Below are 57671 nucleotides of genomic sequence, written 5' to 3'. Positions count from 1 at the left end.
GTAGACGTCATAAGCATATGCTTATAACTAAAATTATGTGATGATTAACAGGCTGTTTTCAACAAAAAAACATTTACAAAACACAGGTAGTTTGTAGGCTAATAAATAATTTGCGCAAACGCGGACTTCAACCATGACCACGGGCATTGTCATTACCGCCGCCGGACGCGGGGAGCGCTTTATTCAGGCCGGCGGCCAGGGCAACAAATTGAACGCCGGATTTGCCGATGCGGCGGGCGAGCGGCGATCGCTGTTCGAACACACCCTGCGCCAGGCATTGGCCTCCGGCCTGCCGGTACAGGTGGTGACCCGGCCGGATAATCTGCCGGTGCTGGCAGCCTGCGCCGCCAAGCAGGTGCCGGTCACCCTGCTCGCCAGTTCGGGCCTCGGCGACTCGATCGCCGCGGGCGTTGCGGCCACGCCGCACTGGCAGGGTTGGCTGATCCACCTGGCCGATATGCCGTTCGTCGGCGCCGAGGTTTTCCGGCAGGTGGCGGATGCCTTACGGCAGCACGCGATCGTGCGCCCCTGCTATGCGCAACAGCCCGGCCACCCGGTCGGCTTTTCCGCCCTATTGCGCAAACCACTTTGCCAACTGCGCGGCGATAATGGCGCGCGTGAACTGCTGCAAGGCGCGGCAGTGCACCTGCTGCCGCTTGAGCACCCCGGCGTCGTGCAGGATATTGATCTTCCATCGCAACTCCCGGCCAGCGAGTAAATTCACCTATGCAACATCTTGATGTCACCGTGGTCAGCCAGGCGATAAGCTGGCTGCAGCAACAGCCGGTCTGGTTATGCACCGTGCTCAGTACCTACGGCTCTTCGCCGCGGTCTCCGGGCGCGCTGATGGCGGCGACCCGCGACGGCCGCTACAGTGGTTCGCTGTCGGGCGGCTGCGTGGAGGAGGATTTTTTACGCCGCGTGGCCGCCGGGGAGTACCAGGCGGCCAGCCAGGTGATCCGTTACGGCGAAGGCGGCATGACGCCCAACGTGGCACTGCCCTGCGGCGGCGTGCTGGACGTGCTGATCGAATACCTGCCGGCGGGTGAAGACAGCATCGCTTACCTGCAACGCATCGCCGGCGCGCTGGAAGGGCATCACGCGTTGATCAAACGCCTGACGCTGCCCAACGCCTGCCACAGCCTCGAGCAAAGCCACTTCACCAGCGCCACGCAGGTCGAACGCCGGCTCGAGCAGATCACCCTGCACATCGCGGCCGCGCCGCGCCTGCTGATCGCCGGGCTGTCCAGCGTGGCGCTGTACTGCGCCGATTTCGCCGTGGCGCTGGGGTTTGAGGTGCTGGTGTGCGAGAACCGCCCGGAGGTGCTGGATAACTTTGCCGCCGAGCTGAAACCGAGCGTGACGTTGCTGCGCCAGTTTCCGGCCAAATTTATTGAAGAAGGGGGATGCCACGCCAATACCGCCGTCGTGGCGCTGACCCACGATCCGCGCATGGACGACCTGACGCTGATGGAAGCGATCCACACCCCGGCGTTTTACATCGGGGCCATGGGATCGCTCAGAAACAGCGCGCGGCGGCGCCAGCGTTTGCAGCAGATTGCCGAATTCACGCCGCAGGAGCTGGAACGCATCCATGCGCCGATCGGCCTGCCGCTGGGCAGCAAAACCCCGGCGGAGATCGCCCTGGCAGTGATGGCGGCGATCGTGCAGCACAAAAACCGGCTGCCGGCCGCCGACGGGATCAATGCAGCGGCACCACCGGCACCAGATGCTGCAGCTCCAGATGCAGTTCCTCTTTCCCGCTCAGCGAATAGCTGAACACCGTAATGTCCGGCCCGTCACCGCGGGCCAGCCCCATTTCGGGCAACACCTGCGTGTAGATCTGAATGATGTGGTCGTTGAGCGCCACCGGCTTGCCGGAATAGCGAAAACGGCAAAACTCGCCGTGGATCTCCGGCAGCGGCTCCAGCACCACGCCTTCGCGCAGCGGGTATTCCGTCGTCACGCCCAGGGTATAATCGACCCTGACCCGCTCGCCGTCCGGCACCAGCTGGGTAAACGAATAGGTTTGCGTCGGGCGCTCGCCCAACAAGGTGTAGAACTGCCCCCGCAGCGCGCTGCGCTGTGGCAGGTGCGACTTGTCCAGCTTCTCGATATCCAGGTGATAAGCGTACCGCTTGCCGTGAAAGGCGTATTGCCCCCGGGCGATGCTGACGCGTTCAACCTGAATATCGCCGGGCTGGCTGGCCGCCAGCGAACGCACCAGATTGCTGAAGTCCTGCTTGCGGGCATGGCGATACACGCTGGGCGATTCGGCGAAGTGTTTCTTGAAACAGCGCGAGAACGTCTGCTGGTTATCGAATTGGTATTCGACCGAGATATCGAGAATGCTCTTCTGCGTGAAACGCAAGGCGAAAGCGGCGAGGTAGAGGCGGCGAGCGCGGATGTACGAGGCTAACGACAGCCCGGTCTGCTTCTTGAACATGCGCTGCAGGTACCATTTCGTATAGCCTGACTTGGCGGAAACGATGTCCAACGACAGCGGATTGGTCAGGTTATCTTCAATCCAGACCAGCAATTCCTTGATATGACTTTCCTGCGTACCCATGTGCTTGCCGAACCTTCTGTTGCCGATATTCCATTAGTCGAATTTTAGTGCTATCCGCGTAGGGTATACAGGTTAAAACTCGACGTCCAGCAAGCTACAGGACTTTACACACTCCCCTTCACCGCCCGCAGGCGGCGAAGGGGGCCGCGCTTATTTCAGGCAGCTGGAGCACTGACCGGCCTGGATCTTCTGGAAGAAGTCATTGCCTTTGTCATCCACCAGGATAAACGCCGGGAAATCCTCCACTTCGATTTTCCAGATCGCTTCCATGCCCAGCTCAGGATACTCCACACACTCCAGGCTCTTGATGCTCTGCTGCGCCAGCACCGCCGCCGGGCCGCCGATGCTGCCGAGATAGAAGCCGCCGTGCTTGTGGCAGGCATCCGTCACCTGCTGGCTGCGGTTGCCTTTCGCCAGCATGATCATGCTGCCGCCGTGGGATTGCAGCAGATCGACGTAAGAGTCCATACGCCCGGCGGTGGTTGGCCCCAACGAACCGGACGCGTAGCCCTCCGGCGTTTTGGCCGGGCCGGCGTAGTAGATCGGGTGGTCCTTGACGTACTGCGGCAGGCCTTCACCGCGATCCAGACGCTCTTTCAGCTTGGCGTGCGCGATATCGCGGCCGACGATGATGGTGCCGCTCAGCGACAGGCGGGTGGAAACCGGGTACTGCGACAGCTGTTTAAGGATCTCGGCCATCGGGCGGTTGAGATCGACTTTGATCGCCTCGCCTTCCCCGGCCTGACGCAGTTCCTGAGGAATGAATTTACCCGGATTGTGCTCCAGTTTTTCCAGCCAGATGCCGTCGCGGTTGATCTTGCCTTTGATGTTGCGGTCCGCCGAGCAGGAGACGCCCATGCCGACCGGGCAGGAGGCGCCATGACGCGGCAGGCGCACCACGCGGATATCGTGCGCGAAGTATTTGCCGCCGAACTGCGCGCCCAGCCCCAGGTTTTGCGCTTCTTGCAGCAGTTCCGCTTCGAGTTCCAGATCGCGGAACGCCTGGCCATGCTCGTTGCCTTCGGTCGGCAGGCCATCGTAATACTTGGTCGAGGCCAGCTTGACGGTTTTCAGCGTCGCTTCCGCCGAGGTGCCGCCGATGACGAACGCCACGTGGTACGGCGGGCAAGCCGCGGTGCCTAACGTGCGCATCTTGTCGACCAGGTAGTTTTTCAGTTTGCCCGGCGACAGCAGCGCCTTGGTTTCCTGATACAGATAGGTTTTGTTGGCGGAACCGCCGCCCTTGGCGATGCACAGGAACTTGTACTCTTCGCCGTCCACGCTGTAGAGATCGATCTGCGCCGGCAGGTTGCTGCCGGTATTGACCTCTTTATACATATCCAGCGCGGCGTTCTGCGAATAGCGCAGGTTCTCTTCGATGTAGGTGTTGTACACCCCGCGCGACAACGCCGCTTCATCGCCGCCGCCGGTCCAGACGCGCTGGCCCTTTTTGCCGACGATGATCGCCGTGCCGGTGTCCTGGCAGGTCGGTAAAATACCCTTGGCGGCGATTTCTGAGTTACGCAGAAATTGCAGCGCAACGTACTTGTCGTTTTCGCTGGCGTCCGGATCGTCGAGGATATCGGCCACCTGCTGCTGGTGCGCCGGGCGCAGCATGAACGAGGCGTCGTGGAACGCATGCTGGGCAAGCAGGGTTAACGCTTCAGGGGCAACTTTCAGAATTTCCTGGCCTTCAAATTCGCTCACGGAAACGTGGTCGCGGCTCAGCAGGTAGTATTCGGTATCGTCTTTCTTCAGCGGGAACGGATCTTGATAGTGGAACGGTTTATTCGACATTGATCTCTCACTTGCAACATCAGCTGCGTTAAATTCACACTTGCGGCGCACGGCTCGGCGCCTTGTCAAAAAACTGCCTCCACCTTACGTATTTTTAATCAGTCAGTTATTGCGCCAAATCGCAAAATAACCGCTCTTTGCGTAAGGGATTACCACAGGCGGCGTTTCAACCTTGCTCGGTGAGAACTGCGGGTACAGGCTCATCATGCACGCTTTATTATCCCGCAGTTAACACATTGATTACAATCCATCGGCGGCGATCGTCTCATCAATGTGGCGAAAAACCGGCGCGCAGCGCCAAGAAAGCGTCGGATGCGGATTTAGGCCGGGGCATATTGTCAGCCGCCGCGCCATTGCTTAAGCTAGGCCGCAATGAACAAACCAAGAATCCCCATCGCGCTGCAACAAGCGGTGATGCGCTGCCTGCGAGAAAAGCTGCAGTTGGCACGCCGGCATTTTGCCGTCGAGTTCCCCGAACCCAGCATCGTCTATCAGCAACGCGGCACCAGCGCGGGCACCGCCTGGCTGCAAAGCTGGGAAATCCGTCTGAACCCGGTGCTGCTGCTGGAAAACCAACAGCCGTTTATCGATGAAGTGGTGCCGCACGAGCTGGCGCACCTGCTGGTGTTTCGCCAATTCGGCCGGGTGGCGCCGCACGGCCGCGAATGGCGCTGGATGATGGAAAGCGTGCTGCTGACCCCCGCCAGCCGCACTCACCGTTTCGAAACCGCCTCGGTGCAAAGCAAAACCTTCCCCTACCGCTGCGGCTGCGGACAGCACCAGCTCACCATTCGCCGCCATAACCGCGTGCTGCGCGGCGAAAGCGAATACCGCTGCCGCCGGTGCGGCGAGAAACTGAAATTTCTTGCTAGCGAGAACCTTTAGTTAAACGATTTATACGTTAAAACAAGCAAATATCGCCATTTGCCACTGCCGGCAAGTTCCGTTACCCTGCCTGCTTTTCCAATTTTGAGCTGTTTTGGAATATGCTTCGCAGAATTTTGTTTATGGCGGTTTTCGCCGCAGGCGCCGTACAGGCGCACGGCATCAATAATTTTTCTCAGGCCAAGGCGGCGGCGGCCAAGATTAACCAGGATGCGCCGGGCAGTTTTTACTGCGGCTGCCGCATCGACTGGCAAGGCAAGAAGGGCATCCCGGATCTCGCCGGCTGTGGCTATCAGGTGCGTAAAAACGCCCAACGCGCGCAGCGCATCGAGTGGGAACACGTGGTGCCGGCCTGGCAGTTCGGCCACCAGCTGCAGTGCTGGCAGGACGGCGGGCGCAAGAACTGCAACAAAGACGCCACCTATCGCCAGATAGAAACCGATCTGCACAACCTGCAGCCGGCGATCGGCGAAGTGAACGGCGACCGCAATAACTTCATGTACAGCCAATGGAACGGCGGTGAAGGCCAATACGGGCAATGCCCGATGAAGGTGGACTTCAAGAATAAACAGGCGGAGCCGCCCGCCCGCGCCCGCGGCGCCATTGCCCGCACCTACTTCTACATGCGCGATCGCTACCAGCTGCGGCTGTCACGCCAGCAAACCCAGCTGTTCGAGGTGTGGAACCGGCAATATCCGGTGAGCCAATGGGAATGTCAGCGTGAAGCACGTATCGCCAAGGTGCAGGGCAACCACAACCCCTATATTCAACAGGCTTGTCAGCAGCGGAAAAGCTAACCTACTATAGCCTTTATCTTTCATGGCGCCGCCAACCCGCGGCGCCGTTTCGTCAGGATCAGACTACCCATGCGCATACCCCGCATTTACCATCCGCAGCCGTTGACCGATCGGGCGGAGATCGCCCTGAGCGAGGACGCCGCCAACCACGTCGGCCGCGTGCTGCGCATGAGCGCCGGCCAGGCGCTGCAGCTGTTCGACGGCAGCAACCAGGTGTTCGACGCCGAGATAGTTCGGGTGGACAAAAAGAGCGTGCTGGTGCGCCTCGGCGACGGCCGCGTGGATGACATCGAATCGCCGCTCAACCTGCATCTGGGCCAGGTGATCTCGCGCGGCGAGAAGATGGAGTTCACCATTCAGAAGTCCATCGAGCTGGGCGTCAACGTCATTACCCCGCTGTTTTCCGAGCGCTGCGGCGTCAAACTGGACGGCGAGCGTCTGGCGAAGAAAATCCAGCAATGGCAAAAGATCGCCATCGCCGCCTGCGAACAGTGCGGCCGTAACCGCATTCCCGAAATCCGCGAGGCGATGTCGCTGGAAGCCTGGTGCGCCGAGCAGGACGGCAGCCTGAAGCTCAACCTGCATCCGCGCGCCAGCCACAGCATCAACACGCTGCCGCAGCCGGTAGACCGCGTCCGCCTGCTGATCGGCCCGGAAGGCGGTTTGTCCGCCGACGAAATCGCCATGACCACCAACCACGGATTTACTGATATTCTGCTGGGGCCACGCGTGCTGCGTACCGAAACCACAGCGCTCACCGCCATTACCGCTCTGCAGGTCCGCTTCGGCGACCTGGGTTAAAGGAGAAAAGATGATTAAGCTCGGCATCGTGATGGACCCTATCGATTCCATCAACATCAAGAAAGACACCAGCTTCGCCATGCTGCTCGAAGCGCAGCGCCGCGGTTACGAATTGCACTACATGGAGATGAACGATCTCTATCTGCACGCCGGTGACGGGCGCGCCCGCACCCGCCTGCTGAGCGTGAAGGAAGACAAGGAGAACTGGTTCAGCTTCGGCAGCGAGCAGGATCTGGCGCTGCACGATCTGGACGTGATCCTGATGCGCAAGGATCCGCCGTTCGATACCGAATACATCTACGCGACCTACATTCTGGAGCGCGCCGAAGTCAAAGGCACGCTGGTGGTCAACAAGCCGCAAAGCCTGCGCGACTGCAACGAGAAGCTGTTCACCGCCTGGTTCCCGGAACTGACGCCGGACACGCTGGTCAGCCGCAGCGCCGCGCACATCCGCAAATTCCACCAGCAGCACGGCGACGTCATCCTGAAGCCGCTGGACGGCATGGGCGGCGCGTCTATCTTCCGCGTGAAGCAGGACGATCCTAACCTGTCGGTGATCATCGAAACCCTGACCGAACACGGCAGCCGTTTCTGCATGGCGCAGAACTTCCTGCCGGCGATCAAGGACGGCGACAAACGCATTCTGGTCGTCGACGGCGAGCCGGTGCCTTACTGCCTGGCGCGCATTCCGGCGCAGGGCGAAACCCGTGGCAACCTGGCGGCCGGCGGCCGCGGCGAAGCGCGTCCGCTGAGCGAGAGCGACTGGAAAATCGCCCGCGCTGTCGCGCCGACGCTGAAAGAGAAAGGGCTGATCTTCGTCGGCCTGGACGTGATCGGCGATCGCCTGACCGAAATCAACGTGACCAGCCCAACCTGCGCGCGCGAAATTGAGGCGGCATTCCCGATCTCGATTACCGGCATGCTGATGGACGCGATTGAAAAGCGCCTGGCCGCGAAGTAATGCGTCATGCGGGCGGCCTGCCGCCCGCTATCCTGCATCGCGCCCGCCAAAGCACGCCTTTGCACGCGGCTTGAAAGGCGGCGGGTATAGCCGCATACTGGCGGCTGTTTATTTTCTCACCCATTGATTACCTTATACTAACGCCATGAATTTACAGCACCATTTTCTGATCGCCATGCCCACCCTGCAGGATCCTCGCTTCAAGCGCTCGGTGATTTACGTCTGCGAGCACAACGAAGAAGGCGCCATGGGTTTGGTGATCAATAAACCGGTGGAGCAGTTCACGGTAGCCACGGTACTGAGCAAGCTGAAGATCATGCCGCCTGCGCGCGATCCGGCCATCAGCCTGGACAAGCCGGTGTTCGCCGGCGGCCCGCTGGCGGACGATCGCGGATTTATCCTGCATACGCCGCGCCACGGCTTCGGTGCCAGCATTCAAATTTCCCCCAACACCATGATCACCACCTCGAAAGACGTGCTGGAAACGCTCGGCACCCCGGAACAACCGGACGACGTGCTGGTGGCGCTGGGTTATGCAGGTTGGGAAAAGGGCCAGCTGGAGCAGGAGGTGTTGGAGAACGCCTGGCTGACCATCGAGGCCAACACCGACATTCTGTTCCGCACGCCGATCGCCAGCCGTTGGCGCGAGGCGGGGAACCTTCTGGGTATCGACATTCGCAGCATCGCCAACCACGCAGGACACGCCTGATGAGCAACCGCACCATTATCGCCTTCGACTTCGGCACCAAAAGCATCGGCGCGGCCGTCGGCCAGGAGTTGACCGGCAGCGCCCGCGCCCTGCCGGCCTTCAAAGCGCAGGACGGCTCGCCGGACTGGCTGAAAATCGAAAAGCTGCTGAAGGAGTGGCAGCCGGATCTGGTGGTGGTCGGCCTGCCGCTGAACATGGATGGCACCGAACAACCGGTGACTGCCCAGGCGCGCAAGTTCGCCAACCGCCTGCACGGCCGCTTCGGCATCCAGATCGATCTGCATGACGAGCGCCTGAGCACCGTGGAAGCGCGCGCCAACCTGTTCGATCGCGGCGGCTTCCGCGCGCTCGACAAAGGCAGCGTGGATTCCGCCTCTGCGGTGGTGATCCTCGAAAGCTGGTTCGAACGGCAGCTGGGTTAACTCCCCGCCCCTTCGCCAACACAATCCCCCAACACGCCGGCGTCGATCCGCTGCTGCAAACCTTGCTCAAAGGTTTGCATGCCGGACTGCGCGCCGGTTTGCAACACGCTCGCCAACTGATGGGTTTTCCCTTCGCGGATCAGGTTGCTGACCGCCGCCGTCGCCGTCAGCACCTCAAAGATCGCCACTCGCCCGCCGCCGGGCCGCCGCATCAGCTTTTGCGCGATCACCGCCTGCAGGCTGCCGGCCAGCTGGGCGCGCACATAGGGTTTCTCTTCCGCCGGAAACACGTCCACCAGCCGTTCCACCGCCTGCGGCGCGCTGCGGGTGTGCAGCGTCGCCAGCACCAGATGGCCGGTCTCCGCCGCGGTGAGCGCCAGCCGAATGGTGGCGACATCGCGCAGCTCGCCCAGCAGGATCACATCCGGATCTTCGCGCAACGCAGCGCGCAACGCCGTATCGAAGCTGTGACTGTCGCGGCCGATCTCCCGCTGCTGAATCAGCGATCGCCGACTGCGGTGCAGGAATTCGATCGGATCTTCCAGCGTTAAAATGTGCCGCGGCTGGTGCCGGTTGATCTCGTCAATCATCGCCGCCAGCGTGGTGGACTTGCCGCTGCCGGTGGCGCCGGTGACCAGGAGAAGCCCGTCGTCGCGCCGCAGCAGTGCCGGGACGATGGCCGGCGCCGCCAGCTCGGCAAGCGAAGGCGCCTGCCCGGCGATGCGCCGCAATGCGAGAGACATCCCCGCGCGTTGCTGAAAAACGTTGGCTCGCAGCCGCTCCCCACCCGGCCTGTGCAGCGCCAGATCGATCTGCCCCAGCCGCCGCAGGCTCTCGCGCTGCTGCGCATTCAGCAATCCGTCGCAGAGGGCCTGCACGCCTTGCGCCGTCAGCGTTGGCGCCGCCGCCAGCGGCTGCAGTTCACCGTCGATGCGCAACATCGGCGGATGACCGGCACAAAGGTGCAGATCGGAAGCATTATGCTTTACACTAAGGGCCACGAATTCATCGATATCCATATCACTCTCCCGGGTCAATAATGAGCACTATCCAACAGAACCTGCAGGATGTCAGAAACCGCATCGCGGCCGCCGCGCAAAACTGCGCGCGGGCGCCAGAAGAAGTTGCCCTGCTTGCAGTCAGCAAAACCAAACCTGTGGCGGCGATCGAAGAAGCCATCGCCGCCGGCCAGCGCGCCTTCGGCGAGAACTACGTGCAGGAAGGGGTAGACAAGATCCGGCATTTCGCCGAGTCGCCGCAGAGCGGCGAGTTGGTGTGGCACTTTATCGGCCCGCTGCAATCCAATAAGAGTCGGCTGGTGGCGGAACACTTCGCCTGGTGCCATACCGTAGATCGGCTGCGCATCGCCCAGCGCCTGAGCGATCAGCGCCCGGCCGGTATGCCGCCGCTCAACGTGCTGATTCAAATCAACATCAGCGATGAGCAGAGTAAATCCGGCATCGCGCTGGCCGAGCTGCCGGCGTTGGCCGAAGCGATCGCCGCGCTGCCGAACCTGACGCTGCGCGGCCTGATGGCCATCCCGGCGCCGGAAGCGGATTACCAGCGGCAGCTGGCGGTATTCAGCCGGATGAACGATGCCTTTCTCGCCCTGCGCCAGCGTTATCCGCAGGCCGATACGCTGTCGATGGGCATGACGGACGACATGGCGGCGGCGATCGCCGCTGGCAGCACCCTGGTGCGCATCGGCACCGCAATTTTTGGCGCCCGCGACTACTCGCAGGCCTGACAAACAGACGAGGGATTTGATGCAACATCGCAAGATTACCTTTATCGGCGCCGGCAACATGGCGCGTGCAATCATCGCCGGCCTGGTGGCGGGCGGCTATCCAGCCAAATCCATCAGCGTCTGCGCCCCTTCGGCGAAAAACCGTGACGCGCTGGCGGCGGACTACGGCATCGTCAGCAGCGGCGACAACGTCGCCTGCGCGCGCGCGGCCGACGTGGTGGTGCTGGCGGTCAAACCGCAGCTGATGGCCGACGTTTGCCAGCCGCTGCGCGAGCAGGTCGATTTCAGAGGCAAGCTGGTGCTGTCGATCGCCGCCGGTATTCAGGTCAGCCGTTTCTATCAGCTGCTCGGCGACAAGCTGAACATCGTGCGCATCATGCCCAACACCCCGTCGCTGGTCGGCAAGGGCATGAGCGGGCTGTACGCACCGGAACAGGTCAGCCGGCAGGATCGCGACTACACCGGCGATTTAATGGCGTCGGTCGGTAAAGTTTGCTGGGTCGATGACGAAAATGGCATCAACGGCGTGATCGCCGCCGCGGGCAGCGCCCCGGCCTATTTCTTCCTGTTTATGGAGGCGATGCAAAAAGAGGCCGAACGCATGGGCTTCGACAGCCAGACCGCGCGCGATCTGGTGCAGCAGGCCGCTTCCGGCGCCGCCGCGCTGGTGGAAGCCAACCCGGATACGCCGCTGGGCACGCTGCGCGAGCAGGTGACCTCCAAAGGCGGCACCACCGCCGAAGCGCTGCGGGTGTTCAACGAACGCCAACTGCCGGAAACCGTGGCGCAAGCGATGCAGGCCGCCGTTTCCCGTGCGCAAGAGATGGAAAAATTATTTTAAATAACCGCGAGTTAAGGAGAAGGACCACTTCATGCTAACGCTGACTTTCCTGGTCAAGACCGTTGTTGATCTGTACGTGATGGTGCTGTTGCTGCGCATTTGGATGCAGTGGGCGCGCACCGATTTTTACAACCCGTTCTCGCAGTTTGTGGTGAAGATCACCCAACCCGTGGTCGGCCCGCTGCGCCGCATCCTCCCGTCGCTGGGGCCTATCGACAGCGCTTCGCTGCTGCTGGCGTTCCTGCTGATGACTATCAAGTACCCGTTGCTGCTGCTGATCCAGGACGGCGCGATCTCGCTCAGCCCCTATAACCTGCTGTTCGGCCTGATCTCGCTGGTGAAGTCCGTCGGCTACCTGATCTTCTGGGTAATGATCATTCGTGCGCTGATGAGCTGGGTAAGCCAGGGCCGCAGCCCGATCGACTACGTGATGTACCAGCTGACCGAACCCTTGATGGCGCCGATCCGTCGCATCATCCCGGCGATGGGCGGCATCGACTTTTCCGCCATGGTGGTAATCCTGATCCTCTATCTGCTCAACTACCTGGGCATGGATCTGTTCCCCCAACTTTGGTTCCTGCTGTGAGTGCAGTCACTCCGGTGCTGGACGGGCTGGCGATCAGGCTATATATTCAGCCGAAAGCCAGCCGCGACCAAATTATCGGCTTACATGGCGACGAACTGAAAGTCGCCATCACCGCCCCGCCGGTCGACGGCCAAGCCAACGCCCATTTGATCAAGTTTATCGCCAAGCAGTTCAAAGTGGCGAAAAGCAGCGTCACCATCGAGAAAGGCGAACTGGGGCGGCATAAACAGTTACGCATCGTGAATCCGCAACAGATCCCCGCCGTGGTCGCGGCGCTCATCGAATAATTTTCAAGGTAGTCATTATGCAAAAAGTCGTTCTTGCCACCGGTAACCCGGGCAAAGTGCGCGAACTTGCCGACCTGTTGGCCGATTTCGGCCTGGACGTGGTCGCGCAAACCGATCTCGGCGTGGAATCCGCCGAAGAGACCGGGCTGACGTTTATCGAAAACGCCATTCTGAAAGCGCGCCATGCGGCACAGGTCACCGGCCTGCCGGCGATCGCCGACGACTCCGGCCTGGCAGTCGACGCGCTGGGCGGCGCGCCGGGCATCTACTCCGCACGCTATGCCGGTGAAGATGCCGACGATCGGCAGAACCTCGATAAGCTGCTGGCGGCGCTGAAAGACGTAGCGCCGGGCCGGCGCGGCGCGCAATTCCACTGCGTGCTGGTCTATCTGCGCCATGCAGAAGATCCGACGCCGCTGGTGTTCCACGGCAGCTGGGCCGGTGAGATCACCGAGCAGGCCGCCGGCGAAGGCGGCTTCGGTTACGATCCTGTCTTCTACGTGCCGGAGCTGGGCCGCACCGCCGCCGAGCTGAGCCGCGACGAGAAGCGGGCGATTTCGCACCGCGGCAAGGCGCTGACGCTGATGTTGGAAGCCATGCGCAATGCTTAAGCTGCCCCCGCTGAGTCTCTACATTCACATCCCGTGGTGCGTGCAGAAATGCCCGTACTGCGACTTCAACTCCCATGCGCTGAAGGGTGACGTGCCGCATCAGGAGTACGTCGATCATCTGTTGGCGGATCTGGATGCCGATCTGCCGCTGGCCGGCGGCCGGGAGATAAGCACCATCTTCATCGGCGGCGGCACCCCCAGCCTGCTGAGCGCAGAGGCGATGCAAGCCTTGCTGGACGGCGTGCGGGCGCGCATTCGCGTCGCCGACGACGCCGAAATCACCATGGAGGCCAACCCCGGCACCGTGGAGGCCGATCGCTTCAGCGGCTACCAGCGCGCCGGCGTCAACCGCATCTCCATCGGGGTGCAAAGCTTCAGCGCCGAGAAGCTGACCCGCTTAGGGCGCATCCACGGCCCGGAAGAGGCCAAGCGCGCGGCAACGCTGGCGACCGGCCTCGGCCTGCGCAGCTTCAACCTCGATCTGATGCACGGCCTGCCGGATCAGTCGCTGGAAGAGGCGCTGGACGATCTGCGCCAGGCTATCGCCCTGAACCCGCCGCACCTGTCGTGGTATCAGCTGACCATCGAGCCGAACACCCTGTTCAGCTCGCGCCCGCCGGTTTTGCCGGACGACGACGCGCTGTGGGATATCTTCGAACGCGGCCACCAGCTGCTGAGCGCCGCCGGCTATCAGCAGTATGAAACTTCGGCCTATGCCAAACCGGGCTACCAATGCCAGCACAACCTCAACTACTGGCGCTTCGGCGACTATCTGGGGATCGGCTGCGGCGCGCACGGCAAGGTGACCTTCAGCGACGGGCGCATCCTGCGCACCGCCAAGACCAAGCACCCGCGCGGCTTTATGCGCGGCGACTACATGGACAAGCAGCATGAGGTGGCGGCGGCGGATCGGCCGTTCGAATTCTTCATGAACCGCTTCCGCCTGCTGGAAGCTGCGCCGCGCGCCGACTTCGTCAACTACACCGGGCTGGCGGAAAGCGTCATTCGCCCGCAGCTGGACAAAGCGCTGGCCAAAGGCTATCTGGAAGAAACCGCAGAGCACTGGCAAATCACCGAGAAGGGCAAACTGTTCCTCAACTCGCTGCTGGAACTGTTCCTGGCGGACGACGAGTAAAAAAAAGCGCTGAATAATCAGCGCTTTTTTATTGGTGTTAATCCGGGTAAAACGTCTGAGACAGAATCTGCTGAGTTTCCCAGATGCCGTTTTCCGGATATACATCCAGCCCAGTTTCGGCCGTAGCGAGCGCAACGGCCTTCGACCAGACGACATCCAGCCAATCAGCATCGCTCAGTTTACCTTTTAGGCTGGGCGACTCTTTCAAGCTGTAAAGCACCTCTTTGCGCTGCGCTTTAATCGTTCTCTCCCAGCTGGTTCCGCGCCTGGCCGGCTGATATTTCCATTTAAGCAAATGTGCAATCAGCACCGTCATCCGGCTAGCAAGTTCCCTTTGCTCGCTCTTCCCCACGTCCTCAATCTCCTCGGCGATCTTTTCAATATCGATCTCAGACAATTTTCCGGAGCGCAAAAGAGCGGCCTGTTCATTTGCCCAGGCAACAACATCGGTTTCGTAACGTGTATGGCTCATAGCGTCCTCCGTAAACATCCATAAATCTGTACGTAGTTTGACCAGTCTGTCAGATAAGCTTAAGAAGGTCAAAAAACATACTGCCGAGAAGGTTCTTAAATCACTTCAACGCCTTCAGCAGATCCTTGCGCTGGGTTTCCAATGCGGTGACGCGGTTGCAAACGTCGTGACCGAAGTTCTGGAAGTCCTGCTCCTGGTTGTTCCACTCGTTCTGGATCGCCTTCTGCAAGCCGCCCAGGTTGCCCATGATCGCCTGCAGCGGATTGCCGCCGCTGTTGGCAGCCTGTTTGACGCCCATCTCGTTCAGGCTGTCCTGCAGCACGCCGCCCATGCTCTGCTGCACGATGTTGCGGCCATCCTGTTCCACTTGGTCAATCGCCTTGTGGTGGAAGGTCAGGCCGTCGCTGCGGTGCTCGATGATGCGGTTCATCTGCTGTTTCAGCTGGCCGTTGAGGGTGGTCAGCCGGTTGCGCACGTTGCTGTTGCTGCCCAGCTCTTTGACGATCACCTTATCCAGCGCTGCGCGGGCTTTCTCCAGGTGTTTCTGCGCGCCGTCGTCGATCCACGGTAGCTGCTTGCGCAGCGCGCTCTGGTAACTGAAGGCTTTCTGCCGCTGGCTGTCGCTCAGGCTCAGCGCCTGACCGTTGCGGATCACGTCACCATCCGGCGAAATTTGCAGGTCGCCGCTGGCGCCTTTCACCTGCACGCTCTGCGGGCTGATGATCACATCGTCCTGGGGTTTAACGCTGCATTGGTACTCGGCGTGGGCCTGCGCGGCAGTCGCCGCCAGCAGCAGTAAGGCTAACCCGGTTTTCTTCAACATAGCTTCTCCTGACTCCCATCCAGATTGGGATTAAAAAATCGAACGACCGATACGTTGAGACAACAGTTCCAGCGCCGCAGTTCCCGCCAGCGAGTTGCCGGAAGCATCCAGCTCCGGCGACCAGACGACGATCGACAGCTCGCCCGGCACAATGGCCACGATGCCGCCGCCCACGCCGGACTTGCCCGGCATCCCCACCCGATAGGCGAATTCGCCGGCGCCGTCGTACATGCCGCTGGTCATCATCAGGGCGTTGATCTGCCGGGCCTGCAGCGGGCTGATCACCGTCTCGCCGTTGAGATCGCGGCCGTGGTTGGCCAGATAAACGAAGCTGCGCGCCAGCTCCACGCAGCTCATGCGCAGCGCACAGTAGTGGAAATAGGTTTGCAGCACGGTGATCACGTCGTTCTCGAAGTTGCCGAACGACTTCATCAGATAGGCGATGGCCGCATTGCGATCGGAGTGTTCGAACTCGGAGCGCGCCACCCGCAGGTCATAGGCCAGGTCGTCTTCGCCGGCCAGCTGGCGCACCACCTCCAGCATGCGCTGTTTGGGGGCGCTGAGCCGGGTTTGCAGCATGTCGCACACCACCAGCGCACCGGGGTTGATAAACGGATTGCGCGGTTTGCCCTGCTCCATCTCCAGCTGCAGCAGCGAGTTGAACGGCAGGCCGGAAGGCTCTTTGCCGACGCGCCGCCAGATCTCAGGCTCCTGATAGCGCGTCAGCGCCAGCGTCAGGCTCAGCACTTTGGAGATCGACTGAATGGAGAAGCGCTCCTCGGCGTCGCCGGCCTGGAACAGTTCGCCGTCCACCGTGCAGACGGCGATCGCCAGCCGATCGGCGGGCACTTCCGCCAACGCCGGGATGTAGTCGGCCACTTTCCCCTGGCCAATCAGCGGGCGCACCTGTTGCAGGATTTCCTCCAGCAACGCGTTATCCAATGTTGTTACCACCTCGGTCACACTCCGGGCAAAACAAAGGCGCCGTTAAGGCACCTTAGATCAATAAAACGGCGCGGCGCGAAGCCGCGCTCATCGGGCAAGCGCGATCAATCCCACCAGATATCGAACAGATCGCTGACCTTAACGTCGGTCAGTTTGCGCGCTTCCAGCCAGTTTTTCACCAGCTCGCGCTGCTCGTCGGTGCAGTGGCCGATCTTCTGCAGGCAGATCAGACCTTCCCACTGCAGGTAGCCGCTACCGTCAAACGCCAGGCCGTTCGGCTCGATCACTTCATCGATGAAGGTATCCAGCGTGCTGTCGATGTCTTCCACCGACGTGCCTTCGGCGAAGCGCCAGGCTACGGAGAAACCCAGCTCCTGAAATTCTTCAATGTGCAACTTTTTACGTAAACGACGACTGCGGTTCTTAGCCATTATTCTTTCCTCTCAAACATCAAGTCCCAAACGCCATGTCCCAGGCGCTGGCCGCGTAATTCAAATTTCGTCAGTGGGCGCGAATCCGGACGCGGCACGTAATCATTATCGCTGGAAAGATTACGGTAGCCTGCGACCCCGTTCATAACCTCTAACATATGTTCCGCATAAGGTTGCCAATCGGTGGCCATGTGGAAGACGCCGCCGGTCTTCAGCTTGCGCAGCACCAGTTCGACAAACGGCGTTTGCACGATGCGGCGCTTGTTGTGGCGCGCCTTGTGCCACGGATCGGGGAAGAACAGCTGCACCATATCCAGCGAGCCGTCCGGGATCATGTTTTCCAGCACCTCAACCGCGTCGTGGCACATCACGCGCAGGTTGCTCAGCTTCGCCTCGTGGGCGTCGGCCAGGCAGGCGCCCACGCCCGGCGAGTGCACTTCGATCCCTAAAAAGTTCTGCTGCGGGTTGTTGCCCGCCATGGTCACCAGCGAGGCACCCATGCCAAAACCGATCTCCAGCACCGTCGGCGCGTCGCGGCCGAACAGCGCGGCGAGATCGACAGCGTCAGCCTGATACTCCACGCCCATCACCGGCCAATAGTTCTCCAGCGCGTGCTGCTGGCCTTTGGTCAGCCGCCCCTGGCGGCGGACAAAACTGCGGATACGGCGCATCGCGCGGCCGTTCTCATCAAATTCCGGAGAGATGACGTCATTAATCATAGTGCTTTCTGTCTGTTTGGCTGCCAATTAGGGAAACGCGCATTATGCAAAGATACATTGGTTTAGCAAGTGTTCATCTTCTGTACCCGCCGTGCGGCGTCGGAAAGTTCCGGTTTACAGCACCATGACTCTATGCTGCAATCTCGCTTCATTTTCTGCCGGATAACGACGCTGCTCATGATGCAAGCACAACAATTCGCACAGGTGGTGCTTGACTGGTATCAGCGCTACGGTCGCAAGACCCTGCCGTGGCAGCTGGAAAAAACCGCCTATCAAGTATGGCTCTCCGAGGTGATGTTGCAACAGACCCAGGTTGCCACCGTCATTCCTTATTTTCAGCGCTTTATGGCCCGTTTTCCCAACGTGCGCGCGCTGGCGGAAGCCCCACTCGATGAAGTGCTGCATCTGTGGACCGGCCTTGGCTATTACGCCCGCGCCCGCAACCTGCACAAGGCGGCGCAGACCATTGTCGCACAGCACGGCGGCGAGTTCCCGACAACCTTTGCAGAAATCGCCGATTTACCGGGCGTCGGCCGCTCTACCGCCGGCGCGGTGCTGTCGTTGGCGCTGGGCCAACACTATCCGATCCTCGACGGCAACGTGAAGCGCGTGCTGGCCCGCTGCTACGCGGTGGAGGGCTGGCCGGGCAAGAAAGAAGTCGAAAACCGGCTGTGGAAAATCAGCGAAGAGGTCACCCCGGCGCAGGGCGTCGGCCAGTTCAACCAGGCAATGATGGATCTGGGCGCCATGGTCTGCACCCGCTCCAAGCCCAAGTGCGAACTCTGCCCGCTCAACGTCGGCTGCCTGTCTTACGCCAACCACAGCTGGGCCAACTACCCCGGCAAGAAACCCAAGCAGACCCTGCCGGAAAAAACCGCCTACTTCTTATTGCTGCAGCACGGCGACCGGGTGTGGCTGGAGCAGCGCCCGGCGGTGGGCCTGTGGGGCGGCCTGTTCTGCTTCCCGCAGTTCAGCGCGCGCGTGGATTTGGAACTCTGGCTGCAGCAGCGCGGTCTGAAAGGCAAGCGCCTGGAGCAGCTGACCGCGTTTCGCCACACGTTCAGCCATTTCCACCTCGATATCGTGCCGATGTGGCTGTCGCTCGACGCGGCGGGCAGCGGCATGGATGAGGGCGCAGGTCTCTGGTATAACTTAGCGCAGCCGCCGTCGGTCGGGCTGGCAGCGCCGGTGGATCGCCTGTTGCAACAGCTGGCGAAGCAGCCCCCGATCCAACAAAACTTATATGGCGATAGCGCCATCGATGAGGAATTAGCATGAGCCGCACCATTTTTTGTACTTTCCTGCAGCGCGACGCCGAAGGCCAGGACTTCCAACTTTATCCCGGTGACGTCGGCAAGCGCATCTACAACGAGATCTCCAAGGAAGCCTGGGGCGAGTGGATGAAGAAGCAGACCATGCTGATCAACGAGAAGAAGCTGAATATGATGAACGTGGACGACCGCAAGCTGCTGGAAGAGGAAATGATCAAGTTCCTGTTCGAAGGGCACGACGTGCACATCGAAGGCTATACGCCGCCGAGCGAATAACGCTGTTGGGGCCAGGCGCTGGCCCGCTTCAATCCTCTTATACTTCTTCCAAACGGCTTTAAGATGAAGAAAATTTTAGCTTTGCTCGTAATAGCGCCTTTGCTGATCTCCTGTTCCGGCAAAAAAAGTGAAGAAATCAACGAAGCCTGGATTAAAGATACCAACGGCTTCGACATTCTGATGGGCCAATTCGCCCACAACATCGAGAACATCTGGGGTCTGAACGAAGTTCTGATCGCCGGGCCGAAAGACTACGTCAAATATACCGACCAATACCAAACCCGCAGCCACATCAACTTCGACACCGGCGCCATTACCATCGAGACCATCGCCACCACCGATCCAGCCGCGCACCTGCGCCAGGCGATCATCAGCACGCTGCTGATGGGTGACGATCCGGGGTCCATCGATCTCTATTCCGACGCCAACGATATCCAGATCAGCAAAGAGCCGTTCCTGTACGGCCAGGTGCTGGATAACAAGGGCGCGCCGATCCGCTGGGAATGGCGCGCGGCGCACTTCGCCGATTACCTGCTGCAGACCAAGCTGCAAAAACGTACCTCCGGCCTGCACGTGATCTACTCGGTCACCATCCAGCTGGTGCCGAACCACCTGGACAAACGTGCGCATAAATACCTGCCGATGGTGCGCAAGGCGTCGGAAAAATACGGCGTGGACGAGTCGCTGATCCTGGCGATCATGCAGACCGAATCGAGCTTCAACCCGTATGCGGTGAGCGGTTCGGACGCGCTGGGCCTGATGCAGGTGGTGCAGCATACCGCCGGTAAGGATGTGTTCCAGATGCGCGGCAAATGGGGCACCCCGAGCCGCAGCTACCTGTTCGATCCGGAGAACAACATCGACACCGGCACCGCCTACCTGGCTATCCTGCAGAACAACTACCTGGGCGGCATTCAGAACCCGACCTCGCGCCGCTATGCGGTGATCACCGCCTACAACGGCGGCGCCGGCAGCGTGCTGCGGGTGTTCTCCAGCGACAGAACGCGCGCGGTGGGCATCATCAACGGCATGCAACCGGGCGACGTGTACCAGACGCTGACCACCAAGCACCCGGCAGCCGAGTCGCGCCGCTATCTGGTGAAAGTGAATACCGCGCAGAAGAGCTACCGCAGAAAGTAACGCGTTCCGCGTGGATAAATGAGAAGGGCCGGTGCGAACCGGCCCTTTTTCTATGGCTTGATCATATAGCCGAAGATGCGCTTCCAGCCGTGATCTTTTTTCTCGATGTAGACCCCCTGCAGCTCCGGCGAGAAGCCCGGCAGGCGGTTGATGCCCTCTTCCAGCGCCAGGAAGTAGCGTTGCACCGCGCCGCCCCACACTTCGCCCGGCACCACGCACAGCACGCCCGGCGGGTACGGCAAGGCCCCTTCCGCCGCGATGCGCCCTTCCGCCTGGCCGATCGGCACCAGCTCGACGTTATCGCGGATAAACTCCACGTTGGCGTCCTGCGGGTTCATCACCACCGGCGGGAAGTGATCCTGCCGGAACATCTCCTTTTGCAGCTGTTTGACGTCGAAGCTGACGTACAGATCGTGCATCTCCTGGCACAGCCGGCGAATGCTGTAGCCGCGGTAGCGCTGCTCGTTCTTGCGGTACACCGTTGGCAGCACCACGCTCAGCGGCGCGTCCTCTGCAACATAGCGCTCGAACTGCGCCAGCATCTCCACCAGGTGCTCCATCTTGGCCGGGTTTTCCGCCGGGGTCAGCAGGAACAGGATCGAGTTGAGATCGCACTTCTCCGGCACGATGCCGTTCTCACGCAGGAAGTTGGCCAGAATGGTGGCCGGCACGCCGAACTCGGTGTATTGGCCCGTCGCGGCGTCGATGCCCGGCGTGGTCAGCAGCAGCTTGCACGGATCCACCAAATACTGATCCTGGGCATAGCCTTCGAAGCCGTGCCACGTTTCCCCCGGCACGAAGGTGAAGAAGCGCGCGTCGTTGGCGATAAGGTCAGTATCGTGATCCTGCCAGTCTTTGCCCGCCACCTGCTGCGGAATAAACGGCTTCAGCTGCGAGCAGCGCTTGAGCAGCTGTTTGCGGGTCTCGATGCCCAGCTTGACGCAGTCCATCCACATGCGGCGCCCGGCGGGGCCGGCGTGCATCTTGGCGTTGACGTCCAGCGCGGCGAACAGCGGATAGAACGGGCTGGTCGACGCATGCAGCATGAACGCGTTGTTCAGGTGCTTGTGGTTGCAGTGGCGCTTTTGCCCTTTGATATGGTCGTCTTTCTTGTGGATCTGCGAGGTCTGCGAGAACCCCGCCTGCTGTTTATGCACCGACTGGGTGACGAAAATGCCCGGATCGTGTTCGTCCAGCTCCAGCAGCAGCGGCGAGCACTCTTTCAGCATCGGGATAAAGCCTTCGTAGCCCACCCAGGCGGAGTCGAACAGGATGTAGTCGCACAGGTGGCCGATGGTGTCGATCACCTGGCGAGCGTTGTAAATCGTGCCGTCGTAGGTGCCGAGCTGAATAATCGCCAGCCGGAACGGCCGCGCCGCCGCGGCCTTCTCAGGCGCCACCTCGCGGATCTGCTCACGCAGGTAGCGTTCGTCGAAGCAGTGCGCATCGATGCCGCCGATAAAGCCGAACGGGTTACGGGCGGTTTCCAGATAGACCGGCGTGGCCCCAGCCTGGATCAGCGCCCCGTGGTGGTTGGATTTATGGTTGTTGCGATCGAACAACACCAGATCGCCACGGGTCAGCAGCGCGTTGGTCACCACCTTGTTGGCCGCCGAGGTGCCGTTGAGCACGAAGTAGGTTTTATCGGCGTTGAACACCCGCGCCGCGTGCTTTTGCGCATCCTTGGCCGACCCTTCGTGGATCAGCAGATCGCCCAGCTTGACGTCGGCGTTGCACATATCGGAACGGAACAGGGTCTCACCGTAGAAATCGAAGAACTGCCGGCCGGCCGGGTGCTTGCGGAAGAACTCGCCGCCCTGATGCCCCGGGCAGGCGAAGGTCGAGTTTTCCATCTCGACGTAGGTCTTCAGCGTTTTGAAGAACGGCGGCAGCAGCGCCTGCTCGTAGGCGTCGGCGGCGGCCTCCAGCTGCGCCATGTAGAACGGCTTGCTGGCGCCGGCCAGCAGCGCGAAAACCCCACTGACGAACGGCAGATAGTCCGGCGAGAGATGCTCGTCCCCTTCCACCGCCACGAAGGTCGGAATGTCGAACCCCGTCGCCTGCAAGCGCGCCAGAATGCCGGCGTTCACGTCGGCGACCGACACCACCACCGCCGCCACGTCGGTGTAGTCCGTCTGCTCTACGCGCACGATTTGGCGCAGCGTCTCAATGGTGGCGACCAGGCTGGCGCTGGTCGCGATTTTCAATTCTTTCATCATGCTGACTCTCAAACGGTGAAGGATGAGGGTGTGCCACCGGCACGGTAATGAGATAACGCGGTTATCCCGGTAAAGCGATACCCGGGCACGGCAGCATAAGCGGCGTGCGTGACCGGCTCATGATCGGGGATCATCAGGCGGCTATCGGGGGAACTGGTCTTGGCAGCGTCCGACAGGCATCAGTAAAATCAGGGCCATAGCGCTGGCTTTACGCATGCCTAACAGCGAGCATCAGGCGGCCTTACCGCATGGCCGGCAGGCGTATTCGGGCGGATGACGTGCAAAGGAGACAACGGCGGAACGGTGGCGGCGTCAGATGTCTGGTGCGCAGCAGCGCTTGAGCAACAAAACCAGTCATGCCAATAACCCTCTGGCTTATAAGAAGCGGGAACACCGTCAGGGAACGGAGAGTGCTAAAATTTGCGCAATGATTGCATGATTCGTTGCGGGGTTCAAGCAAGAATCGCCTTGGTTTAACGCGCATTGATTTTAAAATAACGCATTGTTATTCAATTAAAAAATCATAAAAATTCATCTTAACGACGGTATAAATACACGTTTTATATGCATATTTATTGAATGACGATACCCTCCCATTCCCCACTCCGCCAGGTTCGCTGCCTGAAAATAGAGCAACCGATCGGCTTTGTGACAGAAAGCGATTGACGCCACCCGGCCAATACGGTTTAATGCGCCCCGTTGCCCGGATAGCTCAGTCGGTAGAGCAGGGGATTGAAAATCCCCGTGTCCTTGGTTCGATTCCGAGTCCGGGCACCATATTTAGAGAACCCAGCCTATGGCTGGGTTTTTCGCTTTCTGGAGTACGGACTCTCCATCGAACTACGTTCGATTATTCGGCCCAAAGTCCTCACCCTGCGGGCCAGCGCTAAAGCGCTGTTCAACCCGGCGCAGGCGCCGGTTGTCCGAGTCCGGGCACCATATTCAGAGAACCCAGCCTATGGCTGGGTTTTTGCTTTTCAGGGACAGGACTCTCCATCGAACTGCGTTCGATTATGAGGCCTGAAGGCCTCACCCTGCGGGCCAGCGCTAAAGCGCTGTTCAACGCGGCGCCAGCGCCGGTTGTCCGAGCCCGGTCGCCCTATTTAGAGAACCCAGCCTATGGCTGGGTTTTTCACTTTCTGGGATACGGACTCTCCATCGAACTGCGTTCGATTATTCGGCCCAAAGGCCTCACCCTACGGGCCAGCGCTGAAGCGCTGTTCAACCCGGCGCAGGCGCCGGTTGTCCGAGTCCGGGCACCCTATTTAGAAGAACCCGCCTATGGCGGGTTTTTCGTTTTCTGGGATACGGACTCTCCATCGAACTACGTTCGATTATTCGGTCTGAAGGCCTCACCCTGCGGGCCAGCGCTAAAGCGCTGTTCAACCCGGCGCAGGCGCCCGTTGTCCGAGTCCGGGCACCATATTCAGAATAACCCGCCTATGGCGGGTTTTTCGTTTTCTGGGATACGGACTCTCCATCGAACTACGTTCGATGATGCGGCCAAGGGCCTCGCTCGGAAGAAGGCAAAGTGCAGCGCGTGGTCGATCTGCGGCCGCGCTGAGGCGCAGTACATACATAGCGGGACATCAGCAACGTCCTAAGCTCGAGGATTGGCTCAATGGCTGAGTGTCTAAAAGCATCCGCTGCAATGCTCTCGTGCAGAACTATTCCTACAAAACGGACTCCGGCATTGATCGCGACCAGAGCCGAGAAGAACTATATAGTTAATGAACGTATACCGAATAACTGTTTGAGCTGAAAATCAACGGCTGGAAGAACCGGTGAAAATAAATGACGAGTGGTTTTATACGGAAAAATTTTTCCCTGGTTTACTATGTGGTCTCTGATTTTTAACGGGCAGAAGGGCTCACCATTATTCCAGTCGTGTACTCTCACGCGTACATCAGTATAATCAAGCAATATACAAGGAAGGTACATTAGCCCAAGATTATTGGCCACACGATATCGATGGTTGCCATCCATAATGATCCCCGTGTGCTTTTCAATGGGAACGGGTGTTATCCATTTTTGGCAACGCGCTATCTCCTCTGTTAATGCTATAACATGTTCCATATTGACCTCTTCAGAGGGACGGATCAAGGCAACTGGGTGTAATATTACCTCATACTGCATGTTCACCTCACCTGAAATTTTCAAGGGCATTAAGTAAGATATCTATCTCATCTTCACTGTTATACGCATGAACGGATGCACGAACGACTGACTCCAGCCCACGATTTCGCATGTCAATGAATGTCGAACTAAATCGAGAACATGAGACATTAATTCGACGTGGTTGAGCCGATAGGTATTCCTTAACAGATTCAGCTGTTTTATTTTTAACTGTAAATGTAACTATTCCTGATAGATTATCTCCTTTATCCTGTAACTGAACGTGCGTTATACATTTCAGGCCTAAGCGAAGTTGCTTAGCCAACTTAAAAATTCTTTGCGTTACTTTATCCTGCCCTAACGAAAGCGCATATTTCGCGGCAGCCCCCAGGCCAAGCCTGTCAGCGATATTTGCCTCCCAGCATTCGAATCGTCGGGCTCCCTCGCTAATATGATAACTCTGCTCATCTATAAGTCTTGCAGCATGGTGATCAAGCCACACCGGTTCAATATTCGAACTCAGGGTGCTGTCCATCCATAAAAAACCCGTACCGCGTGGAGCTCGCAGGTATTTACGCCCTGAGGCTGTTAACACGTGGCACCCAATTTTTTGGACATCAAGTTGTAAATGTCCAATACCCTGGCAAGCATCAAGGAAAAACCACACGCCAGCATCACGAGCAAGGGCGCCCATTTTTTCTACCGGCTGTATTGGTCCCCCATGAGTTCCCAGTATTGGGAGGCTGATTAATCTGACCCGAGGGTTGCCAAGGGCATATTGTAATTGCTTCAGACAAACAGCCCCCTCCTCATCCGCTTCCAGAATGTTGATCTGAATGCCATCACGTTTTTGTCGTTGCAGGTAAGGTATATAATTACCTGCATATTCAGTGGTCGAAGTCAGGATGATATCTCCAGGGCGCAAGGGAAGAGAGTAGAATGCGATGTCCCAGGCCCGGGTAGCATTTTCCACAAGCGCGATATCTGCAGGCTTTGCCTGGATCATTTTCGCCAGATAACCATATATATCACTAAGCCATTGGCGCTCACTCTCTGCGGCTTCATACCCACCGAGGGTAATTTCTTTTAAATAGTGTTCATGCACAGCCTGTATAACCGGGACAGGCATTAAGCTTGCTCCTGCATTGTTAAAATGAATAACATGCTCAGTCCCTGGCGTGTCAGCGCGGAGTTGTGCCAGACTTAACGTCATGGTTATTCTCCTCTTTTTTCAGGCTTACCATATACCCGGATTGATACGGAACGGGAAGAAATTCCTGATGCATACGACGGAATGTGTCATCAGGGGCCAGGTCCGCGAATAATTGTGGATGTATCCATCTGGCGAGTTGCTGGATGGCAATAACGTCATACGGGCTGTTGTAGAACTGATGCCAGATGGCGAAAAATGCGCTATTACGGCGGGCAGTGCTATCTGCATAAGCTGGACGGGTGGTGAACCATGCCAGCTTACGCCTGGACTCCTCGATATTGACGCCCGGTCCGAGAGGGATCCACCTTCCGCCAGGAACGAAGGCCTGAAAATTCCCGCTGGTGAGTATGACGACATCAGGATTTGCAGCTATCACCTTTTCAGGATTTAGCGTAAAAAATGAACCGGGAGCAAGATTGGCTGCGATATTGTCTCCTCCGGCTAATTTAACAAAACGCCCAAAACTCCCCTTTCCAAAGGTCATACAGCATTCTTCTGAATAACCTCCAAGACGTTCTAAAAATACCTTTGGCAATGGCTTCTGTAATTTTAAAGTCCTGGATATGACGCGTTGTAACTCACTATCGCGAAACTTTAAATAGGCTTCAGAGCGTTCCGATTGACCAAATAACTCGCCAAATAGTTTCACTGTAGGAGGAATATGTGCAATAGGGTCATACCGAAAATCCACATAGACAATTGGGATACCCGCACTGGCAAGTGCGGCTTCATACCCTGAGTCAACAATGGCATTTCGCGCATCCATATTCATGATGATGACGTCAGGTTTCAAATTAATAGCCTGTTCGATATCGAAGGTCCCTTGCTCGCTGCCTCCAAATGTCGGGATTTTCTCCAGTTGTGGAAACTGTTGCCGGTACTGCTGCCATGTTGCCGGATCTGACTGTATTAAATCTTTCCGCCAGGCCACTATCCTCTTGGCAGGATTTTCTTTATCAAGCATTGCGACCAGATACAGTTGGCGCCCTTCCCCAAGGATGACACGCTGTACCGGTAATTTGATGTTAACGGTTCGGCCAAGGAGATCGGTTACAGGCGTCACCGTCTGTTCAGCATGAGCAACTGATGAGGTTAACAATACAATAAAGAGCACAAGTCGTAATATCATTTTTCATAACCTATTTTCTTGTTGAATTCCCTTGAAGAACGGCTGATTTTTAACGTAATCATTAAAGTCATGGAATACATGACCACAACGCAAAGAAACAACGCTGACAACCCCGGCCAGAGAAGGACTACGCCCCCCAAAGCAATACCTATGATGGAGGCGAACTGGCTGATGCTCTGGACCACCCCCAATATATACCCTTGCATACCTTCGGCTGTTGTGCGCGAAATTAATGCGGTAAGCACAGGCGTGGTTGCGCCAAGGAGAATTCCCCATAAAAAATAAAGCCCGATAAACCAGCTGGTTTCCCTTACTGTAGCCAGCAGCAGTGTTACCAGGATACATCCCATGATGATCCCCACCATTCGGTAGAGCGTGCTGGCTATATCGTGCGCTTCAAACCATCTTGCCCAGAGAGACGCTGATACAATCACTCCCGTAGCCTGTAATCCATAAGCTAATCCTGTTAGCCAATTAGGGGCATTGAACACCGTGCTGACATAAAGAGAAAAAGGCGTTTGCGTAATCATGCGGCTCATTAATAACAAGCCAAGAACCGTCAGTAAGCCAACAATGACGCCATTGTTGATTCCAGTTGGAGTCCTTTTCTTATCTTTTGAATGAACAGCTGAAGTAGACGAGACTCCATGAGGAGCATCAGCAGGTAATATGAAAAGAACAATCAGTGCACATAGCGTACAAATAATGAATGCGCTGACGTTTATCCAGAAGAAACTCAGTAGATCGAGAATGGCTCCCCCGATAATCGCCCCTGCCAAAGAGCCTGCGTTGGTCGACACCTGCAACCAGGCAAAAAGTCTCGTACGCTGTGCCGCTGGCACCATTGCAATACCATAGGCCTGCGCCGGCGCAATATAACCCGCACAGGTACCCTGTAAAAAACGTAAAATAAGCACCAGCCAGACGTCATTGGCGAAAGCAAGCCCAAGTTGCGTTAATGCCAGGCCCATCAGTGCGCGGATCATCATGACTTTATTGCCCGTTTTGTCGCCTACCCGCCCCCAGAATGTGCTGGTTAGCATAACGCCAAGCATCGGTGCTATATACACCCCTGTGCCAGCGATGCTCAGTAGTTCTGTGGACGTCATGCTTTCGATATGAAGCGGCCAAAAAGGGCCGCTCATTTCCATCGCTCCCATCGAAAGCAGTTGCACGATAAACAGAAACTGGACAATAAAAGTCACACTGCCCGTTACGCGCATCCTCATTCCCTCCTTATCGTTGGCCAATCGGCGGGGAGCGGGGAGCGGGCAATCTTCCCTCCCATATACTCGCAACACCAGTAATAGATTTCTTCTATATATGGTGTTGGCACCTTGAGCCTCTGGCCGATTAAAACCAGCAGGCTTAAACCGCAGCCAATATCTTCCCGAAAGACCCGATGGTTTTTGTCAAAAATAAAAGTGTCGGATCGCCCTTCGCGGATCAGAGGCAGCGGGATCCCCTCATAGGCCTTATTCGTTCGTAAAATACTGAGGAGTGTTCTGGGGTCAGAAATTGAGTCACCGTATGCCTCGACTATTTCCTGCTTCAATGGCTGCACAGAGCTGAGATCGATACCCAGTGAAAGTTCGGCAGCTTTACATAAGGCCTGATTTTCCTCATCACAGCGAGCAAGGAAATAAGCACCGAGTTCAGGGCAATCACTCCACCAACACGGAATATGATTGAAAGCATGCCCGTGCCACTGCCCCCATGGGCCGATGAGGCCATAAATGACGGAACTGTGCATGATTGGATTTCCTGGTGTAAGGGTAATCTCCAGATAATTAGACAGCAGAGTGACGGGAGCCTCATAAAGCTGCCTCAGATAATCAAGCAGAATATCGGTATTCTCAGGTGTTTCCCGGCGATGAACAGCCACGTACAACTGTGATTTCTCCCCCCCTATCCTGACACTTTTTCCGGGTACAAGATCAAACGCAATATGGGGGACATCTTTCATGCCCCATATAACAATATTCGATAAGCCTCCAAATGCTTTTTCTGCCAGCCAGTCAAATCCGCCAAAACCGGGAATGGCTCCGACGAAGACCTGCTTATGCCGGGGCAGCGCTGGCGCGATGCTTTGAAGCACGCTTTCGCGTACATGGCTTGGGGCAGTAATGATAATGAGATCTGCAGCGGCGCAGGCTTCATCGACTGACGCCGTCATCCTGACGGCAGAGGCTTTTATGACATTTGCGTCAGGCATGATCGCATGCAACTGAGCGCCACTGCCTTGATATGCGGTGACAGTTTCTGGCCGGCTAGTGTAAAGAGTTACTGCAACTGCGGGATTTTGACTGAATAAAATGGCAGCAAGGTGGCCCGTACGGCCGGCCCCACATATTGTTACCCTTAACTTCTCGCCTGAGAACATTATTCTCCCTCCTGAACAGAAGAGAGTGCAAACCAGCCATCAAGTTTCTCCCAGACTTGCTCGGAGAGAAGATCCCGTTCTTTGAGCCACTCCTCATTGAAGATCGTATTTAGATATTTTTCACCGCCATCTGCAATAACGAGAGCCACATTCCCCCGAATCGTTCCATTATTGATAAATTCCAACGCTTTATATATTGCACCACCGGTAGAACCGCCAACAAGCAGCCCGAAACGGCGCGCAAGATAGCGTGCAGTTTCAAAAGCGCAGACGTCGGAAACCTGTTCACCATAATCAATGCAGCTGTAATCCAGAACTAATCCGACGGTGTCTCCTTCCGGTGTGCCGGTCCCTGATTGATAATAGGGTTTTCCTGGCTTGCCAAATACGATAGAGCCTTCTGGCTCTACCGCGATCGTAACTGTATCCGGATTATGAACCTTGAGGCCATGCGCTATCCCTGTCATCGAACCGCCAGTGCCAACACATCCAATCCACGCGTCGACTTTGCCAATCTGGCAGATAATTTCACGCACCAGGTCTGCATATCCACCGGCATTGGCCGCATTATCTGATTGGTTCATGAAAACTGCGCCGGGTATTTCACCTGCAATTTCAGCCGCCATACGCTGTCGTTCCACAACCGCGACTTCATTTTCACCATAATTACCCTTAACGTAACGAATATCTGCTCCCAGAGCTCGCATGATGGTAATTTTATCCTGAGCGGCATGATGGTCCACCACTGCAATAAATTTAAGCCCAAATTCGATAGCCGCAATGGCCAGGCCGATCCCCGTATTTCCTGATGATGATTCAACAATCGTCCCACCTGGTTGGATCCGCCCTGATTTCAGCGCCGCAACAATCATATTTCTGGCCATGCGATCTTTCATGCTCCCGCCAGGATTGTTCTTCTCCACTTTGATATAAAGACGAGAGTCAGATTGCGCCAGCGGTAATTGAATGACGGGAGTATTGCCAATCAAATCAGTTACTTTTCTGAAGATCATTTTACAACTCCTTAATTGTCAACGGTAAAAATGAGGTTTTGGCGCGAGCTCATGACAGCGGTCAGTCTTGTGGGGAGCGGGTGCCGGTGGAACTGGTTTTCCAGTAAATCCATTTGGTAACCAGCGGTATTGGCAAATATCAGCAAGTCGCCCGGTTCAGGCAGGTGCTTGAATGCAATCAGACGGTTAGTTATAACGTCCTCGTCAAGGCAACTATGACCCGCAATCCATGCTTTCGCAGCAGGAGATGGCTCATGAGAATTCTGACGAATATGAAGCGGATCGCTTAAGAATTCAGAGTTAAACCACGTTTCGCATGCACTGAAGCTACTTCCCTCGACAAAAATAACGTATCCGGAATCACCGTGAGGCCGGACTCGACATACACGAAAAACACTTATGGCGCTCTGGTTGGCCAGACTTCTTCCGGGCTCGACACACAGCGTTAATCCTTCATCGATTAATGCATCGCAGACTCTTTTACCCACAGGGCCCGCGCCGCCAAGAAACTGAGTGAGCCAGTGCTCAGCGTTTATATCACCACCATAGGGATAGAAAGCATCCGGGACCCGTCGAGTACGATAGTTTTCCTGCGTCTGTGAGGATAGCCATGCCTTATAGCAATTCCCCTCTACATACTGAACGGGCAACCCTCCCCCGATATCGATAATGCATGGGGAATGGCCAAGACTACGGGCGCAGGCAATCAACGGTAATGTGTCAAAAAAAGCGTTAACCCTGGATACGGGCGAGTAGCCACTAAGATGGAAATGGAAGCCATCGATTTTTAATGGATTACAGGTCTCGAGTTTCTGAAGCACGGCACTCACTTCACTGGATGACATACCAAAACGGCTGGTATGGCTGAACGCGGGGCGAAGGCGCAGTAGTATACTGATTCGGCCTGTCGGGCTTTTCCAGCATTTAGCTACTTCCATGAGATCGTCCATTTCCTCGACTGAATCCACGACAATCCGCGCCCCCTGCAGAATTAACTCCTGCAAAAAACGTATTGTTTTTGCAGGACCGGTGGCACACAAATCGGTGCCTCTGCATCCAGCGCGGATAGCATCGTTGAGCTCATGCAGGCTGGATACATCAGCCCCTGTTCCGGCAGCGACGGCAGCCTGTAATAACGACTGTGATTTATTGACTTTAACGCCATAATAAAATTTCGCTTCAATACCAAATCCCGCCGTAATAGCAGCCATCGCATTGAAATTATTCTCCACGGTATGCGGCCAAACAATATTGAGCGGAGAACCGTAAATTTCTGATAAGCGAACAAGAGTATCAGGGGACGTCTCTAACCATCGGGCAATAACAGGATCCACATAGGGGGGTAATTCTCTGGCAGGGCTTACCCGCCATGAAGTGGTTTCCCGGCAATAGGTATTTAACAGCGAAGCCATATTAAATCCTCTCAGAAATCAATGGTTACCGATGCAAGGAAGGTGCGTGGCGCTCCCTGCGCAATGGTGCTGTATGACGCCACGCCAGCCCAATAATGGCGATCTAACACGTTCTGAACATCAAAGCGGAAAGTTGCCGGTGTACCGTACACACGCGTTTTATAGGCAGCCCCCATATCTACCGTTGTCCAAGAACGGATAGACTGCGTATTCGCCTGATTGACGTACTGCTTCCCGCTGTAATTAACATGACTGTTCAGGGACAATCCCCGTAGGACAGGGAGGTCATATTCCACACCCGCGTTTGCTTGTACCGGGGAGACGCCAACGGGTTTGTTACCACGAACGCCGGTGGAGGGAGATTTGGTGAGCTCAGCATCAATCAGGGAAAGGCTTCCTGACATTCGCAAATTATCAAGAGGTTTATGGGAGATATTCAGTTCAATTCCTCGGTTCCGCTGCTCGCTATTGGAATTGAATGTATTGTTACTGTCGATTGCACCACTCGGCTTCGTGATCTGGAAAAGAGCAAGACTGTTTTGGATTCCCGCCTCATCGTATTTAATGCCCACTTCGTATTGACGCGATCGGTATGGACGCATCACCTGACCTGCGTTTTGTGCCGTACCAGGGGCAACATCACCTTTGCTGAGCCCCTCAATGTAGTTGGCATACAGCGAAACGGGTTTCCAGGGACGGTAAACCAGGCCAAGCATCGGAGTGACGGCAGAGTCATCATAGGTGGATGAACGATCGCCATTAGCGGCGAAGTTATCGGCACGAACCCTTTGGAGACGCACGCCTGGCGTGATGTCAACACGTCCATCCAGTACGGTCATTGTGTCTGCAAGCGCGAGACCACTTAACTGGCTGGAGGAGGTTTTTGATACTCTGGCTGGCGCAGAAGGCAGGGTGACATCAACGTCTGACGGGGAATAAATATTGGAATCTACCGTTTGCCCCCAAGTGCTGGCGATTGCGAGGCGATCATGGTAATAACTGACCTGCAGCGTCGCCTGATGATCAATGGAACCGGTTGAAAAATAACTTCTTGCGCCAGCTTCTAAAGTATAACGATTCACCTTAAAGCGGAAATTAGTAATCGTCGAGACGACATCCCCTTTGTCGTTAATAATATTAGGGGTTTGCTCTGATATGCGTGAAACCATAGAGCGCCCACCGCCTGCATTCGCAAAAACGGTCACGTTGTCATTAATATCGTATTCTGTGTGTAGCAATGCCCCCTGATCCCGGATTTTCCACCACATCCCCTTTTGTGCGATGTTTGTCTTACCATCAGGAGCATCCGGAACATCAATGCCTGCAGCGACAGTGAAGGGGCGATTTGGGGATTTGACTCGCTGATATTGATCAAGCAGGTCAAGGGAAGCCCTCACCCCTCCGTTCCCATAATCGAGAGCAAGCGCGCCTAATGCCGTATTTTTATAGGCATTGTCGAGTGCCAAATCGCCACCACTACCGCCACCGTTAAAACGGATTCCCCACACCTCACCGTCCGGGGTAACCCACAATTTACCGACATCGACGTATGCACCGAGTTGGTTGTTGGACTCCCAGGTGGTGGTGAGTCGTTTAATATCCTGAGCTGTAGCCCTTTTAGTCACTGCGTTGATGACACCGCCAACCCCTCCATTCGGGGACATCCCATAGAGCCCCGCGCCCGGCCCCTTCAGTAACTCTATTCGTTCGAGATATTGCGGCAATAATTGATAATTTGGTGCCACACCATAGACACCATTGAGTGCCACTTCACCGGTATTGCCTTCACCAATAGGGAATCCACGGATCATGAAAGAATCCAGGATCCCGCCTGAAGGAGAGGTAACCCGCACGGATGAATCATTTTTTATAACATCGCCGAGAGATTTAGCCTGCCTGTCTTCAATGTATCGCGAGGTATATCCCTTGATACTGAATGGCGTATCATGAATGACTTTACTTCCTAATAAGCCAATGTTGGCTTGTTTGGATAGTTCATCTTCAGTTTGTGTAACAGCACTGTCGGCGGTAACGACAACGGTATCTTCCGCGTTCGCAATATAAGGAATTAAAATTTCTACAACAGCCAAAACCAGAAACTTCTTTCTACGATTCATAACCATTATCTCGAGTCCCAGAGTTACCGGCGTATCAATCAGCTAAAGGATTATTAAGGCCGTGCTGAAGTCGATAATCAGTATATTGTTGTAAATGCATGCTCATTAATGAGCGGGTATACCAGGGATGGTTCATAAAATGCTCGCGTTCCTGATGCCAGAAGCTGTCATCTAGCCTTGGGTGAAGTTCTTTAAATACACGGTCAAGTTCTTCGCCAATAACTTTCCACATACGGTTATCTTGGATGCAATAGAAGTGAGTCAGGCAAAGGGCGATTTCATGTAAATGACTGACAAGGCAAGCATCCACGACGAAGGTTCTGACGGGTTCAATATCATCTTCAAACACCGTGGGTAAAATGCCAGGCCAGATATAAGGCTTGAGTTCGTAACCTTGCTTACGGAGTGCCGGGGCCCAGCTGCGGCCATCGCCGAAGTCACGGATAAGCATGGCCACAGCGCGGCCGGAATCATCAAATAAAACCTGCGTATTTTGTTGGTGTGCTTCAAGCGCCACGCCATAAATCAAATACATAGCCAAGACCGGTTTCAGTATGATCCGGGTGTAATGACGAAACCATGTCTCAGGCGTGTATCCTGACAAGGCAATCAGCTCACTGATAAGGGGATCGGATTTATGCGGGAGGGCGGTAAATAGCGATGCAACCGTGATAGCCAATGAATTATCGTTTCTTTTCCACGCATCCGTACTACGAAACACGACGGAGAGAAACTTACCCTCAGCGTCATCCATACGATCTTTATGACGGAAGTGCCATGCGGCATCTTCCCGGAAAAAGTCGAGTTTGCCGTCAAAACCCTGCTCCACATCCAGGATATCCTCAATAATCGTACTAATACGCGGCCCCATGTGAATGGATTTAGCCTGGAGGCTACGCATCTCACTGGTCATCCATATAGCAACGGGCAATTTTATAAAAGGCAATGCCGGGGCCGTCGGAAGCATAGTTCTGAACGACATTGAGGGTGCGGTTTCAATTTCGGGACCAAATGGCAAAAGAATGCCTTCGTCTATTTCTTTGGCGAAATGACCCAAGACCCAATGTTCAAGATGCCAGGGGTGAAGGGGAATGGGCAGCCATTCTTGAGGGTTGTGATGTTGACTTTCGAGCCAGGCGCACCATTCACTCCAGACGCCAGGAAAGGCCGATGACAGCCATTGATGGGTATCCTGAACATGAGGCATCTTCTCGCAATAAACCATGTCGGCCTGTATGGCTCCCATGCGAAGAATGACTCGGGCTCCAAATTCGGCGGACAGGGCCTCGATGTCTTCATCGTTTAATCCAGGCCGGGACTTCCAGGTAGGATAATAAGGGTGGCCTTCCAGAGATCCCCACTGGTCCAGGAGAGTCGCCCCCTCTCTCAAACTGTGATGGCGTCTTATCCATTTAACAAAATAAGACTCCCCCTCTTTCTCCATGTCTTTAGTAATGCTATTCCGCCATTTTGACCGATGCGCTCTGGCCAGCCGGTCATTATGGATACTGTTAGCAACATCTTTATTGAATTTAGCTATACCCTCAGCCGAAGGGCTGAAACTAAATTCATTTTTCAGGACGTCGATCAGTTGTTCATGTGACAGAATCGGTGTTTTGCTCCCGTCGGCTGCCTCGAGGATAATATCACCACGATTAATAACACTATTCGCCGGAAAAACCGCCGTTAGATTTAGCCGAAGGGTATATTCTCCATCAGAGAGGCGGTAATTAACCCTACTTTTATCATCGAAAATCTCAAGTTTCTTTTCATCAAGTAGTTTTTCCGAAAAAAGACAACGAATTATTCGAGAGAGTGCGTTACGAGCCGAAAAATCAGGTTGTGTTGAAAGTGCCTGTCTCGCAAAGCCATTCTCCTCTGCCAGCTCCATCATATTTTCTCCCAAAGTAAGAGGGTTGAAACGATTAGGCGTAAATTGAGAACCTTAAGATCAACGTGATATTTCATTGCTCTCTCAGGTTCCTTGAAAACTTTCAGTCACTACGCTACCATCAAAATAAATTCATGTAAATGATAATCAATATCATTCTCATAACTGTAATCCATGATGAGAGAATCAATTTATATCAATTACTTAGGCGGACAAGGTATGAGTATAGAGATTAGCTATTTGTTTATCCCTGCTAATAAAGAGGTAATGTTTTCGAAGGCGTTGGCCAGTGGTACCGATGCGATCATTATTGATCTTGAAGATGCTGTTCATCCGAACGAAAAGCCCCTTGGGCGTGATAACGTTCTGAGTTGGCTACATAAAATTAATAAGAGCAGCGTTAAAACCGGAATATATATCCGGATAAATCATCCAAACGACAAGGAATTTGATGACGACATCAGTTTACTCAATTCATTAAATAAGCCATTGATTACGGGTGTGATGGTGCCAAAACTGGAATGCAGTGAAACGATAAACCATTTGAAGTCGAGGCTTAATGCCGGAATATCAAGGCTACCCTTTATCGGCATCATAGAAACGGCGCGAGGATTGTATCACTGTGAGAGTATAGCCTGTAGCGGTGTGGTCAGATTAGCGTTCGGCTCTTTAGATTATTCGCACGATATTAATTGTCTGCAAACACCTGAGGCACTTCTCTATGCGAGAAGTCGTATCGTGGTGGCTTCACGGCTTGCCAACCTACCGCCCCCTATTGATTGCGTCACCCCCGAATTTTGTACGCCCGAAACGTTGTTAACGGATTGCTGCCATGCCCGATCTCTTGGATTCAGTGCGAAATTATGTATTCATCCGGATCAAGTCGATGTGGTTGCCAAAGCATTTAGCCCTACTGAGGAACAAATTAAATGGGCTGAAGAAGTGTTAAAACAGTCCAGAGAGAGTTATGCATTCCAGATCGGAGGTTCGATGGTAGATTTACCTTTAATAAAACAGGCGGCCCGTTTAATGGACAATAAATAAATCAGAATGGACATATTAGCAACCCACTCAAATAATATTAATCATAATTATTATTTGAGTGGTTATAGATAAACTCTCTCTATATATATTTAACCGTTCGATATCATTTAACGTCAGGCCAAAGCATTTGCCCCGGAGAGAGTGTCCGACAAGCAAAGAGTAGCCTTCCAGTAAGGAGCCCGAGTCTGCGATAGAGGCGCTGCATTTCGCACAAACCAGGCATGTTGTCACAACGCTCATTTTGGTAAGATTTTCTTATGAATTCATGATAGCATCGGGTAACACTATTACGCTGGCAAGGATGTCAGAGGGACTGAAATCATAGGGACGAAGATGCAGACTGCTATGCAAAGCAATCCCCCCGAAATTACACTATCAGCACTGAGCCATCTGGCCTTTTGTGCTCTTGTTGGGCTGGGTATTGCTCGCCAGGAAGGCGTTGCCAGTACGCCGTTGACTGAACATCTGTTTTTGGTTCGTTGGTTGGCTACGGCTCAAAAACAAAAGCGGTTTCCAAAATGTGTTGCCATTGATATTGCACTCCTGCTTGAGCAGGGACGGAGAAAAGGCCCCGCCAGCAAGCTGCGTGAAAAACTGCAATACCTGTGGCGATCCTGCACTGACCCCCTCATCACCCAATCGGACTTATTTCGACTCACCTATGTTACCGAGAAACTGAGAGAGCAAGGTTGGAAAAACTTCATCATGGACAGCCACATCTGGAAAGATGAACGCTTTTCTGCATCTTCTGCACCCAATGAGTTTTACACGGAAGAAAATACGTTAAGAGCAGCGTTCTCCGATAATGGTGAGTTAACCAATACTTTAGAGTTACGCATCATTGGAGATGTTGAATCACTCTTGGCGCTAATGGCCCAATCAGCTATTTCTGCAAAGCTGATTGAGAGAGGCGAGCTCTTCCATCGGGTCGTGCTGTTTCCCCAATAAGCACTTATATCCAATCACGCAGCCCTGCACGCTCGGCTGAGTCGTGCCACAATGGCCAGCGCCAGTGTAAAGAAAATTAGCCGCCTTGCCGCCAATGATGCAGCAGCCGCTCGAGATAATGTGGAAAAAAGTCTATTACTACGGGAGGATCACGCAGGATAACAAACAGATTACCGAAGGAATGCTTTTTTCTTGCCGGGAGAATACAGGCAACCCACCTTGCGAAGTGGTCTATACTCCATAGACAAGTAAGCTTTTATTACCAAAGAGACATAACAAGAAGAGGCCCATTAAGAGGCCCTTGCAATCTTCAATTATGTTCCATCAACCCCATCCCATAGTGGATACATTATGGGATGCGTACCCTATTTTTTAGGCGCGGAACAAAGCCTCTCTGGCATCCTGCCGTTATACATGACAAGGTTGCCATCATCTAACTTTGCAAGTTTCAGCACATAGAGTCGTTTGTTAACACCCAGAAAAAATTTTTTCACCTCGCCTAAGGAGAAGTTATCTCATCTAAGATAATTAGGCTATCGATTAAGAACCTCATAATCGCTCTATTAGACCCACTCTTAGTTCGGTACATAGCCGAAACATCAGCATCTTCCCATCCTTCTTGCCATTGATGGCATAGTAGCAAGTCAGGCCTTTATATCAGCGCAATCGCCTTACGCGGGGTAGCCGCTCCTCTTTGAGAGCCCATTGGCATTGAGTCGATGTTCACTAAACGCGCAACACATTTTGTATATGGCATGAACACTTCTTGTCCTATCACTTAACGCTCACAGGGGGCGAATTCTATTGATTCAGGATGAGAACGACGAAGTAAGGGAACCTCTTCCTCAGGCCCCCCCCTGCTCATTCACTCAACAAGCAGCTATGAACAAGCATTCAACCCATTGAATTAAAATGTAAAAAAAGAAGTATAATAAACTGATTTCATAATTTCACTTTTAATTTCATTTTTTCAAAATACCCCCTGATTCTAATATCACGTTATTTCACCTTCTCAGCGCCTATTTTAGGGTTATTCTAAGCAACGAACACCCGATCCCGGAAATGCAAAACGAACGCAGGCTGGCACATACACCAGAAAATCAGATGAGAATCCATACGATGGGTAGCCGCTTCAGGCGATCGTTTTCATGGCGTCGAGACTCAGGGATATCGGATTTTTACTTAGGAATAATCATTAAAACCACATGCAAGCTTTCATAGGGATTTTCATGGAAAGAAATACGCCCGTAGCCTTTACCTGATGTGCTACCCAATTCTAAACGGGCATTTAAAAATTCGGTATTTCTGGCCCGTACACATTTTAATTAAATTTAATTCGTGAAGCTTACTTATAAGAAAAAGGCAGCCTGGTTGCTATAAGCGACCCTATCTGCAGCCGTATTTCTGGGTATTATTCTCATTATACTGGAGCTTATTAATGAATCAGCGTTTGGATATCATCGGCATTGGCCTTGGCCCGTCGAATCTTAGCCTGGCGGCCTTAGGAAGTGAAATAGAGGGGTTTACGGGGCAATTCCTGGAGCGCAAACCTCATTTCTCCTGGCACCCAGGGATGATCCTGGCGGATTGCAGCATGCAGACCAACTTTTTAAAAGATTTGGTGAGCGCGGTAGCCCCCACCAATCGCTACAGCTTTCTCAACTATCTGGTAAAAAACAGAAAGTTCTATCGTTTTCTGACGACGGAGCAGCGCACCGCATCGCGTGAAGAGTTCGCCGATTACCTCACCTGGGCCGCCGGCGGGATGGACTCGTTGGCGTTTAACCAAGACGTTCAGCAGATCGAGTTCGACGATCGGCAGCGCCAGTTCGTGGTGACCACCTCGAATAAGGTCTTCCACGCCAAACACGTCAGCATTGGTATAGGCAAGAAAATAAAGTTGCCGGATTGCGTGACGGCGCAAAGCGATCGCTGTTTCCACGCCAGCGAAATGATGCTGCGCAACCCCGATCTGACCGGCAAACGCGTGGCGATCGTCGGCGGCGGCCAGAGCGGCGCCGATCTGTTCCTGAATATTTTTAAAGGGGAATGGGGGCAGCCGGACCAGCTCGACTGGATATCGCGCCGCAACAATTACAACGCGCTCGATGAAGCGGCCTTTGCCAACGAATACTTCACGCCCGATTACGTCGAGAGCTTTTACTCGCTGGATAGCGCAGCCAAGCGGCATATGCTGGCCGAACAGAAGATGACCTCAGACGGCATCACCAGTGAGTCGCTGCTGGCGATTTATCGCGCCATGTACCACCGCTTCGATGTTCTGCGCGAGAAATTATGGGTGCGCCTGCTGCCCAGCCGTTCGCTGACGGCCGTGAAACACACGCTGGATAACGCCTACCAACTCGAAACGCGTCATCATCTCGATCACGGTGAAGAAGCCTTCAAGGCGGACGTGGTGATCTTTGCCACCGGTTATCAGACGGCCACGCCAGAGTTCCTTGAACCTTTGGCCCATCGCCTGCTGACCACTGCGGATGGCGAATACCGCATCGCCCCAGACTTTACCTTTGAGTGGGAAGGCCCGGCGGAGAACTGCTTATTCGCCATGAACGCCAGTATGCACAATCACGGCATCGCCGATCCGCAGTTGAGCCTGATGGCGTGGCGATCGGCCCGGATTCTTAATCGGGCGTTAGACCGCAAGCCATTTGATCTGGGAACCACGCCGACGGCCATTCAATGGCGCAGTGAAAGCGTGCCACACGCGTTTTAAATACAAGAACGTCTTAATCATTGTCACTACGCTTTGATGGAATTACGGATATGAAAAGACAAGTCATTAAATTTATTACGAAGCAGCTGGCCATATTGGCTCCCGAATTCAAGGCCAGATTGCTCTACAAAAAAGCATTTGGCAAACCGTTAAACTTGCAGGCGCCGTCCACCTGGAATGAAAAGATCAATCACCTGAAGTTGAATGGCTATAGTCACAATGCGTTGGTGAAGCAGTGTGCAGATAAATACGCGGTAAGACAGTACATCAAAGATCAAGGGTGCGAAGAGATCCTTAATGAATTGTACTTTGCCTGCGATTCAGTAAACGATATTCCGTGGGACGCATTACCGGATAAGTTTGTGATCAAAGGGAATCACGGTTCCGGGTATAACCTGATTTGCCAGAATAAAAAATTGCTGAATATCAAGAGCGCCAAAAAATTGATCGATGGCTGGATGAAAGACGATTATTGGAAAACCTATGTAGAGCTCAACTACAAAGGGATACAAAAAAAGATCATTGGGGAGAAATATATCGAATCGGCCAATGGTCACGGGCCTGAAGACTATAAAATCTATTGTTTCCGCGGTGTGCCCTACTGCACGTTGCTGTGTGTCGGCAGAGATACCGGGTCGCCGAAGTATTACTTCTTTGACAAAGATTTCAAGTTTCTGTGCTACAGCGATGACTGCCTGGCCTTGAGCCAGGAAGAAATAGACGCCTTCGTGAAGCCAGAAGGCTACGATGAGCTGTTTGACTACGCCTCACGCTTGTCCGCACCCTTCGAGTTTGTTCGCGTTGATTTCTACATCTCCAAAGGCCGGATCATTTTCGGCGAATTGACCTTTACCCCCTCCGCCGGGCTGGATACGGATATCCTGCCGCCAACCGATGTTTTGCTTGGCGAGATGTTGACGTTGCAACAGCACTGATTTTCACCTGGCCCCACGGTGAAGATCGGCCACGCCTGAGCAGAAATACCGGCCGGCACGTTTGCCGCCTGCCGGTCGGTATTGCCTTGAGGGTTATCGGGCCGAGGCTCTCGCCTGTTCTTCCGCCGTGACGGCAACATCTCCGCCTCCCGCCGTTGGCTATCCGCACCAGCCCCAAGGGCAATATCTCAGCAAAGGCTGCATAACCATTTGAAAAACAATGGCATTGAGCGATTAATAAGAATCACTTACATATTTATAATAAAATGTTCTATATGTATAGGAAGCTATAATATAAGATACCGGAAAGTTTCCCTGGTGTTGTTGTGTGTCTTTGCCCTATTTTATAGGGCTTTTTTTGCTAAACATCGTTGATAATCGTGTGTTTTCACCCTTCTTCGCCGTTTACTCACCCACAAAAACCATAACCATTTCTAATTAATTGTAATCCTTCTTATTCCTGACTTATCAATAATAACAAGGGGTTGCTATTAACCCGGCAAAGCAACTGGCGGCCCTATCTGGGCTTCGGCCGCACTTCGCCGTCGGAATGCCCGCCCTAAAGGTAGGTTTTGCCGGCCCCGAACGGATGCTACTATCGGCCTTTTACAAGGATGTTGATCCGCATGTTCTTGTCCAACCGGCATTTTATCTCCGCGCTTCTGGCGCTCGCCATCGGCCTTTGGCTGCCGGGCTCCGTGCTGGCCAGGCCCGACCTGGAACGCAAGATCGGCACTACCGTTGCCGATAGCGATTCTGCAGATTACCGTTTCAGCGATCTGCGCTTCACCTCCGCCGACGGCCAACGGCATTACCGCGTTCGCATCGCCCAGCCGCGCCAGGCCCCTGCGCCTGACGGCTATCCAACGGTTTATTTCCTCGACGGCAATGCGGTGCTGATGGGATTGACCCCCGCCTTGCTGGCCAAATTGGCGGCGGCGAAGCGGCCGCCGGTGCTGGTGATGATCGGCTATGACAACGATCTGCGCATCGATGCCGCCGGCCGCGCCTACGACTATACGCTCCCTCTGCCGGCGGGCCTGAAGCAACCGCCGCGGGGCGGCGGGGGCGCGGATGCGTTCCTGCAATTGATTGAAACTCGGATCAAACCGGCGATCGCCGCCAAACTGGCGGTCGATCCGCAGCGGCAAACGCTGTGGGGTCACTCCTATGGCGGGCTCTTCGTGCTGCACACGTTGTTCACTCATCCCACCGCCTTCCAACGCTACATCGCCGTGGAACCCTCGCTGTGGTGGGGCAACGGCATGATCCTGCAAGAAGCGCAGCAGATGATGGCGCGACGCCCGGCGCCGGTGGCGAGGCTGCAACTGTGGGTTGGCCTGGCGGAACGCGATCGTGCGACTCCGCCCGGCGTGAAGAGCCCCGCTCTGCCGGCGGACGCAACGCGTTTATTGGCCGAACATTTGGCACAGCTCGACGGTCTCGCCGTCGGCTATCGGGAGTGGCCTGCCTTAGGACACGGCGCCATGCTGGATGCCGCCATCGAGCCGGCGCTGAGCAGCGTCATAACAGAGAACTAAATCAGCGGATCAGAAGGTATCGGCCACATTTTCATCTGCGGCGCATATCTTCTGATGAGAAGAGTGTTTAATATCTGAGACAGCGAGTGGCGGGCGCGGGTGGGCGCGTCAAAAAACAAAGTGGCTCCCCCGTCGGCAAGTGAGCTTGCTCTATCCGGTGGAGCCATACAGTACTGCAGTTTTCCCGGTGGGGCCCTGGTGAGGCGCAAGTAGGAAAAGATGGTGTAAGCAGGGCATTTCAGCGTTTTAATACCGCCTGTTTCACTATTTTCTTCTCCCTGTGACGCCTACTATAAGCGCCTCCTCACCCGGCGGAAAAGGGTGAAAACCACCCTTGAAATACATTAACGGAAGTGATATTAGAAGCGGTTAGGGCGAAAGTGCCTAGTTCAGCTTTGAATAATTAAATCAGGGAATTATATTAAAAATGAATATTAATATCACCGACAAACCCAACCCGCAGGATGAAGAGTTCGTTATCGACAGCCTCTGGGCTCACAACCATAAAACCCAGCCCGTAGACATTCACCCACTGTTCCTGACCGTCACCGACGACAACCAGCAGATCGTCGGCGGCCTGGTCGCACGTACCTGGTGGGGCGGCCTGGAAGTGCAGTATCTGTGGGTCGGCGATCGGTGTCGCAAGAGTGGTTACGGCCGCCAATTGATGCAACTGGCCGAAGAAGAAGCCCGCAAGCGCGGTTGCCATATGGCCTATGTCGATACCTTCGATTTCCAGGCCCGGGGCTTCTACGAAAAACTGGGCTACCGGGTCTACGGCGAGCTGGGCGACTACGCGCATCGCCACACCCGCCATTACCTAGCTAAAAGCCTGTAACGCGGCCTGAGCGGCGCAGAGGTAGGTATGGGTTCATCGCATAAAAATAATGAATCTTATTTTAAGGGCCTCATCACCATGATGGAGCACCTGAGCGAGCCCTGGGGCATCAAAGACCAGCTGTCCCGCCACCTTTATATGAATCGCGCCGCTTATCTCTATACCAATACGCCGCTGAATTTCGACGTCGCCGGCAAATATGACCACGAATTCCCCGCCGACTGGGCCGACTCCGCCGCCGACTTTATCGAACATGACAAGATGACCGAAGCGGCGCGCGATCGGGTCACGGTCATAGAAACGCACTTCTGGTACGGCAAAGACAGCCTGACGCCGTTTATCAGCGAAAAGCTGCCGGTGTACAACGATGACAAACAGGTGATTGGCGTGATCTGGAACGCCAAGCCGATGAACAGCCTGTCGCCGCTGAAATACATCAATCAGCAAAAGCCCAGCGTGTTGACCACCGAAGTCAATAACGAGCTGTTCACCCGTGCCGAACTCGATGTCATTTTTCTTATGCTTCAGCGATTTACGGTGAAAGAAATCGCCAAAATCTATAACGTCAGCAATAAGACCATCGAAAACCGCATTTATAACATTTACCAGAAGGCCAACGTGCATACTCAGCAGCAATTTGAGGAGTACTGCAAATACGCCAACCTGGATAACTACATTCCCGATCGCCTGATAACCAAAGGCATTCAGTTTATTTGAACCGCAAGGAAGATCTCACCGTGATAAAGATCGAAGATTATCCGCTCACCCGGGTGCCGCAGGATAAAAGAGTTTCGTTTTTAAGCGTGGCCATCGTGCATATGGGCATGTTGACCGCGCTGGACCAGTTCATGCTCGGCGCCGTGCTCGGCAACTCCATGACGCTGCTTGACGCCTTCACCGCCATTTTCGTCGGCAGCCTGATCTTCGGCGTGGTGACCTACGGCCTGGGGCTGGCGGGCATGCGCGAAGGGATTTCCGGCAGCCTGCTGGCGCGCTGGTGCGGCTTCGGCCGTCTGGGGTCGGTGCTGATCGGCGTGGTGGTGGCCGTCAGCCTGTTGGGTTGGTTCGGCATTCAGAACGCCATTTTCGCCAAGTCGCTCGACTTCGCGCTCGGCAATAAGCTGGGCTTCGGCCTGGCCGCCGGGCTCTCGGGCACGCTGCTGACCATCCTGGTGGCATTCGGCTTCAAAGCGCTGCGCATCGCCGCCCGTATCGCGGTGCCGATGTTCATCATGCTGGTGGCCTATATATCGGTGACCGCACTGACCGGGCATAACCTGCAGGAGATCATCCAGCTGGCGCCGCCGGGTGAACCGCTGACCATCAGCGCCGGCATCACCATCGTCGTCGGCGGCGCCATCGTGGCCAGCCTGATGACGCCCGACCTGACCCGTTACTCCAAAAACGGCAAGCACGTGCTCGGCGTCACGATCTTCACCATCATCGCCGGCGAGTTCGTGGTGAACGGCCTGGCGATCCTGATCGCCAAAACCCTCGGCACCGCCGATGTGGTCACCATCATGTCGCAAGCGGCCGGCGGCGCCGGTTTGCTGGTCGTGGTGTTCTCCACCCTGCGCGTCAACGATCTCAACCTGTATTCCTCTTCGCTGGGCATCGTCAACGCGGTGGAAGGCATCACCGGCAAAAAGCTGAAGTACACCTACACCACCCTGGTGATCGGGATTCTGGGCACCACGCTGTCGGTGCTGGGCATTCTGGACCGCTTTGTCGACTTCCTGACGGTGCTTGGCGTAGTCTTCCCGCCGATTATCGGCATCATGCTGGTGGACTATTATCTGCTGCGCAGCCACCGCAAAATCCTGGACGAGAGCCGCCGCACGGGCCAGCTGCCAAACGAGACGCCAACCATCGGCTGGGCGGCGATCGTCGCCAGCATCGCCGGTGGCGCCGTGGGTCTGGCAACCGAATGGGGCGTACCGACCATCAACTCTCTGGTGGCCGCCAGCCTGCTGTATTGGGTGCTCAAACTGGCCTTCAGCCGGGCGCAAAAACCGCTGGCCTCACAGAAGTCGCTCTGATTTTCGCCCATGAGTTAATGCACTCCTCCGGTGACGGGGGAGTGTTTATGCTCAGGAAAGGTGGGCGTAACGGAAAAGAATGGGCCGATCGCGAGGACAAACGGCCATCGTGGTTAGGGTCCCTGGTGTCGGTAGCAAGCTATCTATTAGGCTCAGAGTGTGGCAGCGCCCCCTCTGAGTTTTTTATTATAAAATCGTTGGCTTCAGTGTTTTGATCATAAAGAAAAACTTCAGCTTGAATGAACAGTAGCTCATGAAATCGGCTTTGGTCAACATAAAAGTACACATAAAATTGGCTTTTGTGTTCACTTTTCCATAAGCAAAAGCTAATCAATTGATTTACACAGTTTTATCATCTTTGCAGGTCACCCCGATCGCCTGCGCTAACATCACTGCGCTAAACGGCTGACAAGAAACAATAATTACCACCAATAATCAGCCGGTTACCTCCCCCTCAGCGCCTTTTTATCTGGACAACGCCGACGCGTAAGATATAGTGAAGCCAGCGTAATGTTTGTAAGGACAGCCGATGAAAACCACCAACGCACAGCGCAAAATCAACATCATTAAAAATATTGAATATCTGATGCGTACCCGCGGTGAAACCAAGGCTTCCTTTTCCAACCGCAGCGGCCTGACGCGCACGACTCTCTACAAAATTCTTGACGGAAGAGTGAACAACGTTCAGCAATCCACCGTGAATCGGATTTCCGATTTCTTCGGGGTCTCCTGTGAAGAGATCGAAGACTACGATCTGGAAAAACTGGAGCTGCTCAACGAAACGCTGTCCACCGAGGGCAACAAGAACCCTTCCGCCATCCCGGTGATCCCGCAGTCGCGCTATCTGGCCGTCTCGCAGCGCAAGATCGGGCAGCTGGTCACCGAGTTTCCTCTGACTTATTTCTTCGGCGATGAGTCGAACATGTTGGCAATGAAAATAGAGACCGAAATTAAAGGGTCATTTATTCCCGGCGAAGTCATCATCATCAAACGCCCGCCGGTACTGATTTGCGATTCACCTTTGCTGTATCACTCGGGAAAAAGCGGCTTCTTTGTGGTTGACGACAAAGACAGCGAAAGCATGGACAAACGCCCTCAGGACACCGTGCAATTCCTGGGTTATATCGTTGGAGAAAGGTTATAAATGGAACCGAATCAGAAGTTCAAGCTGTTGGGCTTCACCCGACATGGCACCATCGCGGCCAATGTCATGGTATTGGCCACCGGCAAAACCATTACCATGGGGCTGAATGAGCTGGCCGACAGCGAAATATCAGAAGATCTGAGCCGGCACGAGCTGCAGGCGCTGTACCGCAAACTCTATGGCGACAACAAACAAAAAACCGCCTACGAGCTCAGCGATCGCCACGAACGCTCCTGGTACGCCTACCTGATTATTACCGTGGCGCTCAGCGTGATTTATATTTTCTCAACGCTGTGCGGCGTCAAGCCGATCCAAATCCCGGTGCTGAATCTCATCACGCCGCCGGCGATCTTCATCTACCCGCTCACGTTCATTCTGGTGGACATCCTCAACGAATTCTATGGATTACGGCTGGCCCGGCGCACGATTATCATCTCGTTTATCGCCAACCTGACCTTCGTCCTGGGGGTCTGGGTAACGACGCTGGTGCCGAGCATTCCGCAGTGGGAGTACAGCGAGACCTACAACGGCATCGTGCACAGCATCATGGCGGTGCTGGTGGCCTCGTCGGCGGCCTATCTGATCTCCGAGAACGTCAACTCCTACCTGCTTTGCAAAATCAAAGAGTTGACCAACTCCCGCTACCTGTTTGTGCGCGTGATCACCAGTACCGTTGTGGCTTCGGCCATCGACAGCGTGGTGTTCTGTACGCTGGCGTTCTACAACGTGCTGAGCTGGGACATCATCAAAACCATGATCCTGTCGCAGTTCCTGATCAAGGTGGTTTACGCCCTGCTGGGCGTCGGGCCAATCTACGCCACCCGCAGTCTGTTTAACCGCTACATCAATACCGAACAAGCAAAGGGCAATGAATATGCATATCCAAAAGCAAGATAAGATCACCCATCTTGGCGCGAACTCCGATTATCCGGATCAATATGCTCCCGCATTGCTCGAAGCCTTGCCGCGTGCGCGCGGCCGCGATCTGATCGGCGTGGACGAGCGGCAGCTGCCGTTCAGCGGCTTTGATCTGTGGACCGCCTTCGAGCTGTCCTGGCTCAACGCCAAGGGCAAGCCGGTGGTGGGCATCGGCGAATTTACCTTCCCGCATTCCTCGTCGAACCTGATCGAGTCCAAATCGTTCAAGCTGTATCTCAATAGCTTCAACCAAACGCGCTTTGACAGCGTGGAACAGGTGAGCGCCGCCATGCAGAAAGATCTGTCGCAGGCGGCCAACGGCCAGGTCACCGTCAAGCTCTATCCGGGGCTGGAAGGTTACCCGGCGCAGATCGACTGCCTGCCGGGCATCAACATCGACGATCTGGATATCGCGGTCGACGACTTCGCCTTCAAACCGGAATATCTGAGCGGCGCGGCCGAGAGAGGGGAACCGGTGTCGGAGACGCTGTCTTCCAACCTGCTGAAATCCAACTGCCTGGTCACCAACCAGCCGGACTGGGGCAGCGTCGTGATCCGCTATGAAGGCCGCAAAATCGACCGCGAAAGCCTGCTGCGCTACCTGATCTCCTTCCGCCAGCACAACGAATTCCACGAGCAGTGCGTCGAGCGTATTTTCAACGACATCAAGCAGAGCTGCCGTCCGGAAAAACTCAGCGTATTCGCGCGCTACACCCGCCGCGGCGGCCTGGATATCAACCCCTTCCGCAGCGATTTCGAAACGGCGCCGGCGCTCGGCCGCCTGATCAGACAGTAAGCGTTATCCCCGCAGTGCTCCCGCCAGGGAGCATTGTTTCCCTCGCTTTCATCTCCCTGTTATTTTTCGCCATTATCGTCGTCAGCGGCTATCTTCAAAGCACACTGACGGAGATTAACGACGCATGCCTGACCTTTCACGCAGAGACATCCTGCGGGCTGCCGCCATCGGATCGGCGTTCTCGCTGTTGCCCGCCTCGATTCGCAAAGCGCTGGCCATTCCCGCCAACAACCGCACCGGCACCCTGCGCGACGTCGAACACGTGGTGATCCTGATGCAGGAGAACCGCTCTTTCGACCACTACTTCGGCACCCTGCCGGGCGTGCGCGGCTTCAGCGATCGTTTTACCATTCCCTTGCCCGGCGATCGCCATGTCTGGCAACAGCAGGGCGCCGAGCGGTTGGTACTGCCCTACCACCTGGACAGCAAACGCGGCAACGCCCAGCGCGTCACCGGCACGCCGCATTCGTGGGTGGATGAGCAAGCCGCCTGGGATCACGGCCGCATGAGCGCCTGGCCCACCTACAAAACGCCGGCTTCAATGGGCTACTACCGCCAGCATGAGCTGCCGTTCCAGTTCGCGCTGGCCAACGCCTTTACCCTGTGCGACGCCTATCACTGCGCTATTCACGCCGGCACCAACACCAACCGGCTGTTCCACTGGACCGGCACCAACGGCCCGTCCGCCGCCGACGTGGCGGTGGTGGTCAACGAATGGGACAGCCCCGGCCCGGCGGAGATCGGCTACCAGTGGACAACCTATCCGGAACGGCTGGAGGCGAGCGGCGTCAGCTGGAAGGTGTATCAATTCCTGCCGGACAACTTTACCGACAACCCGTTGGCGGGCTTCCGCCAGTACCGCGCCGCCAGCATTCAGGTGGGCAATCCGGCGCGGCCGCCGAAAGACTTCAACGCCTTCGTGCCCTATCGCGATGCGCTCAACGAGGCCGCACCGCTGTACAAAGGCAACGGCAACACCCTGCCGGCCGCCGACGGCAACGATCTGGACGCCATGCTGGCCGGGTTCCGCTCCGACATACAGCAGGGCAAACTGCCGCAGGTCAGCTGGATCATCGCGCCGGCGGCCTATTCGGAACACCCCGATCCCTCCAGCCCGGTGCAGGGCGGCTGGTTCACCCAAGAGATCCTCAACGCGCTGACCGACAACCCAGAGGTGTGGAGTAAAACCGTCCTGCTGGTCAACTACGACGAAAACGACGGCTTTTTTGACCATATGCCTTCGCCTTCCGCGCCGTCGCTGCGCGAGGACGGCAGCTTCGCCGGTAAATCGACGGTGCCGTTCGACACCGAGATCTTCCAGCACGTGGCGCCGCCCGGTTCGCAGGATCAACCGCCGCCGGACGGCCGCATTTACGGCCCCGGCCCGCGGGTGCCGATGCTGGTGCTGTCGCCCTGGAGCCGCGGCGGCTGGGTCAATTCGCAGGTCTTCGATCACACCTCGGTGCTGCAATTCCTGGAAAAGCGCTTTCAGGTGCATGAACCCAACATCAGCGCCTGGCGCCGCGCCGTGTGCGGCGATCTCACCTCGGCGTTCAACTTCGTCGACCCTAACGGCGAAGCGCTGCCGAGCCTGCCCGCCACCAGCCGCCACGCCGCCGATGGCCTGCGCCAGCGCCAGGAACAGCTGCCGCAGGTACCGCTGCCATCGCCTGTCCACCAGCGTTTGCCCCACCAACGCCGCCTGGCGCGCCCTTCCCGCGCGCTGCCCTACCAGCTGCACGTCGAGGCCACCGTCGCGGCCGAACAGCGCCGCGTGACGCTGAACCTGTTCAATACCGGCGAGCAGGGCGCGGTGTTTCACGTCTACGATCGGCGAGATCTAGCGCAGATCCCGCGCCGTTTTACCGTCGAGGCGGGCAAGGCGGTCAGCGACGACTGGCAGACGGAGGATGAGTACCATCTGTGGCTGCTCGGCCCCAACGGCTTTCATCGTGAACTGCGCGGCGCCCTGAACCGGCCGCAGCCGGAGGTGCGTTTGCGCCCGACGGGCCGCAGCCTGCAGCTGCAGCTGAACAATCCGGGCACCGAAGCGATAGCGGTTACCCTCGAACGCTGCCCCTATACGCAGCAGGGCCCGTGGCACATCACGCTGCCGGCAGGCGGCAGCCACCAGCAAAGCTTTGATGCCCACGCCAGCGGCGGTTGGTATGACCTTACGCTGCAAAGCCCGGGAGGTTGGCTACGCCGCCTGGCGGGCCGGTTGGAGGATGGCGAGCACAGCGTCAGCGACCCGCTGATGGGCCAGGAGTAAAGCGTTGTAGATTGAAATCGCGGAAATTAAACCGCCAGCCTCTTTTTTGTGGCGCCCACAGACGTCGGTTCTCCCGCGGTGGGCGCATTCTCAAAACCTTCTCCCTGCCCCACCCCCGCTATTTTTTTGATCTCGCTCACGGTCGGATATTATTTCATTGCCTTGCTAAACCGGTTCTTCTATTTTAGCCACCCATCTGACAAGGCTAATAACAGGGATTAAGCATGATAAATCGCGTATGGGTACTGGGCGACGCCGTGATCGACCTGGTGCCGGAAAATGCCAACGGTTATCTCAAATGCCCCGGCGGCGCGCCGGCTAACGTGGCGGTGGGGATCGCCCGGCTTGGTGGCGACAGCGCCTTTATCGGGCGGGTGGGGCAAGACGGCTTCGGTGCCTTTCTGCAGCAGGTGCTGAGCGATGAAGGGGTGGATATCGGCCATATGCGGCCAGACCCCGAACACCACACCTCCACGGTCGTGGTGGATCTCGATCTGCAGGGTGAGCGCTCATTCACGTTTATGGTGCAGCCCAGTGCCGATCTGTTTTTGCAGCCTGACGATCTGCCGGATTTCCAACGGGGGGAATGGCTGCACCTCTGCTCCATCGCGCTCTCGCAGGAACCCAGCCGCAGCGCGGCCTTTGCCGCGATGGAACGCATCCGGGCGGCCGGTGGCCGGGTCAGTTTCGATCCCAACATCCGCGAAGAGGTCTGGCGCCAGCCGGAAGCGCTGCGCCCCTGCCTGCAAAAGGCGCTGCTGCTGGCGGACGTGGTGAAACTGTCGCGCGAAGAGCTGGCTTTCATCAGCCATCTTGACGATCTGGAGAACGCCATTCGCTGGATGATGCAAACCTATCCGCTGCGCCTGCTGCTGGTGACGCTGGGCGGCGACGGCGTCTATGTGCATGACGGCCAACGGCTGCGTCATTTCCGCGCGGCGCCTGTCGTTCCGGTCGATACCACCGGCGCCGGCGATGCCTTCGTCGCCGGGCTGTTAGCGGCGCTGGCACGCCTTCACGAATTGCCGCAGGAAGCGCAGTGGCCGGCGGTTATCGCCCAGGCGCAGGCCTGCGGCGCGCTGGCCACCACCGCCAAAGGGGCCATGACCGCCCTGCCCCACGCCGACGAGCTGGCGGCTTTCCTCCGTTGATCCTCTGCATCCACGGCGATCCTCAGGTTCGCCGTGGTCTTTTGCCCACGATTTGCGCGCTCGATCACAATAGCTGAATCGGGTTAGCTAACTGAGTTGCCAGCTCGCCTCCCTCTCGTTATCTTTCGCCTTGAAAAACCGGCTTAGCAATTTAGCAAACAATAATAACAACCCTTACCCGGATGATAGACGATGATGAAAAAACTCAGCTATTTGGCGATAACAACAGGGCTTTTCCTCTCCGCTTCCAGCGCAGCGGCATCGGGCAGCGGCGGCATCGAGGCGCGCCTCAACGCCCTGGAACAACGTCTGGCGCAGGCGGAACGGCGCGCCGCACAGGCTGAAACCCGCGCGACGGCGGCGGAACGCCGGGCGCAACAGCTGGAACAACGCACCGCCAACACCGAACGGCAAACCGCGCAGATTGCGCAGCATGCCGCTACGCCGATTGCCCCGGCCAGCGCACTGAAACTGAACGGCTTCAACGATCTGAAGCTGTACGGCGACGTGGAGTTCAACCTGGACGGCGCCAGCCGCAGCGGCCAACTGACGTCGCTGAAAGGCAGCGACCACAAGGACTGGAAGCCCGGCAACAAAGAGCGTTGGGATATCAACGGTCGCATTCTGGTCGGGCTGGACGGCTACCGCCGCAATCAGGACGGCAACTTCTCCGGCTTCAGCGTGCAGCCGCTGGCGGACATGACCGGCAAAATGAACCTGGACGACGCCGCCTTCTTCTTCGGCAATGAAAAGAACTGGCAAACCAAAATCGGCCGCTTTGAAGCCTACGACATGTTCCCACTGAATCAGGACACCTTCATTCAATACTCCGGCAATACCGCCAACGATTTGTACGCCGACGGCTTCGGCTATATCTACATGATGAAAGAAGGCCGCGGCCGCAGCAGCAGCGGCGGCAACCTGATGTTGAGCAAATACGCCGGTGATGTCTATTTCGAGCTGAACACGCTGGTGGAGGACGGCACTTCGCTGTTCCAAGACAGCAGCTACCACGGCAACGCCCTGGACAATAAGAAAAACGTCGCCTATTTGCGCCCGGTGATCGCCTGGAAAAAAGACGCCTTCAGCATCGCGGCGGCAATGGAAAGCAACGTGGTGAATAACGCCTACGGCTATCAGGACAGCCAGGGCCGCTTCGTCGATCAGTCCAAGCGCAACGGCTACGGCATGACGATGAGCTGGAACAACAGCGCCGCCGATCCGGACAACGGCGTGGTGGCCAACCTGAGCACCGCCTATCTGGATGCGTCAGGCGAGCAAGACTTCACTGCCGGCGTGAACGTGCTGTGGCGGCGCTTCGAACTGGGTTATATCTATGCCCATAACAATATCAAAGAGTTCAATACCGCCGGGATCGCCGCCGATATCCACAACCCGCTCAGCGAACCGGGCAACTACGACATCCACACCGTTCATGCGTCGTATCAGATACCTAACATTATGAATATGAAGAATTTCAATTTGTATTTGGGGGCCTATGTCTCGCTGCTGGAAGCCAACGCCGACAACAAGATAGCCAACGGCGACAACGACCAACGTTACGGCATGCGCGCCAGATTCAAGTATTTCTTCTGACATCGATTCACGTCGCTGCGCCGCAAACTGCGCAGCGGCATTTTTATTTAGCAAGGGGACAACATGGACATTACCGCAACCGCCAACGCGCTGTTGCCACTGCTCGGCGGTAAAGAGAATATCGCCAGCGCCGCCCACTGCGCCACGCGCCTGCGCCTGGTACTGGTGGACGACAGCAAAGTGGATAAAGAGGCCATCGGCAAACTGGACGGCGTCAAAGGCTGCTTCAGCAACGCCGGTCAGATCCAGGTGATCTTCGGCACCGGGCTGGTCAACAAGGTGCATGCGGAATTCATCAAGGCGGCGGGCGTCAGCGAATCCAGCAAGGCCGAAGCCGCCGATATTGCGGCGAAAAAGCTCAACCCGCTGCAGCGCATCGCCCGCCTGCTGTCGAACATCTTCGTGCCGATCATCCCGGCGATCGTCGCGTCCGGCCTGTTGATGGGGCTGCTCGGCATGGTGAAAACCTATGGCTGGGCCGATGCCAACAGCGCGCTGTTTATCATGCTGGATATGTTCAGCTCGGCGGCGTTCATTATCCTGCCGATTCTGATCGGCTTCACCGCCGCACGCGAATTCGGTGGCAACCCCTACCTGGGCGCCACGCTCGGCGGCATTCTGACGCATCCGGCGCTGACCAACGCCTGGGGCGTCGCCGGAGGGTTCCACACCATGAACTTCTTCGGTCTGGACATCGCCATGATCGGCTATCAGGGCACCGTGTTCCCGGTGCTGCTGACGGTGTGGTTCATGAGCGTGCTGGAAAAGCGGCTGCGCAAGGTGATCCCCAACGCGCTCGATCTGATCCTGACGCCGTTCCTGACGGTGGTCATCTCAGGCTTTGTCGCCCTGCTGTTTATCGGCCCCGCCGGCCGGGCGCTGGGCGACGGCATCTCCTTCGTGCTCAGCACGCTGATTGCCCATGCGGGGTGGTTCGCCGGGCTGCTGTTCGGCGGCCTCTATTCCGCTATCGTCATCACCGGCATTCACCACAGTTTCCATGCGGTAGAGGCCGGGCTGCTCGGCAACCCCAATATCGGCGTCAACTTCCTGCTGCCGATCTGGTCGATGGCCAACATCGCTCAGGGCGGCGCCTGCCTGGCGGTGTATTTCAAAACCCGCGACGCCAAAATCAAAGCCATCGCGGTGCCTTCGGCCTTTTCCGCCATGCTCGGCATCACCGAGGCGGCGCTGTTCGGTATCAACCTGCGCTTCGTGAAGCCTTTCCTGGCGGCGCTGGCGGGCGGCGCGCTCGGCGGCGCCTGGGTGGTGGCCAACCATGTCGGCATGAACGCGGTCGGACTGACGGCGATCCCCGGCATGGCGATCGTGCAGGCCAGTTCGCTGGTCAGCTATATCCTCGGCCTGGCAATCGCTTTTGGCAGCGCCTTCGTGCTCTCCCTGCTGCTGAAATACAACACGGACGCGCAATGATGGAAGAACTCAGCTTAATCAAACAGGCACTGCGGGCGGTCATGAACGGCCAGCCACTCGCGCTGCGCGATCCGCACCGCCCGGCCTGGCATCTGGCGCCCAGCGTTGGCTTGCTGAACGATCCTAACGGCTTTATCCAGCACAACGGCGTTTATCACCTGTTCTATCAGTGGAATCCGCTGGGCTGCGATCATCGCAACAAGTGCTGGGGACACTGGCAGTCGATCGATTTAGTGCATTGGGAACATCAGCCGCTCGCCCTGGCACCGGGCGCCTGTTACGACAGCCACGGCTGTTACTCCGGCTCGGCGGTGGTGGCGGAAGACAAAATCACGCTGATCTATACCGGCAATGTGAAATTCCCCGACGGCTCACGCACCGCTTACCAATGCCTGGCTCAGGAAAGCGATCGGGCCGAATACCGCAAACTCGGGCCGGTGCTGCCGCTGCCGGAGGGCTACAGCGGCCACGTACGCGATCCGAAAGTGTGGCGTCATCAGGATGCCTGGTACATGGTGCTCGGCGCGCGTGACTTGCAGGATCGCGGCAAGGTGTTGCTGCTGCGTTCCAGCGATCTGCGCGACTGGCAAGCGCTGGGAGAGATCGCCGGTTCCGGCCTGAACGACCTGGGCGAATTCGGCTACATGTGGGAGTGCCCGGATCTGTTCTCGCTGGACGGCGGCGACGTGTTGATCTGCTGCCCGCAGGGGCTGGCGCCGCAGCCGGAACGCTACCTCAACCGTTATCAGGCCGGTTATCTGCTCGGCAAGCTGGATTATCGGCAGGTGGCCTTCAGCCACGGCGAATTTCACGAGCTGGACGCCGGCTTCGAGTTCTACGCGCCCCAGACAACGCTGGCGGAAGATGGCCGCCGCCTGCTGTTCGCCTGGATGGGCGTGCCCGAGCAAGATGAAGAAGCCCATCCGACGCGCCGTTATGGCTGGATCCATACCATGACCTGCCCACGCGAGCTGTCGCTGCGGCATGGCCGCCTCCACCAGCGCCCGGCGCGCGAGTTGCAACAGCTGCGCGGCGAGCGAGAAGACTGGCGAGGCCGCGCCGATGACGCCCCCGCCTATGCGCTGGGCGCCGCGGAGCTGCAGCTGACGCCGCAGGGCGCGTTCAGCGCCGCCTTTGGCGACGCGATGACGCTGAGCTGGGACGGCGAGCGGCTGCAGCTGACGCGCGCCTCTCTGGCCGACGGCCGGCCGGAGCACCGTTACTGGCGCGGCCCGGTCACGCATCTGCAGCTGCTGTTCGATCGCTCCAGCGTGGAAATCTTCATCAACCACGGCGAGGCGGTGATGAGCGCGCGCTACTTCCCGGCAGGTGAACCGCAACTGCGGCTGAACGGGAGCGCAGCGCTGGCGTTGGAATACTGGCCGCTGACGCCATGCATGCTAGAATGACGCATCCTCCGATGACTTCAGATGGCGTCAGTGAAAAAAAATAAACGCATTACCATCAGTGACATCGCCACGCTGGCCGGGGTGTCGAAATCGACCGCCAGCCTGGTGCTGAACGGCCGCAGCAAGGAATACCGGGTGTCCGACGACACCCGCGATCGCATTCTGGCGCTGGCGCACGAACACCATTATCAGCCCAGCATCCACGCCCGCTCTTTGCGCTCCAACCGCAGCCACACGCTGGGGCTGGTGGTACCGGAGATGACCAACTACGGCTTTGCGGTGATCTCGCGCGAGCTGGAAACGCTGTGCCGCGAAGCCGGTCTGCAGCTGTTGATCGCCTGCACCGATGAAAACCCGGCGCAGGAGATGATGGCGGTGAACAGTCTGGTGCAACGGCAGGTCGACGGCCTGATCGTCGCCTCCAGCCAGCTGAACGACGCGGAATACCAGAAGATCAACGTCGGGCTGCCGGTGGTGCAGATGGACCGCCTGATCGCCGGTTCCGAGCTGCCGCTGGTGATCACCGATTCGGTTAATGCGACCGCCGACCTGGTGGAAAAGGTCGCGCGCCAACATCCGGATGAGATCTATTTTCTCGGCGGGCAGCCGCGCATTTCACCGACCCGCGATCGGCTGGCCGGCTTCCAGCTTGGCCTGGAGCGCGCCGGCGTAACGTGCAAACCGGAATGGATCATCAACGGCAGCTACCACCCCAGCTCAGGTTACGAGATGTTCGCTCAGCTGTGCGCACAGCTGGGGCGTCCGCCCAAAGCGCTGTTCACCGCCGCCTGTGGCCTGCTGGAAGGGGTGTTGCGTTATCTGACGCAGCATCAGCTGATGGAGAGCGACATCCACCTGTGCAGCTTCGACGATCACTACCTGTTCGATTGCATGACGCTGAAGATAGACACGGTCGCGCAAGACTGCCGGGCGCTGGCGCAGCATAGCTTCGACCAGGTTACCGCGCTCATCGACGAGCGGCCGCTGGAACAGCATGCGCTTTATCTGCCGGGCCGCATCCACTGGCGTCATGCCGGTTCCCGGGCGTTGTTGGCCGGGGAGTGATATTTCTGAATCAATAAATATCCTCCGGCATAGCCGGAGGTTTTTCATATGCGCCTGTAAGGCTCTCTTACCAGCCGCGCCCTAACAGGC

General features: G+C 56.4%; 52 protein-coding genes and 1 tRNA gene. 35 read left to right on the top strand and 18 right to left on the bottom strand.

Translation table 11 applies throughout. The features are described 5' to 3' along the window. Positions 1 to 133 precede the first annotated feature (133 nt). Positions 134 to 718 carry a nucleotidyltransferase family protein gene (locus AWX27_RS12940; protein ID WP_060422667.1) on the top strand — a complete coding sequence of 195 codons (585 nt, stop codon included), beginning with the start codon at positions 134 to 136 and terminating at the stop codon, positions 716 to 718. An 8-nt stretch (positions 719 to 726) separates the two neighbouring features. Beyond that, positions 727 to 1779 (top strand): XdhC family protein, encoded by a 1053-nt coding sequence (locus tag AWX27_RS12935; RefSeq protein ID WP_060422662.1) that lies wholly within the window; start codon positions 727 to 729, stop codon positions 1777 to 1779. On the opposite strand, the gene AWX27_RS12930 is transcribed toward AWX27_RS12935, so the two are convergent. Then, positions 1703 to 2569, bottom strand: coding sequence for a helix-turn-helix domain-containing protein (locus tag AWX27_RS12930; RefSeq protein ID WP_048234664.1), 867 nt, complete (start codon positions 2567 to 2569; stop codon positions 1703 to 1705). The genes AWX27_RS12935 and AWX27_RS12930 overlap by 77 nt on opposite strands. A 150-nt stretch (positions 2570 to 2719) precedes the next feature. Beyond that, a complete protein-coding gene (fumA, locus tag AWX27_RS12925) occupies positions 2720 to 4366 on the bottom strand; it encodes a class I fumarate hydratase FumA (protein ID WP_033635936.1) in 1647 nt (548 codons plus the stop codon). 372 nt (positions 4367 to 4738) lie between these two features. Between fumA and AWX27_RS12920 the strand changes: the two genes are divergently transcribed. The 6 genes from AWX27_RS12920 to ruvX all read left to right on the top strand — a co-directional run bounded on the left by AWX27_RS12920 (position 4739) and on the right by ruvX (position 8941). After that, positions 4739 to 5251 (top strand): SprT family zinc-dependent metalloprotease, encoded by a 513-nt coding sequence (locus AWX27_RS12920; RefSeq protein WP_016930082.1) that lies wholly within the window; start codon positions 4739 to 4741, stop codon positions 5249 to 5251. A gap of 101 nt (positions 5252 to 5352) precedes the next feature. After that, positions 5353 to 6048: a deoxyribonuclease I gene (gene endA, locus AWX27_RS12915; protein WP_038879275.1), complete on the top strand. Its 696-nt coding sequence runs from the start codon at positions 5353 to 5355 to the stop codon at positions 6046 to 6048. A 69-nt stretch (positions 6049 to 6117) separates the two neighbouring features. After that, positions 6118 to 6849, top strand: coding sequence for a 16S rRNA (uracil(1498)-N(3))-methyltransferase (rsmE, locus tag AWX27_RS12910; protein ID WP_033635938.1), 732 nt, complete (start codon positions 6118 to 6120; stop codon positions 6847 to 6849). Positions 6850 to 6859: 10 nt separating this feature from the next. Continuing rightward, positions 6860 to 7810 (top strand): glutathione synthase, encoded by a 951-nt coding sequence (gene gshB, locus AWX27_RS12905; protein ID WP_047729854.1) that lies wholly within the window; start codon positions 6860 to 6862, stop codon positions 7808 to 7810. A 145-nt stretch (positions 7811 to 7955) separates the two neighbouring features. Then, positions 7956 to 8519 carry a YqgE/AlgH family protein gene (locus AWX27_RS12900; protein ID WP_033635940.1) on the top strand — a complete coding sequence of 188 codons (564 nt, stop codon included), beginning with the start codon at positions 7956 to 7958 and terminating at the stop codon, positions 8517 to 8519. Next, entirely contained in the window at positions 8519 to 8941 is a 423-nt protein-coding gene (gene ruvX / locus AWX27_RS12895) for a Holliday junction resolvase RuvX (RefSeq protein WP_015379046.1), read from the top strand. The genes AWX27_RS12900 and ruvX overlap by 1 nt, the downstream gene beginning before the upstream one ends. Here ruvX and AWX27_RS12890 read toward each other — a convergent pair. Next, positions 8938 to 9960: a type IV pilus twitching motility protein PilT gene (locus AWX27_RS12890; RefSeq protein ID WP_060422659.1), complete on the bottom strand. Its 1023-nt coding sequence runs from the start codon at positions 9958 to 9960 to the stop codon at positions 8938 to 8940. The two genes, ruvX and AWX27_RS12890, sit on opposite strands and share 4 nt — an antisense overlap. 20 nt (positions 9961 to 9980) lie before the next feature. Between AWX27_RS12890 and AWX27_RS12885 the strand changes: the two genes are divergently transcribed. The 6 genes from AWX27_RS12885 to hemW are packed head-to-tail and all read left to right on the top strand — an operon-like array spanning position 9981 to position 14148. Continuing rightward, positions 9981 to 10688 (top strand): YggS family pyridoxal phosphate-dependent enzyme, encoded by a 708-nt coding sequence (locus AWX27_RS12885; protein ID WP_060422654.1) that lies wholly within the window; start codon positions 9981 to 9983, stop codon positions 10686 to 10688. A gap of 19 nt (positions 10689 to 10707) precedes the next feature. After that, positions 10708 to 11529, top strand: a complete 822-nt coding sequence (gene proC / locus AWX27_RS12880) for a pyrroline-5-carboxylate reductase (RefSeq protein WP_060422650.1) — start codon at positions 10708 to 10710, stop codon at positions 11527 to 11529. A gap of 31 nt (positions 11530 to 11560) precedes the next feature. Beyond that, entirely contained in the window at positions 11561 to 12115 is a 555-nt protein-coding gene (locus AWX27_RS12875; RefSeq protein ID WP_019456092.1) for a YggT family protein, read from the top strand. Then, positions 12112 to 12402, top strand: a complete 291-nt coding sequence (yggU, locus tag AWX27_RS12870) for a DUF167 family protein YggU (protein ID WP_033649585.1) — start codon at positions 12112 to 12114, stop codon at positions 12400 to 12402. The genes AWX27_RS12875 and yggU overlap by 4 nt, the downstream gene beginning before the upstream one ends. Before the next feature lie 17 nt (positions 12403 to 12419). After that, on the top strand, positions 12420 to 13013 hold the full coding sequence (locus AWX27_RS12865; RefSeq protein ID WP_060422645.1) for an XTP/dITP diphosphatase: 594 nt from the start codon (positions 12420 to 12422) through the stop codon (positions 13011 to 13013). After that, positions 13006 to 14148: a radical SAM family heme chaperone HemW gene (hemW, locus tag AWX27_RS12860; protein ID WP_060422641.1), complete on the top strand. Its 1143-nt coding sequence runs from the start codon at positions 13006 to 13008 to the stop codon at positions 14146 to 14148. The genes AWX27_RS12865 and hemW overlap by 8 nt, the downstream gene beginning before the upstream one ends. 37 nt (positions 14149 to 14185) lie before the next feature. Here hemW and AWX27_RS12855 read toward each other — a convergent pair whose 3' ends face one another. From AWX27_RS12855 to trmB, 5 genes are all read right to left on the bottom strand, one after another. Continuing rightward, positions 14186 to 14620: a DUF29 domain-containing protein gene (locus AWX27_RS12855; RefSeq protein ID WP_016930094.1), complete on the bottom strand. Its 435-nt coding sequence runs from the start codon at positions 14618 to 14620 to the stop codon at positions 14186 to 14188. A 100-nt stretch (positions 14621 to 14720) separates the two neighbouring features. Beyond that, on the bottom strand, positions 14721 to 15443 hold the full coding sequence (locus AWX27_RS12850) for a YggN family protein (RefSeq protein ID WP_038879295.1): 723 nt from the start codon (positions 15441 to 15443) through the stop codon (positions 14721 to 14723). Positions 15444 to 15473: 30 nt separating this feature from the next. After that, positions 15474 to 16397: a glutaminase B gene (gene glsB / locus AWX27_RS12845; protein WP_060423108.1), complete on the bottom strand. Its 924-nt coding sequence runs from the start codon at positions 16395 to 16397 to the stop codon at positions 15474 to 15476. Between the two features lie 95 nt (positions 16398 to 16492). Then, the gene (locus AWX27_RS12840; RefSeq protein ID WP_019456098.1) at positions 16493 to 16819 is read right to left on the bottom strand and encodes a YggL family protein; all 327 of its coding nucleotides are present in this window, start codon (positions 16817 to 16819) and stop codon (positions 16493 to 16495) included. Continuing rightward, complete coding sequence (trmB, locus tag AWX27_RS12835; protein ID WP_033654659.1) at positions 16819 to 17538, bottom strand: tRNA (guanosine(46)-N7)-methyltransferase TrmB; 720 nt, start codon at positions 17536 to 17538, stop codon at positions 16819 to 16821. The genes AWX27_RS12840 and trmB overlap by 1 nt, the downstream gene beginning before the upstream one ends. Positions 17539 to 17715: 177 nt before the next feature. On the opposite strand from trmB, the gene mutY reads away from it, so the two are divergent. The 3 genes from mutY (at position 17716) to mltC (ending at position 20225) form a co-directional block, all read left to right on the top strand. Then, positions 17716 to 18816, top strand: coding sequence for an A/G-specific adenine glycosylase (gene mutY, locus AWX27_RS12830; protein WP_004937408.1), 1101 nt, complete (start codon positions 17716 to 17718; stop codon positions 18814 to 18816). After that, complete coding sequence (locus tag AWX27_RS12825) at positions 18813 to 19085, top strand: oxidative damage protection protein (RefSeq protein WP_004937404.1); 273 nt, start codon at positions 18813 to 18815, stop codon at positions 19083 to 19085. Before mutY ends, AWX27_RS12825 begins: the two co-directional genes overlap by 4 nt. A 63-nt stretch (positions 19086 to 19148) precedes the next feature. After that, positions 19149 to 20225 carry a membrane-bound lytic murein transglycosylase MltC gene (mltC, locus tag AWX27_RS12820; RefSeq protein WP_004937402.1) on the top strand — a complete coding sequence of 359 codons (1077 nt, stop codon included), beginning with the start codon at positions 19149 to 19151 and terminating at the stop codon, positions 20223 to 20225. Between the two features lie 50 nt (positions 20226 to 20275). Here mltC and speF read toward each other — a convergent pair whose 3' ends face one another. Further along, on the bottom strand, positions 20276 to 22441 hold the full coding sequence (gene speF / locus AWX27_RS12815) for an ornithine decarboxylase SpeF (protein WP_048234788.1): 2166 nt from the start codon (positions 22439 to 22441) through the stop codon (positions 20276 to 20278). A gap of 704 nt (positions 22442 to 23145) precedes the next feature. On the opposite strand from speF, the gene AWX27_RS12810 reads away from it, so the two are divergent. Further along, positions 23146 to 23221: transfer RNA gene (locus tag AWX27_RS12810), tRNA-Phe, on the top strand. Positions 23222 to 24163: 942 nt separating this feature from the next. Here AWX27_RS12810 and AWX27_RS24560 read toward each other — a convergent pair. Genes AWX27_RS24560 through AWX27_RS12770 form a run of 9 tightly spaced genes read right to left on the bottom strand, consistent with a single transcriptional unit; the run spans position 24164 to position 35720 of the window. Beyond that, positions 24164 to 24580, bottom strand: coding sequence for a ParB N-terminal domain-containing protein (locus tag AWX27_RS24560; RefSeq protein WP_072265500.1), 417 nt, complete (start codon positions 24578 to 24580; stop codon positions 24164 to 24166). Between the two features lie 7 nt (positions 24581 to 24587). Then, positions 24588 to 25772 carry an aminotransferase class V-fold PLP-dependent enzyme gene (locus AWX27_RS12805; protein ID WP_060422638.1) on the bottom strand — a complete coding sequence of 395 codons (1185 nt, stop codon included), beginning with the start codon at positions 25770 to 25772 and terminating at the stop codon, positions 24588 to 24590. Then, on the bottom strand, positions 25741 to 26901 hold the full coding sequence (locus AWX27_RS12800) for an ABC transporter substrate-binding protein (RefSeq protein WP_060422633.1): 1161 nt from the start codon (positions 26899 to 26901) through the stop codon (positions 25741 to 25743). Before AWX27_RS12800 ends, AWX27_RS12805 begins: the two co-directional genes overlap by 32 nt. Next, entirely contained in the window at positions 26898 to 28124 is a 1227-nt protein-coding gene (locus tag AWX27_RS12795; RefSeq protein WP_060422630.1) for an MFS transporter, read from the bottom strand. Before AWX27_RS12795 ends, AWX27_RS12800 begins: the two co-directional genes overlap by 4 nt. 2 nt (positions 28125 to 28126) lie before the next feature. Further along, positions 28127 to 29284: an NAD/NADP-dependent octopine/nopaline dehydrogenase family protein gene (locus tag AWX27_RS12790; RefSeq protein ID WP_060422625.1), complete on the bottom strand. Its 1158-nt coding sequence runs from the start codon at positions 29282 to 29284 to the stop codon at positions 28127 to 28129. Further along, positions 29284 to 30297, bottom strand: a complete 1014-nt coding sequence (locus AWX27_RS12785; protein ID WP_060422622.1) for a PLP-dependent cysteine synthase family protein — start codon at positions 30295 to 30297, stop codon at positions 29284 to 29286. The genes AWX27_RS12790 and AWX27_RS12785 overlap by 1 nt, the downstream gene beginning before the upstream one ends. Before the next feature lie 11 nt (positions 30298 to 30308). Continuing rightward, positions 30309 to 31709 (bottom strand): Y4yA family PLP-dependent enzyme, encoded by a 1401-nt coding sequence (locus tag AWX27_RS12780; protein WP_060422618.1) that lies wholly within the window; start codon positions 31707 to 31709, stop codon positions 30309 to 30311. 11 nt (positions 31710 to 31720) lie between these two features. Then, positions 31721 to 33826, bottom strand: a complete 2106-nt coding sequence (locus AWX27_RS12775) for a TonB-dependent receptor (RefSeq protein ID WP_060423105.1) — start codon at positions 33824 to 33826, stop codon at positions 31721 to 31723. 34 nt (positions 33827 to 33860) lie between these two features. Then, positions 33861 to 35720 (bottom strand): IucA/IucC family protein, encoded by a 1860-nt coding sequence (locus AWX27_RS12770; protein WP_060422613.1) that lies wholly within the window; start codon positions 35718 to 35720, stop codon positions 33861 to 33863. A gap of 216 nt (positions 35721 to 35936) precedes the next feature. Here AWX27_RS12770 and AWX27_RS12765 point away from each other — a divergent pair, with 216 nt between their 5' ends. The 17 genes from AWX27_RS12765 (at position 35937) to AWX27_RS12685 (ending at position 57581) form a co-directional block, all read left to right on the top strand. Then, positions 35937 to 36761, top strand: coding sequence for an HpcH/HpaI aldolase/citrate lyase family protein (locus AWX27_RS12765; RefSeq protein ID WP_060423102.1), 825 nt, complete (start codon positions 35937 to 35939; stop codon positions 36759 to 36761). A gap of 345 nt (positions 36762 to 37106) precedes the next feature. Continuing rightward, positions 37107 to 37709 carry a DUF2913 family protein gene (locus AWX27_RS12760; protein WP_158524203.1) on the top strand — a complete coding sequence of 201 codons (603 nt, stop codon included), beginning with the start codon at positions 37107 to 37109 and terminating at the stop codon, positions 37707 to 37709. A 1438-nt stretch (positions 37710 to 39147) separates the two neighbouring features. Continuing rightward, positions 39148 to 40443: a lysine N(6)-hydroxylase/L-ornithine N(5)-oxygenase family protein gene (locus AWX27_RS12755; protein ID WP_060422606.1), complete on the top strand. Its 1296-nt coding sequence runs from the start codon at positions 39148 to 39150 to the stop codon at positions 40441 to 40443. Between the two features lie 50 nt (positions 40444 to 40493). Continuing rightward, complete coding sequence (locus tag AWX27_RS12750) at positions 40494 to 41378, top strand: ATP-grasp fold amidoligase family protein (RefSeq protein ID WP_060422602.1); 885 nt, start codon at positions 40494 to 40496, stop codon at positions 41376 to 41378. A gap of 626 nt (positions 41379 to 42004) precedes the next feature. Beyond that, complete coding sequence (locus AWX27_RS12745) at positions 42005 to 42919, top strand: alpha/beta hydrolase (protein WP_060423099.1); 915 nt, start codon at positions 42005 to 42007, stop codon at positions 42917 to 42919. 427 nt (positions 42920 to 43346) lie between these two features. Next, positions 43347 to 43757, top strand: coding sequence for a GNAT family N-acetyltransferase (locus AWX27_RS12740; protein ID WP_060422598.1), 411 nt, complete (start codon positions 43347 to 43349; stop codon positions 43755 to 43757). Positions 43758 to 43784: 27 nt separating this feature from the next. Beyond that, entirely contained in the window at positions 43785 to 44474 is a 690-nt protein-coding gene (locus AWX27_RS12735; protein ID WP_060422595.1) for a helix-turn-helix transcriptional regulator, read from the top strand. A 20-nt stretch (positions 44475 to 44494) separates the two neighbouring features. Beyond that, the gene (locus tag AWX27_RS12730; RefSeq protein ID WP_049198549.1) at positions 44495 to 45796 is read left to right on the top strand and encodes a cytosine permease; all 1302 of its coding nucleotides are present in this window, start codon (positions 44495 to 44497) and stop codon (positions 45794 to 45796) included. A 529-nt stretch (positions 45797 to 46325) separates the two neighbouring features. Next, positions 46326 to 46940, top strand: coding sequence for a helix-turn-helix domain-containing protein (locus AWX27_RS12725; protein WP_004937341.1), 615 nt, complete (start codon positions 46326 to 46328; stop codon positions 46938 to 46940). Then, on the top strand, positions 46941 to 47837 hold the full coding sequence (locus tag AWX27_RS12720; protein WP_019453032.1) for a queuosine precursor transporter: 897 nt from the start codon (positions 46941 to 46943) through the stop codon (positions 47835 to 47837). After that, positions 47815 to 48654: an NADPH-dependent 7-cyano-7-deazaguanine reductase QueF gene (gene queF, locus AWX27_RS12715; RefSeq protein WP_060423095.1), complete on the top strand. Its 840-nt coding sequence runs from the start codon at positions 47815 to 47817 to the stop codon at positions 48652 to 48654. Before AWX27_RS12720 ends, queF begins: the two co-directional genes overlap by 23 nt. 124 nt (positions 48655 to 48778) lie before the next feature. Continuing rightward, the gene (locus AWX27_RS12710) at positions 48779 to 50926 is read left to right on the top strand and encodes a phosphocholine-specific phospholipase C (protein WP_060422592.1); all 2148 of its coding nucleotides are present in this window, start codon (positions 48779 to 48781) and stop codon (positions 50924 to 50926) included. 224 nt (positions 50927 to 51150) lie between these two features. Continuing rightward, positions 51151 to 52077, top strand: a complete 927-nt coding sequence (locus AWX27_RS12705) for an aminoimidazole riboside kinase (protein WP_038879399.1) — start codon at positions 51151 to 51153, stop codon at positions 52075 to 52077. A 195-nt stretch (positions 52078 to 52272) separates the two neighbouring features. Continuing rightward, positions 52273 to 53673 carry a carbohydrate porin gene (locus AWX27_RS12700; protein WP_060423093.1) on the top strand — a complete coding sequence of 467 codons (1401 nt, stop codon included), beginning with the start codon at positions 52273 to 52275 and terminating at the stop codon, positions 53671 to 53673. Between the two features lie 63 nt (positions 53674 to 53736). Further along, positions 53737 to 55107 carry a sucrose-specific PTS transporter subunit IIBC gene (locus AWX27_RS12695; RefSeq protein WP_060422588.1) on the top strand — a complete coding sequence of 457 codons (1371 nt, stop codon included), beginning with the start codon at positions 53737 to 53739 and terminating at the stop codon, positions 55105 to 55107. Further along, complete coding sequence (locus AWX27_RS12690; RefSeq protein ID WP_060423091.1) at positions 55107 to 56516, top strand: sucrose-6-phosphate hydrolase; 1410 nt, start codon at positions 55107 to 55109, stop codon at positions 56514 to 56516. Before AWX27_RS12695 ends, AWX27_RS12690 begins: the two co-directional genes overlap by 1 nt. 21 nt (positions 56517 to 56537) lie before the next feature. Continuing rightward, entirely contained in the window at positions 56538 to 57581 is a 1044-nt protein-coding gene (locus tag AWX27_RS12685) for a LacI family DNA-binding transcriptional regulator (protein ID WP_060422585.1), read from the top strand. Positions 57582 to 57671 lie beyond the last annotated feature (90 nt).

Origin of the sequence: Serratia sp. 2880STDY5682894 (assembly GCF_001537385.1) — a bacterium.
GTDB classification, from domain to species: Bacteria; Pseudomonadota; Gammaproteobacteria; order Enterobacterales; family Enterobacteriaceae; genus Serratia; species Serratia nevei.
Note: the sequence above shows the minus strand (reverse complement) of the source record. Positions and strands in the feature narration are given on the sequence as shown.

Bases quoted from the DNA above. Each gene is read 5' to 3' on its own strand.
- AWX27_RS12940 (WP_060422667.1), top strand. From the start codon at position 134: ATGACCACGGGCATTGTCATTACCGCCGCCGGACGCGGGGAGCGCTTT.
- AWX27_RS12935 (WP_060422662.1), top strand. From the start codon at position 727: ATGCAACATCTTGATGTCACCGTGGTCAGCCAGGCGATAAGCTGGCTG.
- AWX27_RS12930 (WP_048234664.1), bottom strand. From the start codon at position 2,569: ATGGGTACGCAGGAAAGTCATATCAAGGAATTGCTGGTCTGGATTGAA.
- fumA (WP_033635936.1), bottom strand. From the start codon at position 4,366: ATGTCGAATAAACCGTTCCACTATCAAGATCCGTTCCCGCTGAAGAAA.
- AWX27_RS12920 (WP_016930082.1), top strand. From the start codon at position 4,739: ATGAACAAACCAAGAATCCCCATCGCGCTGCAACAAGCGGTGATGCGC.
- endA (WP_038879275.1), top strand. From the start codon at position 5,353: ATGCTTCGCAGAATTTTGTTTATGGCGGTTTTCGCCGCAGGCGCCGTA.
- rsmE (WP_033635938.1), top strand. From the start codon at position 6,118: ATGCGCATACCCCGCATTTACCATCCGCAGCCGTTGACCGATCGGGCG.
- gshB (WP_047729854.1), top strand. From the start codon at position 6,860: ATGATTAAGCTCGGCATCGTGATGGACCCTATCGATTCCATCAACATC.
- AWX27_RS12900 (WP_033635940.1), top strand. From the start codon at position 7,956: ATGAATTTACAGCACCATTTTCTGATCGCCATGCCCACCCTGCAGGAT.
- ruvX (WP_015379046.1), top strand. From the start codon at position 8,519: ATGAGCAACCGCACCATTATCGCCTTCGACTTCGGCACCAAAAGCATC.
- AWX27_RS12890 (WP_060422659.1), bottom strand. From the start codon at position 9,960: ATGGATATCGATGAATTCGTGGCCCTTAGTGTAAAGCATAATGCTTCC.
- AWX27_RS12885 (WP_060422654.1), top strand. From the start codon at position 9,981: ATGAGCACTATCCAACAGAACCTGCAGGATGTCAGAAACCGCATCGCG.
- proC (WP_060422650.1), top strand. From the start codon at position 10,708: ATGCAACATCGCAAGATTACCTTTATCGGCGCCGGCAACATGGCGCGT.
- AWX27_RS12875 (WP_019456092.1), top strand. From the start codon at position 11,561: ATGCTAACGCTGACTTTCCTGGTCAAGACCGTTGTTGATCTGTACGTG.
- AWX27_RS12865 (WP_060422645.1), top strand. From the start codon at position 12,420: ATGCAAAAAGTCGTTCTTGCCACCGGTAACCCGGGCAAAGTGCGCGAA.
- hemW (WP_060422641.1), top strand. From the start codon at position 13,006: ATGCTTAAGCTGCCCCCGCTGAGTCTCTACATTCACATCCCGTGGTGC.
- AWX27_RS12855 (WP_016930094.1), bottom strand. From the start codon at position 14,620: ATGAGCCATACACGTTACGAAACCGATGTTGTTGCCTGGGCAAATGAA.
- AWX27_RS12850 (WP_038879295.1), bottom strand. From the start codon at position 15,443: ATGTTGAAGAAAACCGGGTTAGCCTTACTGCTGCTGGCGGCGACTGCC.
- AWX27_RS12840 (WP_019456098.1), bottom strand. From the start codon at position 16,819: ATGGCTAAGAACCGCAGTCGTCGTTTACGTAAAAAGTTGCACATTGAA.
- trmB (WP_033654659.1), bottom strand. From the start codon at position 17,538: ATGATTAATGACGTCATCTCTCCGGAATTTGATGAGAACGGCCGCGCG.
- mutY (WP_004937408.1), top strand. From the start codon at position 17,716: ATGATGCAAGCACAACAATTCGCACAGGTGGTGCTTGACTGGTATCAG.
- AWX27_RS12825 (WP_004937404.1), top strand. From the start codon at position 18,813: ATGAGCCGCACCATTTTTTGTACTTTCCTGCAGCGCGACGCCGAAGGC.
- mltC (WP_004937402.1), top strand. From the start codon at position 19,149: ATGAAGAAAATTTTAGCTTTGCTCGTAATAGCGCCTTTGCTGATCTCC.
- speF (WP_048234788.1), bottom strand. From the start codon at position 22,441: ATGAAAGAATTGAAAATCGCGACCAGCGCCAGCCTGGTCGCCACCATT.
- AWX27_RS24560 (WP_072265500.1), bottom strand. From the start codon at position 24,580: ATGCAGTATGAGGTAATATTACACCCAGTTGCCTTGATCCGTCCCTCT.
- AWX27_RS12805 (WP_060422638.1), bottom strand. From the start codon at position 25,772: ATGACGTTAAGTCTGGCACAACTCCGCGCTGACACGCCAGGGACTGAG.
- AWX27_RS12800 (WP_060422633.1), bottom strand. From the start codon at position 26,901: ATGATATTACGACTTGTGCTCTTTATTGTATTGTTAACCTCATCAGTT.
- AWX27_RS12795 (WP_060422630.1), bottom strand. From the start codon at position 28,124: ATGCGCGTAACGGGCAGTGTGACTTTTATTGTCCAGTTTCTGTTTATC.
- AWX27_RS12790 (WP_060422625.1), bottom strand. From the start codon at position 29,284: ATGTTCTCAGGCGAGAAGTTAAGGGTAACAATATGTGGGGCCGGCCGT.
- AWX27_RS12785 (WP_060422622.1), bottom strand. From the start codon at position 30,297: ATGATCTTCAGAAAAGTAACTGATTTGATTGGCAATACTCCCGTCATT.
- AWX27_RS12780 (WP_060422618.1), bottom strand. From the start codon at position 31,709: ATGGCTTCGCTGTTAAATACCTATTGCCGGGAAACCACTTCATGGCGG.
- AWX27_RS12775 (WP_060423105.1), bottom strand. From the start codon at position 33,826: ATGAATCGTAGAAAGAAGTTTCTGGTTTTGGCTGTTGTAGAAATTTTA.
- AWX27_RS12770 (WP_060422613.1), bottom strand. From the start codon at position 35,720: ATGATGGAGCTGGCAGAGGAGAATGGCTTTGCGAGACAGGCACTTTCA.
- AWX27_RS12765 (WP_060423102.1), top strand. From the start codon at position 35,937: ATGAGTATAGAGATTAGCTATTTGTTTATCCCTGCTAATAAAGAGGTA.
- AWX27_RS12760 (WP_158524203.1), top strand. From the start codon at position 37,107: ATGCAAAGCAATCCCCCCGAAATTACACTATCAGCACTGAGCCATCTG.
- AWX27_RS12755 (WP_060422606.1), top strand. From the start codon at position 39,148: ATGAATCAGCGTTTGGATATCATCGGCATTGGCCTTGGCCCGTCGAAT.
- AWX27_RS12750 (WP_060422602.1), top strand. From the start codon at position 40,494: ATGAAAAGACAAGTCATTAAATTTATTACGAAGCAGCTGGCCATATTG.
- AWX27_RS12745 (WP_060423099.1), top strand. From the start codon at position 42,005: ATGTTCTTGTCCAACCGGCATTTTATCTCCGCGCTTCTGGCGCTCGCC.
- AWX27_RS12740 (WP_060422598.1), top strand. From the start codon at position 43,347: ATGAATATTAATATCACCGACAAACCCAACCCGCAGGATGAAGAGTTC.
- AWX27_RS12735 (WP_060422595.1), top strand. From the start codon at position 43,785: ATGGGTTCATCGCATAAAAATAATGAATCTTATTTTAAGGGCCTCATC.
- AWX27_RS12725 (WP_004937341.1), top strand. From the start codon at position 46,326: ATGAAAACCACCAACGCACAGCGCAAAATCAACATCATTAAAAATATT.
- AWX27_RS12720 (WP_019453032.1), top strand. From the start codon at position 46,941: ATGGAACCGAATCAGAAGTTCAAGCTGTTGGGCTTCACCCGACATGGC.
- queF (WP_060423095.1), top strand. From the start codon at position 47,815: ATGCATATCCAAAAGCAAGATAAGATCACCCATCTTGGCGCGAACTCC.
- AWX27_RS12710 (WP_060422592.1), top strand. From the start codon at position 48,779: ATGCCTGACCTTTCACGCAGAGACATCCTGCGGGCTGCCGCCATCGGA.
- AWX27_RS12705 (WP_038879399.1), top strand. From the start codon at position 51,151: ATGATAAATCGCGTATGGGTACTGGGCGACGCCGTGATCGACCTGGTG.
- AWX27_RS12700 (WP_060423093.1), top strand. From the start codon at position 52,273: ATGAAAAAACTCAGCTATTTGGCGATAACAACAGGGCTTTTCCTCTCC.
- AWX27_RS12695 (WP_060422588.1), top strand. From the start codon at position 53,737: ATGGACATTACCGCAACCGCCAACGCGCTGTTGCCACTGCTCGGCGGT.
- AWX27_RS12690 (WP_060423091.1), top strand. From the start codon at position 55,107: ATGGAAGAACTCAGCTTAATCAAACAGGCACTGCGGGCGGTCATGAAC.
- AWX27_RS12685 (WP_060422585.1), top strand. From the start codon at position 56,538: ATGGCGTCAGTGAAAAAAAATAAACGCATTACCATCAGTGACATCGCC.